The sequence below is a fragment of the Rhodococcus sp. 14-2496-1d genome, assembly GCF_002259365.1.
Classification (GTDB): domain Bacteria; phylum Actinomycetota; class Actinomycetes; order Mycobacteriales; family Mycobacteriaceae; genus Rhodococcoides.
Genome location: NZ_NPFV01000025.1, coordinates 1 through 57,671 on the forward strand (window position 1 = coordinate 1; position 57,671 = coordinate 57,671).

At 60.3% G+C, this 57,671-nt stretch carries 38 protein-coding genes (1 of these 38 running past the window's edge); 13 read left to right on the forward strand and 25 right to left on the reverse strand.

Going from position 1 to position 57,671, the window contains the following annotated elements:
* Positions 1–34 precede the first annotated feature (34 nt).
* Entirely contained in the window at positions 35–508 is a 474-nt protein-coding gene (locus CH296_RS18035; protein ID WP_094685391.1) for a DUF6642 family protein, read from the reverse strand.
* A 178-nt stretch (positions 509–686) separates the two neighbouring features.
* Between CH296_RS18035 and CH296_RS18040 the strand changes: the two genes are divergently transcribed.
* On the forward strand, positions 687–5,582 hold the full coding sequence (locus CH296_RS18040; protein ID WP_143546376.1) for an AAA domain-containing protein: 4,896 nt from the start codon (positions 687–689) through the stop codon (positions 5,580–5,582).
* A complete protein-coding gene (locus CH296_RS18045; protein WP_179277758.1) occupies positions 5,579–7,249 on the forward strand; it encodes a DEAD/DEAH box helicase in 1,671 nt (556 codons plus the stop codon). The genes CH296_RS18040 and CH296_RS18045 overlap by 4 nt, the downstream gene beginning before the upstream one ends.
* Before the next feature lie 160 nt (positions 7,250–7,409).
* On the opposite strand, the gene CH296_RS18050 is transcribed toward CH296_RS18045, so the two are convergent.
* The 7 genes from CH296_RS18050 to CH296_RS28620 form a co-directional block, all read right to left on the reverse strand.
* Positions 7,410–8,225 (reverse strand): HTH domain-containing protein, encoded by an 816-nt coding sequence (locus CH296_RS18050; RefSeq protein ID WP_218830264.1) that lies wholly within the window; start codon positions 8,223–8,225, stop codon positions 7,410–7,412.
* Between the two features lie 247 nt (positions 8,226–8,472).
* Positions 8,473–10,530: a protease Lon-related BREX system protein BrxL gene (gene brxL / locus CH296_RS18055; protein WP_179277759.1), complete on the reverse strand. Its 2,058-nt coding sequence runs from the start codon at positions 10,528–10,530 to the stop codon at positions 8,473–8,475.
* On the reverse strand, positions 10,527–12,866 hold the full coding sequence (gene pglZ / locus CH296_RS18060; RefSeq protein WP_094685395.1) for a BREX-1 system phosphatase PglZ type B: 2,340 nt from the start codon (positions 12,864–12,866) through the stop codon (positions 10,527–10,529). The genes brxL and pglZ overlap by 4 nt, the downstream gene beginning before the upstream one ends.
* Positions 12,863–16,033: a hypothetical protein gene (locus CH296_RS18065; protein ID WP_094685396.1), complete on the reverse strand. Its 3,171-nt coding sequence runs from the start codon at positions 16,031–16,033 to the stop codon at positions 12,863–12,865. The genes pglZ and CH296_RS18065 overlap by 4 nt, the downstream gene beginning before the upstream one ends.
* Positions 16,030–19,482: a BREX system P-loop protein BrxC gene (gene brxC / locus CH296_RS18070; RefSeq protein WP_094685397.1), complete on the reverse strand. Its 3,453-nt coding sequence runs from the start codon at positions 19,480–19,482 to the stop codon at positions 16,030–16,032. Before brxC ends, CH296_RS18065 begins: the two co-directional genes overlap by 4 nt.
* Positions 19,479–20,036: a BREX protein BrxB domain-containing protein gene (locus tag CH296_RS18075; RefSeq protein ID WP_094685398.1), complete on the reverse strand. Its 558-nt coding sequence runs from the start codon at positions 20,034–20,036 to the stop codon at positions 19,479–19,481. The genes brxC and CH296_RS18075 overlap by 4 nt, the downstream gene beginning before the upstream one ends.
* Complete coding sequence (locus tag CH296_RS28620) at positions 20,036–20,416, reverse strand: hypothetical protein (protein ID WP_143546377.1); 381 nt, start codon at positions 20,414–20,416, stop codon at positions 20,036–20,038. The genes CH296_RS18075 and CH296_RS28620 overlap by 1 nt, the downstream gene beginning before the upstream one ends.
* Before the next feature lie 974 nt (positions 20,417–21,390).
* Here CH296_RS28620 and CH296_RS28985 point away from each other — a divergent pair.
* The 3 genes from CH296_RS28985 (at position 21,391) to CH296_RS18095 (ending at position 27,651) form a co-directional block, all read left to right on the forward strand.
* On the forward strand, positions 21,391–21,561 hold the full coding sequence (locus CH296_RS28985) for a hypothetical protein (RefSeq protein ID WP_179277760.1): 171 nt from the start codon (positions 21,391–21,393) through the stop codon (positions 21,559–21,561).
* A 65-nt stretch (positions 21,562–21,626) separates the two neighbouring features.
* Entirely contained in the window at positions 21,627–24,401 is a 2,775-nt protein-coding gene (locus tag CH296_RS18090) for a PD-(D/E)XK nuclease family protein (protein ID WP_256980496.1), read from the forward strand.
* Positions 24,358–27,651, forward strand: a complete 3,294-nt coding sequence (locus CH296_RS18095) for an exodeoxyribonuclease V subunit beta (protein ID WP_094685401.1) — start codon at positions 24,358–24,360, stop codon at positions 27,649–27,651. The genes CH296_RS18090 and CH296_RS18095 overlap by 44 nt, the downstream gene beginning before the upstream one ends.
* Before the next feature lie 351 nt (positions 27,652–28,002).
* Here CH296_RS18095 and CH296_RS18100 read toward each other — a convergent pair whose 3' ends face one another.
* The 4 genes from CH296_RS18100 to CH296_RS18115 all read right to left on the reverse strand — a co-directional run bounded on the left by CH296_RS18100 (position 28,003) and on the right by CH296_RS18115 (position 33,604).
* A complete protein-coding gene (locus CH296_RS18100; RefSeq protein ID WP_094685402.1) occupies positions 28,003–29,121 on the reverse strand; it encodes a hypothetical protein in 1,119 nt (372 codons plus the stop codon).
* Position 29,122: 1 nt separating this feature from the next.
* Positions 29,123–31,315 (reverse strand): AAA family ATPase, encoded by a 2,193-nt coding sequence (locus CH296_RS29595; protein ID WP_256980497.1) that lies wholly within the window; start codon positions 31,313–31,315, stop codon positions 29,123–29,125.
* 391 nt (positions 31,316–31,706) lie between these two features.
* Complete coding sequence (locus CH296_RS18110; protein WP_094685403.1) at positions 31,707–32,360, reverse strand: response regulator transcription factor; 654 nt, start codon at positions 32,358–32,360, stop codon at positions 31,707–31,709.
* Between the two features lie 38 nt (positions 32,361–32,398).
* Entirely contained in the window at positions 32,399–33,604 is a 1,206-nt protein-coding gene (locus tag CH296_RS18115; RefSeq protein ID WP_306436982.1) for a sensor histidine kinase, read from the reverse strand.
* A 165-nt stretch (positions 33,605–33,769) separates the two neighbouring features.
* On the opposite strand from CH296_RS18115, the gene CH296_RS18120 reads away from it, so the two are divergent.
* The 3 genes from CH296_RS18120 to CH296_RS29885 all read left to right on the forward strand — a co-directional run bounded on the left by CH296_RS18120 (position 33,770) and on the right by CH296_RS29885 (position 36,001).
* The gene (locus CH296_RS18120) at positions 33,770–34,396 is read left to right on the forward strand and encodes a DUF4352 domain-containing protein (protein ID WP_094685404.1); all 627 of its coding nucleotides are present in this window, start codon (positions 33,770–33,772) and stop codon (positions 34,394–34,396) included.
* A 79-nt stretch (positions 34,397–34,475) separates the two neighbouring features.
* On the forward strand, positions 34,476–35,120 hold the full coding sequence (locus tag CH296_RS18125; protein WP_094685405.1) for a vWA domain-containing protein: 645 nt from the start codon (positions 34,476–34,478) through the stop codon (positions 35,118–35,120).
* A 278-nt stretch (positions 35,121–35,398) separates the two neighbouring features.
* The gene (locus CH296_RS29885; RefSeq protein ID WP_373557291.1) at positions 35,399–36,001 is read left to right on the forward strand and encodes a DUF6188 family protein; all 603 of its coding nucleotides are present in this window, start codon (positions 35,399–35,401) and stop codon (positions 35,999–36,001) included.
* 332 nt (positions 36,002–36,333) lie between these two features.
* Here the strand turns inward: CH296_RS29885 and CH296_RS28990 are convergent, their stop codons facing one another.
* Positions 36,334–36,675: a hypothetical protein gene (locus CH296_RS28990; RefSeq protein ID WP_179277761.1), complete on the reverse strand. Its 342-nt coding sequence runs from the start codon at positions 36,673–36,675 to the stop codon at positions 36,334–36,336.
* 730 nt (positions 36,676–37,405) lie between these two features.
* Between CH296_RS28990 and CH296_RS28995 the strand changes: the two genes are divergently transcribed.
* Positions 37,406–37,924 carry a TerD family protein gene (locus CH296_RS28995; protein ID WP_256980504.1) on the forward strand — a complete coding sequence of 173 codons (519 nt, stop codon included), beginning with the start codon at positions 37,406–37,408 and terminating at the stop codon, positions 37,922–37,924.
* A gap of 316 nt (positions 37,925–38,240) precedes the next feature.
* On the opposite strand, the gene CH296_RS18140 is transcribed toward CH296_RS28995, so the two are convergent.
* The 9 genes from CH296_RS18140 to CH296_RS18180 all read right to left on the reverse strand — a co-directional run bounded on the left by CH296_RS18140 (position 38,241) and on the right by CH296_RS18180 (position 47,356).
* Positions 38,241–38,852: a hypothetical protein gene (locus CH296_RS18140; RefSeq protein WP_179277763.1), complete on the reverse strand. Its 612-nt coding sequence runs from the start codon at positions 38,850–38,852 to the stop codon at positions 38,241–38,243.
* Between the two features lie 258 nt (positions 38,853–39,110).
* Entirely contained in the window at positions 39,111–40,058 is a 948-nt protein-coding gene (locus tag CH296_RS18145) for a hypothetical protein (RefSeq protein WP_094685409.1), read from the reverse strand.
* Positions 40,055–41,758: a protein kinase gene (locus CH296_RS18150; RefSeq protein WP_094685410.1), complete on the reverse strand. Its 1,704-nt coding sequence runs from the start codon at positions 41,756–41,758 to the stop codon at positions 40,055–40,057. The genes CH296_RS18145 and CH296_RS18150 overlap by 4 nt, the downstream gene beginning before the upstream one ends.
* The gene (locus CH296_RS18155; RefSeq protein ID WP_094685411.1) at positions 41,746–42,576 is read right to left on the reverse strand and encodes a PP2C family serine/threonine-protein phosphatase; all 831 of its coding nucleotides are present in this window, start codon (positions 42,574–42,576) and stop codon (positions 41,746–41,748) included. The genes CH296_RS18150 and CH296_RS18155 overlap by 13 nt, the downstream gene beginning before the upstream one ends.
* A complete protein-coding gene (locus CH296_RS29000) occupies positions 42,576–42,848 on the reverse strand; it encodes an FHA domain-containing protein (protein ID WP_179277764.1) in 273 nt (90 codons plus the stop codon). The genes CH296_RS18155 and CH296_RS29000 overlap by 1 nt, the downstream gene beginning before the upstream one ends.
* Positions 42,849–43,066: 218 nt before the next feature.
* Positions 43,067–43,729, reverse strand: coding sequence for a 4Fe-4S single cluster domain-containing protein (locus tag CH296_RS18165; RefSeq protein ID WP_094685491.1), 663 nt, complete (start codon positions 43,727–43,729; stop codon positions 43,067–43,069).
* Positions 43,726–45,561, reverse strand: a complete 1,836-nt coding sequence (locus CH296_RS18170; protein ID WP_094685413.1) for an AAA family ATPase — start codon at positions 45,559–45,561, stop codon at positions 43,726–43,728. Before CH296_RS18170 ends, CH296_RS18165 begins: the two co-directional genes overlap by 4 nt.
* The gene (locus CH296_RS18175) at positions 45,558–46,739 is read right to left on the reverse strand and encodes a hypothetical protein (protein WP_094685414.1); all 1,182 of its coding nucleotides are present in this window, start codon (positions 46,737–46,739) and stop codon (positions 45,558–45,560) included. Before CH296_RS18175 ends, CH296_RS18170 begins: the two co-directional genes overlap by 4 nt.
* Positions 46,736–47,356, reverse strand: coding sequence for a hypothetical protein (locus CH296_RS18180; protein ID WP_179277765.1), 621 nt, complete (start codon positions 47,354–47,356; stop codon positions 46,736–46,738). The genes CH296_RS18175 and CH296_RS18180 overlap by 4 nt, the downstream gene beginning before the upstream one ends.
* 240 nt (positions 47,357–47,596) lie before the next feature.
* Between CH296_RS18180 and CH296_RS18185 the strand changes: the two genes are divergently transcribed.
* Together CH296_RS18185 and CH296_RS18190 are read left to right on the forward strand one after the other, a co-directional pair.
* Positions 47,597–49,042: a phenylacetate--CoA ligase family protein gene (locus CH296_RS18185; protein ID WP_143546381.1), complete on the forward strand. Its 1,446-nt coding sequence runs from the start codon at positions 47,597–47,599 to the stop codon at positions 49,040–49,042.
* A complete protein-coding gene (locus tag CH296_RS18190; protein ID WP_094685417.1) occupies positions 49,039–50,136 on the forward strand; it encodes a ThiF family adenylyltransferase in 1,098 nt (365 codons plus the stop codon). Before CH296_RS18185 ends, CH296_RS18190 begins: the two co-directional genes overlap by 4 nt.
* Positions 50,137–50,383: 247 nt before the next feature.
* Here the strand turns inward: CH296_RS18190 and CH296_RS18195 are convergent, their stop codons facing one another.
* The 3 genes from CH296_RS18195 to CH296_RS18205 are packed head-to-tail and all read right to left on the reverse strand — an operon-like array spanning position 50,384 to position 54,848.
* Positions 50,384–51,871: a CHAT domain-containing protein gene (locus CH296_RS18195; RefSeq protein ID WP_094685418.1), complete on the reverse strand. Its 1,488-nt coding sequence runs from the start codon at positions 51,869–51,871 to the stop codon at positions 50,384–50,386.
* Positions 51,868–53,295 (reverse strand): hypothetical protein, encoded by a 1,428-nt coding sequence (locus CH296_RS18200; RefSeq protein WP_094685419.1) that lies wholly within the window; start codon positions 53,293–53,295, stop codon positions 51,868–51,870. Before CH296_RS18200 ends, CH296_RS18195 begins: the two co-directional genes overlap by 4 nt.
* Positions 53,292–54,848, reverse strand: a complete 1,557-nt coding sequence (locus tag CH296_RS18205) for a hypothetical protein (RefSeq protein ID WP_143546382.1) — start codon at positions 54,846–54,848, stop codon at positions 53,292–53,294. The genes CH296_RS18200 and CH296_RS18205 overlap by 4 nt, the downstream gene beginning before the upstream one ends.
* Before the next feature lie 309 nt (positions 54,849–55,157).
* Here CH296_RS18205 and CH296_RS18210 point away from each other — a divergent pair, with 309 nt between their 5' ends.
* Entirely contained in the window at positions 55,158–55,970 is an 813-nt protein-coding gene (locus CH296_RS18210; RefSeq protein ID WP_143546383.1) for a hypothetical protein, read from the forward strand.
* Between the two features lie 1,024 nt (positions 55,971–56,994).
* Positions 56,995–57,671 carry the beginning of a tetratricopeptide repeat protein gene (locus CH296_RS18220; RefSeq protein WP_179277766.1) on the forward strand. 886 nt of this gene lie beyond the right edge of the window, so only the first 677 of its 1,563 coding nucleotides appear in the window; its start codon is at positions 56,995–56,997; the stop codon falls past the right edge of the window.

Below are 57,671 nucleotides of genomic sequence, written 5' to 3' on the forward strand. Positions count from 1 at the left end.
CCTGATCGACACGACGAACACGGGGCGGGGACTTTCAGTTGGCCACCAGTGGGGACCTCGACCTGGCCACCAGTGGGTACTTTTTCATGGCCACGGACAACATCAGTTGTGCAGCATCAGCATTGAGCACCGAGCATGAAGCGATGTAGACAACGAATCCCGGCTCCTGCTGGGACAGCATAGAAGCAAGTGAATCGAGCGAGACGGCCTTCTTGCCTACATCGAATCCATCTCGGTCGCCATGGAACGCGAGGTAGACGATGTCGTATCTCGGCTTTTTCCGATAACTCATTCTGCTGATGTGATACTCGAGCTCGGCAACCGTGTTGACGTTTCTGTGCACCAACCGCAGGTAGTTTTGGAGCTCCAGCAGTCGCAACACGTGTTCGACGCTGAGCTTGTCCCACGGATCGTCGTCCTCCCACTCACCTTCTAGACACAGCAGCCCGGGTGGCTTTGTCGAGCTGGCCCTGACTTGCTCGGTACGTGAAAGGTCAGCTGCTGCCATGTGAGCTCCTCGATCGTCTGAACTTCATTCCGAGAGTACGAGCCACGCCATTCGCGGGGGCAGACTTCGGCGAACTTCGGCCGCACCTGCCGTGTGTCCCGTCAGCCAACCGACCGCCCGTCACGGTTGTCCGACTCTGGCGATAGATTGTCGGGACAACCTTGGAGTGAGGAGTGCGGTGACCGTTCACAGCGATGAGGTCGGCGGAAGAGTCCGTCGATTGCTTGAGTTCCTGCGCGAGACGGTCTCGGCTCAGTCCAAACCGGTTCGCGCCTACGGGCCGACGACGCGGCTTGAGTGGCTCTATCGACGTGACCGTGATGTCCAGGTCGATGCGAGCGCAACAGCAGGCGACGTAGTCGTCAGAGTTGTCCGAGTCAGTGTTGAACCGCCCCCGGAACTACCCGAACAGCTCGTCGATTCGGTGGAAGGTCCGATCGACAGAGCCGCCGAACCGCCGACTCTCGCAAGCGGAGCCGGCGTAACCGAGTCGAAGGCGTTTCGAGCGTGGCTCAACGAATGGCAGACGTGGGCAGCCGACGACGCGACGAAACGTCCGCTGGCCGAGCTCTACTTGTCGGTCGATCGAATGCGAGAAGAGTCGCACACACAGCCAGAGACAGTCGAAGTCGTTCTGGCGTCGGGACTCCTATCGGCCACGTTGTCCGGAGTGTCCATCGATTCCCATCTGGTCACTCAGCCGGTGGAGGTCACGAGAGACGAGGACACCGGGGATCTGCTGGTGAAGTTGACGGCTGGAAGTAGCCCTCGGCTCGAAGACCGGCAACTGTTGCTCGGACTGAAAGGACTACACACGGCACCAGCCGCATCCCTTGCACAGAAGCTCGGCGATGTCGCGGGCTCGCCGATCGCAAGCTCTGTATCCATGATTCTGAAGGAGTGGTCAAATTCGGCCATCTCCAGCATCACGTACGTCCCCGATCGACATGTTCCGCCTGCCGCGCGTCGCGGGACGGTTCGTGAGTCACCTGCATTGCTGCTTCGTCGTCGAACCGGCTTTGCGCTCGTCTCCTACTACGACGCCATGATTGCTGCATTGAACGACGGTGCCGATGTTCCGCTGGGACTCCAACAGCTCGTCGAAAGCATCGAGTCGACAGACCGGCTCGACTGGCTGGCGCGTCCCAGCTCAGAGCCGTCGCCAGAGATTCTATTTCCACTTCCCGCGAATCGCGCGCAGTCCAGCATCATGGAGAAGCTCTCACTCGACACGGGTGTCGTTGTCGAAGGGCCGCCCGGAACGGGAAAGACCCACACCATCGCAAATCTGATGTCTGCGTTGCTGGCTCAGGGTCAGCGAGTTCTCGTCACCAGTGAGAAGTCGCAGGCATTGCGAGTGCTACGAGACAAGTTGCCGGCGGAACTGCAAGATCTGTGTGTGTCGATCACCGACCTTGCGAAGGGCGGGTCGGAAGAACTCGACCACAGTGTCTCGGTGATCGCCGGCCGACTTGCGGATTTCGAGATCGCTCAGGCGGACCGGCATATCGAGAGAATCGCCGGGGCTCGTTACCGAGCGATCAACAAGAAGCACACCCTCGAAGAAGCGCTGACGTCGACACGGTCCGAGGAGTCCGAGGTCCTGAACTTCGGCTCCCACTACGAGGGCACGTTGTCGGGAGTGGCCTTGCAGCTTGCTGCGTCTGCCGCCAAGCTGGCCTGGGTGCCGGGTCCGCTGTATACAGAGTCGACGCCCCTCACCTCGGCGCAATTTGCTGAGCTCGCGGGTCTGCTGGTCGTGAATGAGCTTCACGCGGCGGACCGTCGCGAACAGTCTTTTCCGGACCTGTCCACAGTGCTACCGAGCAAGACTGTGGTCACTCGACTGTGCGACGGTGCAAGCAGTCGGGCTTCGGTATCTGCACTCGCTGATGTCCCGACGGCGGAACTGCGCCGCCTGGCGGCACTGTCTCGTCAGGTTCTTGCGCGCTGTACGCAGCTGGATGGGAACCTCCGTGCCGCGCTGGACGGTTTGTTGTCCGGTTCGCTCGGCTACCTGTGGACGAGGGCAAGTGAGGCGTCAGCCCTGCTCGACGACGCGAAGTCCGCCGACGCAGTGGTCGGCACAGCGAATGTGGTCGTAGACAGAGCCGATCTCGTTGCTCTGGAGACGTACGACGCTGCCGCGCGTCTCTACACAGAAGGACGGTTCGACACCCTCCGCTGGTTGTGGACGCCGAAGGAGCAGACCGCGGTCGACGAACTAGGCGCAACAGCCACAGTCGACGGCGTTCCGGCTCAGGGAGGCCATGCATACCGCGTTGTTGCAGAACATATTCGTGCGCTTCGTTCGGTAGACGAGGCCGCATCGCTGTTGGTGGACTTTGGTATTCGCGTTCCGCACCGAGACAGTCGCGCGGCGCGTATCAACGAGCTAGACGGTGCCGTGCGCGACGTGGCGCTGGTGCAGGACGTCGTCGGGCGGATTGCAACAATCTCGGATGAGCTCGAAGACCGGGTGGCACTACGAACGCTCGACGGCGTGGAAGGGCTGTTGTCGGATATCGAGAAGGCGCTGGCGGGCACAAATGCACGCGACGCGTTGGAGCGGCTTGTGGTGATCGCCGACGGTTTCGACGCTGCAACTGGAGGGGCGAACAGCACAGAAGCGCTCGCACTTTCGGACGCACTCCGCACCGCCGACCGCGAGGCATTCGACGCTGCGGTCCGTGCATATGCACGAGCGAGCGTCGAACAGCAGCAACAGTTGTCGATGGATGCACTGCTGCGGGATCTCGATGCAGCAGCACCGACACTTGGTCATCTGGTCACGAGCGACCGCGTCACCGACTGGGTTGCTGTTGCCGGCGATTTCGAGGATGCATGGGCGTGGAGGTGGGCGAACCAGCACGTCGAACATCGTCTCGTCCGCCCCGAAGCATCGAACCTGGACGATCTCTACGAGGATGTAGATGGAGAGATCTCCCAGCTCACAGCGACACTGGCGGCGGAGAAAGCATGGCGAGAGTGTCTGCAGCGCATGACGTCACGGGAGATGCAAGCGCTCCACACCTACCAGGAGAGCATCAGCAACATCGGTGTTGGCAGTACCAAAATCGCACAGCGTTACCGAGCCTCAGCACGGGCTGCCATGCAGGAAGCGCAGAGTGCTGTTCCGGCGTGGATCATGCCGATCGGGCAGGTTCTGTCTTCGATTCCGCCGCAGCAGAACGTCTTCGATGTCGTGATCGTCGATGAAGCGAGTCAGGCGGACATCAGCAGTCTGTTTTTGATGTGGCTCGCACCGCGGGTGATCGTGGTGGGCGACGACAAGCAGTGCGCACCGGATCGAATACAGCAGGTCTCCGACGACACTGTTTTCGAGCGTCTGGACTCTCACCTCGGCGATCTACCGATGCACGTCCGGAACAATTTCAGCCCTCGCTCGAGCCTGTTTTCGCTTCTCCGGAGCCGGTACAACCAGCGTGTGCGGCTACGTGAGCACTTCCGGTCCATGCCGGAGATCATCGAATGGTCGTCGCAGCAGTTCTATCGAGACACTCCGCTGATTCCTGTTCGACAGTTCGGAGCGGAACGCCTGCAACCGCTCGTGTCGACCTACGTCGAGGGCGCTGAAACGACGGGGTCGAGTGCGACCTTGGTCAACGAGATCGAAGCACGTGGCCTCGTCGAGAGACTGTGCGAGTGCATCTCCGATCCTGACTACGACGGTATGACTTTCGGAGTCGTCGTTTTGCAGAGCCGTGCGCAGGTCGAGTTGATTCGCTCACTGATCACAGAGGCGGTTCCTGCCGAGCAACGGGACAGTTTGCGTCTTCGAGTGGGAACACCTCCCGATTTTCAGGGAGATGAGCGAGATGTCATGTTCGTGTCGATGGTCGTCGGCGCGGGATCGTCGAGCAATGCGTTGACCAACGAGATGTGGCAGCGCCGCTTCAATGTCGCTGCAAGCCGCGCTCGTGATCAGTTGTGGTTGTTCCATTCTGTTCGGGCAGGGGATCTGTCGCCGCTGGATCTGCGGACGTCGTTGCTCACCTATATGGAAGCTGCCCCCACTGTCCCGGTTCCGGAGATGCCGCAGGTTGTCGACGAGCAAGCTCTCCACAGTGATTTCGTATCGATGACAGCGCAAAGGGTGTTCGTCGCCCTGCGCGATCGCGGATACCACGTCAATTCTGCGATCGAGATCAACGAACTCGTCCTGGATCTGGTGGTCACCGGTGTCGCATCGAAGGTCGCGATCGAATGCGATGACGACCGTGAGCGTTCGAGAGACGTTGTTGTCGAGCGCCTTCGCCGAGAAATGGATTTGAAGCGGTGTGGGTGGACGTTCGGAAGAGTGCGTGCGTCCCAGGTCGTCGTCGACGTGGACACGGCGCTCGCCCCGATCATAGAAATTCTGGACGCGGTCGGAATTCTTCCCGGTGAAGTGGAGATTGCAGACGCTGGCCGGGCCGAGAGTTGGAAACCGGTTGTACTGAGCGCGAATTCCAACGATGATGCCCCTCCTGACGAGGAGCCGGTGACTCCTGCTCCGGTTGTGGATACCGTGGTCGCGCCGTTGCCTACGGTGATCGAGGAAAAATATCCAGTCCGTTCGACTTCCGTTCAGGTCGTCGAGCTCGAGCCGGGGGAGACACGACCGCCGAAGCTCGATGGGTCGCGCGAGATTCGGGTCGACTCTCGATACTCGACCCCGCGACGGTCCACCCCGGTCAAGCGCGTGCCGGTGACGACGCGTCCTTCGCCGGCAGTCATGCCGAAACGGGCACCGTCGAAAAAGCCCGTCGTTTCGACAGCACCTGTAGCCGCGGCTACAGCGGGGGTCGGTATCGAAACGCTCCCTGCCGCGGTGCAAGCGGCATTGGCATCGCTACCCGCGGCTTCCCTTTCGACGGGGCGCGTCATCGCAGTGGCTGCAGCGCGTCGTGACGCGCCACTTACGTTGCGGCGTTGCTCGTTGATAACAGGCATGAACCCGATCGCTGCTCAGCAACTGCTCGCAGACTTGGAACTGACAAAGAAGCTCGTGCGCCGACAGCGGCCCAACGGCGTTGCCGAATGGGTACGACCCGAGGACGCGGGATCATGACGGAATTGAGGGCTTGGCAGAAGGAAGCATTCGAGGCCTGGCGAGGGGCCGGCAATCGTGCCATCGTCGAAGCAGTCACAGGCACTGGTAAGACGCGTGTCGGTGTGGCTGCGATCGTGTCGGCGCGGAGCCTGAACCAGCAGGTCCTCGTCGTGGTGCCCACCATCGATCTTCTCGAGCAGTGGCACACGGAGGTCAAACAGCAACTCCCGTCGGTATCGGTTGGGAGGCGGGGGAACGGGCATCGGGACGACTTTCGGCATAGCAGCGTTCTGATCACCACCATCCAATCGGCCATCATGAAGGGTGCCCCTCAGCCGCGTCCCGGTGCCTTGATGATCGCGGACGAAGTCCACCGCTATGGCACCGACGGGTTCGCGCGAGTCTTCACCGATAGGTTCGATCATCGCCTCGGATTGACGGCCACGCTGGAGCGTCAGGACGAAGGTGTCGACACGCACATCCTCCCGTACTTCCGAACGAAGATTGCAGGATGCGACTTCGCCCGTGGACGGAGAGACAACGTCCTTGCTCCAGTCCGCGTGATGACGGTTGCCATCGACTTCACACCAGACGAACGTGCCAAGTTCGAGGAACACGATGCGATCGCAAGAGATGCGCGCAAGAATTTGATCAGCAAATACGACTGTGTCGCATCGCCTTTCGGTGAGTTCATGAAGACCGTGACGAAGCTCGCCGAACACCGAGACCTTCCGGAAGGACGACTCGCCAGCCGGTACTTGTCGGCATTCAGCAAGCGACGCTCGTTGCTGGCGGACTGCCAGGGCAAAATCGATGCGCTCGGAACGTTGGCACCGGCATTGGCGAAGTCAGATCGGTCGATCGTGTTCTCCGAGACGAAGGCGTCGGCCGAAGCAGGCTCGGCACTTCTACGAGAGCGCGGTGTGCAGTCCAGCGCTTACTCCAGTGGACTTGATCGTTTGGCCAGAACTCGAGTGCTGCAACAGTTCCGCAGCGGAGCACTGACTAACCTTGTCGCACCCAGGGTGCTGGACGAGGGAATCGACGTTCCTGCCGTGGATGTCGGCGTCATCATCGCCAGCAGCAGTTCCCGACGTCAGATGATTCAGCGCATGGGGCGGGTGCTGCGGCTCAAGCCCGGAGACCGGGCAGCCGCATTCGTGATCATGTACGTGCCGGGCACCATGGAGGACCCGTCGCTCGGCGCGCACGAGGCGTTCTTGGAGCAACTCCTCGAGATTGCTGAGGAACAGGTAGATGTCCCCATCGCGCAAGCGTCAACGCTACTAACGGAATGGTTGACGCGACCTGTAGAACCCAAACTGAAACCGATGCTCGTCTCCTCCAAGCCACCGACGTTCATCGAGCCTGTTGCCGCTGCTGAACTGTCCCGGTCCCAAGGCCGGAACCGTGCTGTCTCGGCTGCCTCTGTGTCGAGTCCGTCTGCAGTGCGGATGGATTCAGTAGCAGATTCGATCGGCACGCCCGGCAATCTCGATCTGATGTTGCGGTATGCCGCGACGTTGACAGCGAAGGAGGCTCGGATTCTCGTCGATGTCTTCGGACTGGGCGGGGAGCCGCCTGTGTCGATTGCTCGGGCCGCTAAGTCGGCGTCTGTTGCAATCGAGGTTGTGGCGAAACTGCGAAGAAATGGTATCGACGCCGCACGGGCCTTGGCCCCTTGAAGTCTTGCGGCGTGCCGAGTTTTGGCAACCCGCGGAAAGAAGACGTTCGGCGACTTTCGCAACCCACCGACCGTTGTCGTTTTCCGTCGGCCACGTTCAAGTCGCGGGATGTGTCCCAACAGCCAAGCTATGTTGGTACTCATGATAGGGGTCGATGCGGCTAGTTGCCGGGGAAAAGCTGATGTTGCAATTTGCTTAGCATCTCTTGCTGCTGCCGTAATTTAATCTTTGGGTCTATTACTTGTATGAACTCGACGGCATTGAATCCGTCTCCCTTTCGCCTGTTTTGCGGCGGTTCTAGTCCTTCGATTAACAACGCTTCCATCGTAGCGATGAGTGTGTTTACTTCGATGCTGTCTGACCGGGCTGCAGCGAGGATTCCGTTGTCATCGACTGGACGCACACCGAACCACGAGAATCGATCCCACCTACCCTTGTGTCTATCTCGAGTATGTTCCCACAGCCTTAATCCCATGCGCGGTTCCGTTACTCGGCCCACATAGACAATACGACTTCCGTCGTATAGCAGATAAACGCCCACCTGTTCTCCGAAGTCCACCGGTGCGCTCCCGGATTGCTGTTCACCGAGAAGCCGAATCGGTTTTTCGCTCCACATAGTTTCATCCCGGTGCCAGAAAATTCCAAAAGCGTTTATCAGTCCCATTTCTTCTGCGGCGGCATCTGAAGTATTGTTCAGATCTTTCATGTTGGTGAAATCTTCCGGATGTGAAGTTTCCGCTGCCAGCTGTGGCTGTGTTGTCTCTTTTAAGCGGTAAATTCCTCGTTCGATTTTTATGACATTATTCCTCAGGGGATCTTGTGAAAGAAGTGATGCCACCGTGTTCGCTGGAGTTGCCCCGACCTGCAAGCGGTACTTCCGATCGATGATCTCCTGTGCAATCGCAGAGTAGTGCATATCCCCTGTGTTTTCATGTAGCACCCGAACTATTGCTTCTCGCCATCCCATATCGGCCATCTGCTAACTGTAGCAATTTCTATCCCGGAAGTTTGCCTTCGGATCAAAAGCCCACCGAAGGAATCTGTAGCTGCGGGTCTAGGGTAGGGGCTATGGTTCATCGAGATGCTCATCAATTTCCAACAACGATGCCCGCCTTGGTGTTTCCGTGGTGGTGGTGCACCGTTGGTACGTGTCGAGGCTGTCAAGTTTCGATATGAAGGTAAATTATGCAGCAGAATTGATTCGGATGTAGGCGGTCTGAGAGTCATTCGTCCAGGGCCTTGATCAACGCGTCTTGGGCATCGCTGTAGAAGATGAACGACACCTTCGTTGCAACCTCGTCACTTACATCGAGTAGTTGGCGCCGGGTAGACACCGGAAGCAGAAGCGCTGTGGCACCCTTCTCCATTGCGTGCTCAGCCAGCGCAGCTGCATTTAGTACTGTCTCCACGCCGCCGCCCAGCGAGAGGTTGCCGACGGCGATGAGCCCGCCACGCACGGAACGCTGAAGCATTGATGATGTGAGAGCAAGGAGAATGGGTAGGCCAAGACCGGCCCCTGTCTTCGCGGCGTCTAGGGCGCGAACCTGGGCTGTGAGGTTGTGCTCACGAGGGTCGCGATCTCCCACCAGCACGCGCGCTTGCGCGACGAGGTTCTGCTCAGCCACCTTGAAGCTTTCGCGAAGTGGCGCGGGTGCCGCTTGGTTGAGGAGACCACGGGTCCCAGCACCGGGAGTGTCTGCAGCTTCAATCCTATAAAGGCCAGCCCCTACTTCACCGTCGCCTTCGGCAATGGCCCAGACCTGCCCCGGCGGTAACGGATCGAGGCCAATAGAGTCAGGGCTGGCGAGCTCGGGTGTCGAGACGAACTGTTCGATACCCTCGCCGATTCGGTAGCCGAACTGAGTGTTACGAAACTCTGCTGCACCGATTCGACGCTGCTGCTCTTTGACTCGGCGGCGGCACTCCAAAGCAATGCGGACAGCCCACTCCAGGTCTTCGTCCGAAATCAGCGCCTCGGCATTGGGGTATAGCAACTTTAGTAGTCCGTCGACCGTTTTATTGACGGCAGAGAGGTCACGCCCTGACAGGGCGTCCGAGTAATTGACGCGACCTTGTATTGACGCAAGCCGGGACTGAGCTCTTAGGTACGACCAGCACTCGGAGAGGAAATCGCTCACGAGGCCGAAGTGGTGAGTGAAGTAGGTAGGGTTGAGTTTTGGGACGTCCCAGCCGGGCAGGTACGCATGTACGCGATCCATAAATGCTGTGTCGTCGCGCATCTCGGGTGGTAGCGGTGACAGCAGGTGCCCGATCCTCTGCTGATGAGTGACATCGACATCGAAGTTTCCGACCAGCACGATTGAGCCGTCTGCGCGGATGGATTCACGGCCACGGGAGAACTCGCCGGACTCCATGTAGCCCTTCATGATGTTGACGCCATCCTTCTGGTCGAAGGAAACACCGGATACTTCGTCAAAGCAGACGACGTCGTATTGCGCAACGAGTCCGCGCTGCCCGGTGGCGTTGTTAACGAACATGCGTGCAACGGTAGCCTTGCCGCCCGAAATCAAGTGAGCGTATGGGGAGACCTGCTGATAAAGGTGTGATTTACCAGTTCCGCGTGGGCCTAGTTCGACCATGTTGTAGTTGCGTTGAACGAACGGAACCATGCGAAGAAGCAACACGTCCTGCTCGCGGACCGACAGTTGCTCGGGCTCGAAACCAACGGAGCGAAGCAGCAGGTGCTTCCACTGCTCGGTGCTGAAGCGGGATCGGCCCTCGGCCAGGCGTACTAGTGAGTCGCGGGTCGAAAGCTGTATGGGTCGCAAGGAGCCGATCGCGAACGGTTTCCCGTTGTTTTCGTCCGCAATGATTGCATCGTAGTAGAGGTCGACTTCAGCATAAAAGCCACCCGTCAGCATGCGTTCGTTATCGCGCACCACCGCATCGTCAATGCGGACATCTTTAAGGCCCAGGCTTGGTAATTCCGCAATGTAGACGTTCGATTTAGCGTCTAGGCGTGCCTTGACGAGGTCGATAAGTTTGATTGTCATCCGTTCACGGGCGCGCGATTTGAAAAGTTCTTCTTCGCCCGCGCGAACGGTTCGGTCCGAAAGCAATCTGCGAACGACTTTGAGGCCTTCTTCGATTTCGTCCGGGTCCGTAGTGGCGCAGTACCGGCCGATGAGGAACTCGCCAACGTATGTCGGCACAGGATATGCACCCTTGAACTGCTGCGCGAGATCCTTGCGAACTACATAGCCCTCGAATGCCGACGCTGCGAGGTCGTCGATTGCATCGAGCATGATTGTGTCGGTCATGCGGTGCCCCCTACCGTCGTCTGGTGTTGCGCGATGATGACGCCGTCTGCTGAGAGGAGAACCACGTAGGCGGTAGTCCCCTCAGCTGCGTCTTCTTCGTCGACTAGAAGTTTCAACTCTCCAGGCTCGGACGGCGACTTCGGGCCCGCTACAGTCGTGGAGGGATCCGCGGGTGCGAGACGGACTTCTGCGGTGACGTCAGCCTCGGCCGGCTCGAAGTCGACGCGACAGCGTTGGCCGGTCCACCGAATGCCTTCGATGCGCGTACTACCGGAAGTGACCGCGGCGGCCGAGATTTCGATGACTGGAATTACGCATTCTTGCAGGCTCAAGCCACCATGCTCATAAACCGTCCCCGCTTCGAAGGCAGCCGCTCCAGGGGCGCTCACCATCTCGATCGAGGAATCCCATGTCCAAGGCACGATCGGAAAGTTTGGCCGAGTGACACCGGCCTTCAGCCGTGCAACTCGTGGCTTGCGCGCAGCGTCGCCTTCAGTGACCGCTAGAGGGAGAACCACCTTGATCGCGGCCGATGCGGGCATGAGAAAGCCGTGGTCCGTTACAACAACGACCTGCCGCCAGCCTGCAGCCAAAAGGCATTTAATTCGTTCTGCAACCAGGTCGAGCTGCTGGTCAAGCATGTCGACGAGCGCGTGGCCGTGGTCGTGACCCAGCGCGTCTATCGTGTTGGTCTGAGTCCAACCGATCTTGTTGACGTCGCCAGTCTCGGCCGTTCTCCAATTGAGGTACTGCACCCCTGCGCTGGCAAGGGTCGAGCGGAAGACCTGGCCCCTTACCGAACGACCCTCGGCATCGGCTGCGTCGAATGCCTGGCCAGCGCCGAAGTTGGCCGCGACTGGTGCGACAGCAGGCTGCCCCGTCGGGGTCACCGTGGGGAACGCCGCAAGCCTTGACGATACTGAAATTCTGAACGGTGTCAGGCTTTGAGCCAGCCGTTGTGCGAGATCGAAGCGTAATGCGTCAACGAATACCACACATGTCCCGGCGGCGACGTCAAGACCGGTATCGCCCTGATATCCATCTACCGCTGCCGCCTGGAAGGTGCGCGCTGTCATCTCCACCCAGGGGTCGTAAATTCTCGTTAGGGTTTTGCACACGGCGTCGCGATCCGACGCCGTTGTAGCCGCACCGATGGCCCGCAACGCCATGTCATCGATCTTATGCCCCTCGGCCGCGTACCAAGCCACCTGTGCATTTAAGTCACCGGCGCGCGCGGGCGTCATAGACATCTCGGCCAACTCCGCGAGAAAACCTACAGCGCGGGCCAGTGGTGCGAGCCCCAGCTCACCCCAGACACTCTCTTCTCGCCACAGATGAGAGGCAGCGAGTTCCTTAACTGCTGTGCGAGTCTGACCAGGGTCGTGCTGCGCGTTAAGGTCTTTGAGTGCTGCACGGAGCTGATCTTCCTCCTCCAGATTCCATGATGGCCACGAGTCGGGGTGCGGATCCGTGCCGCCAAAGAGGTCACCGGCGGGGCGGGCATTGTCCAGAACAGCCGGAAGCCGCGGGTAGCGACCAGGATTTTCGGTGAAACGAGCCCACACCTGACGCCAAGCACCCTCACGGGCACCGAGGCAAGCTGCGGCGGTCAGCTGACCGTCCTTCGTCGGGTCGAATCCGTAGACCGAACGGCAGGCCTCGACGAACGCATCCCAGCGAGCACCTTCAAAGGTCTGCTTCGTGCCGTCAGGGTCATCGAGCCAATCAAGCAAGGCACGAACACTGTCCGTCATGACGAGCGAGTGCAGCCGCGAAGCGTCAAGACGTCCCATATCACGTAGTTCGTCGACGTCTTCTGTGAGTAGGCGATCAACAACATTCATCAGCGCGGACTTAGTCTTAGCGTCGCCTGCGATGTCAAGCCCCGCTCCATTCTTCGAGCCAAGAAATGAATGCGGTGTCCAGGCGGTCTGGCCATGCGTAGAAAGCCACCAGTTCGACCGGAGCGCAACGTCTGCAAGAGGCGATACGGCGGAGTCAAGGGTAGTAAAATCGGACAATGAGCTTCGGCCGTGGCCCGGAAGGTAGATCACCCAAGGGTTGCGGTCGTTGCGGTCGGCCAGATGTGGTGGGAGTTCAATTGAATCAGTTGCGGACAGAACGGCTCGAATCCAGATTGCAGGCCCCTGTGCCATGGCCAAGTCGTATTCGCCGAGTACGAGGATTGGCGCAGCTTCTTGCAGTACGGAGATAAACGGCTCCCACACGCGGTCTGGGTCCGGCCAGAAGACGGCCGCCGGCGGAATGCTGGTGTCTGCGTTGTACTTCGCGGCATCGCGCAGAGCCTGCGCGACAACGTCTCGAACGATACTCACGGCTTCACCGCAGCATGCCGCCGTGCTTCTCGGCGTTCCTCCAGGGTCGGGTGAAGATCGTTAATTCGCTGGGAGCCGTCGGCATTCGTGCCCCGGTCTTTTCTCCAATGCACATTGACCTTTGACCGCAACACCCCAGCCGTCACGAATGGACGGATATTGGGCCGCACGCCGTCGTCCAGGTCAGGGTTCCATCCGATCGGTTGCTCGTGAAGTCCCTTCCACCGGACGTAGACGTCGTACGGTGGCGCGCCGTCTAGGATCAGCTTAAGCTTCTCCTGCAATGCCTCAGCCGCTCTGAGGCGAGCGCTCGCTCCGGCACGGCCGGCAGCATCTTCGTGCTTTTGGCGCTCGATCCACGCACCCAATGATGTGAAGGTGAGCTTCTCAAGTGTCCGATGGTCGAGCCGGTGGTAGTTGACCACCGCCGAGAAACCGTCCTTAAGGCCATCCCATACGTGCCATAAAAACGGCCTGTTGTCGAAAACTTTGACGTGCTGTGCAAAGAAGGTCTCTCGCAGCCAGTCCTCCAAGCGGCCGTTCGTCCCGTCGGCTTTATTAACCAAAAACCGTTCCATGCCACTGGACCATTCACTACCGTAGGCTTCAGCTAGCATCTCACGTAAGCGAGTTGCTAGATCTAACTCCCCCGGGAGCGACTGTAAAGCAGCGATGCCATCAATATCTGCGAACCGATCGAGGGCGTCGGGTTGCTGCTCGGGCCACCGATGGCCGAGCATACGCGCTAATGCAACCTGCAGAGGGTGGTCCGATCCGGATATATCGCCGGTAAATAGCCACTGCGTCGGGTCGACGGATTGCGGGCTTGGTAACGGGCCAGCCGCAGCGGCAGCCTCGGACCAGCGCTCTCGATCAAATGGTATTTTAACTAAAGTTGCGTTCGTGACCTTCAGAGCAGAATCTATTTGGCGAACGTCGCGCGCATATTCGTCGCTTGAGAGATACGCCCACAACGCGGGAAGATCGTCAAGGTCCTGTGGTACAAGCACGGCGGTGTTCATGTCGAATATCTCGCCCGTGTATAGCGTGGCCGGGAGGCTGCCCATCTGGGAGACGGCAACGCCTCTCTTTCCCCACGCGAAGCTTCCCTGAATACGAGCTTGAGGGCTACCCATCAAGGCGACACCATTTTCTTGCCACCAAATAATCTGATCGCGGCCGCCGTACGTCTCCGTCTTGCTAAGCGAACTCTGGATGGGGCGAAACTCTGCATAATGCGCCGGGACTTCCCATATTTTACGCATGTAACGTGGGTTGTCACCCGTCGTGACTCCTTGAGATGAGCTTGCAAGTGCTGAAAGTAGTGTTGATTGATCGATTACCGTGAGTGTTATGCGGTGGTCGGGATTCGCAATCTGGCTATCAATCGAGGCTTTCAGAATTGGCTGGCTTTGAAGCAAGTGAGCAACCGCGTCAGGTGCCCCGCCATCGGAGGCGTCTACACCCGATAGGGTGCGGCGGTGGTCTTGACTCGACACGACCAAATCCGAGTTGAAATCCCACATGCTAGTGGTGAAGCCGTTTACACCGAGTGCTGCAACGAAGTGCTGTTCGTTTCTTGCGAGAGTCTCCTTCCGGAGCCGGGAGTAGGTGATTTGATACCGCCAATTCTGCGGCAGGACAAAAGCCCGAGAGCTTTTTTCCCAACGTCGCCACATCGAATAAGCCAGGTTGCCGCTTGCGGCTACATCGAAGTCTCTGGTCAGTTCCTTGAAATCGTCGGCCTGCCGGCTAGACGAGAGGAACGGTGGGTTTGTAGCCACTAATGAATATGACTTCCCTAAGAGGCTGGCAGCGTGTACCACGTCATCGGCGGTCTGGCTTAGAACCGCATCTACTCGCCGCTCACGGCTAAGCGCCTCGGCGAGCAAATCCCTTACCTCGCTCCAGGCAACTCCAATGCTCAGATCGCGACCGAAGAGGCCACCATCTCTGTCAAACGCTAGCTGCGGGTCTATGAGTGATCCGAGGGAGTCTGCCTGACTGAAGAGACTATGGAGGTGGGTCAGCACTTTGCGCAGCTCGTGATCGTCTCCTGCTAAGTTCTCCCAGTCGCTTTGCACGCCACCAATCTGTACGCCAGAGCACGCAATCTGAGGGGTCGGAAGAGTACGGAGCCCGCCCTGTTTCCAGGCTTCGAGTGCGATGTTGAATGCTGCGATTTGCGTGCATCGAGGATCAAGTTCAAGTCCGTGGAGGTTATCGCAAAGAACGGCGTCCTGCGCGTCCGCAGCTGAGAGGCCCTCCTCTTCGGATCGCATCCGCCAAAGCATCCCGAACACCGCGACTAGGAAGTGCCCCGAACCGCAGCACGGGTCCATGACTGTAACTTCAGCCGCAGTAGTCGGCCAATCGTCGAATTTCCCAGCAGCAGGGGTACCGTCGTCGAGTCGGCGCAGATACTCCCAGGAGTGGACAAGCGGAGAATTCGGGTATCTAACCGCCCACCAAGCGCCTAGCGAGTTCTCGAGTAGGAAACGAACCATATAGGTCTCCGTGAACAGCTGCGTGACCGGTGAAAGCTCGGCGCTGCCAATCTTGACCCCGGACTCGTTGACGCGCTTTTTCTCCGCTGTCTGCCAGAATTGGTAAACCCACCCGAGTGCATCCTGTGTCTTGAATACTTCCTTCGGAAGGCTTGAGAGAATCGCTTCGAGCGCGAAACGGTGCTCGGTTGCGAATCGAACTTGGACAGCAGGGTCGTCCGGACGGAAGACACCCGGAAGAATCTCCGACGCAAACCGAGCAGCAACCGACCAGCTATCAGCCTCATCCAGGGCATCGGCGAGCTCCGCGCAATCCTCAAGTGCCAGCGGGGTGTCAAGGAAATCTGGATGACGAAGAAGTCCGTTGGTTTCAAGGAACCGCGAAAAAAGTAACCGATGCCACTGCTCATACGCAACCTCGCGTATCAGGTTATTTAGATTGGCTCCGCTTGGTGAGGTGTCATCGCCGAGCTGTCTTGCCTTCTGTCTCAAACCAAGGCGGAGAGCATTGTCTGCGTCCTTCAAATACGAAGGTCGAGTGGGCTCCGCGACCGCGAGCGTTCGAAGGGCGTCGGCGGCGGCCTGCTCAGCTACATCTCTGGCTCGTTGCACAGCGCGGTCAAGGTGAGTCCGCTGGCCGCCGTTTAGAACGGTGCTCATGATCCCTTCACCATCACAGTGTCGTGTTCGGCGATAGCTTCGATAAGGCTCGAACGAAGGCCGGCAAGATATCTATCAACATCCTGGGCGCTGGCGAGGGTGGCAGCGGGAACGGTGACAATGCCCGCCTTCGGCGCGGTTAGCCGAACGGCGGCCTCTAGCGTCCTGGCGGTTCGTGTAGGTACCGCATCCAGAACTGCGTCCCACGACGAAAGAGGCCGCTGCTGAACTGCTTTTAAGACCGCCTCCGCATCGCCTAGTTCAGGCTTCTCCGCTGTGGCGAGGTTGTGGTCGTTGAGAAGTCGGTCTCGCATTTCAGCGTCCAAAGCAATCCAGGGCGGCTGATTCTGTAGCTCAAGAACCGCCATTTCTCGGGCTCGCTCAACGGCCTCCGCAGCAGCAGCGACCGCTTCGCGTACCGCACCCGCGAGGTCTGTCAGGATCGGACTGATCTGGTCCGTGTCGGCGAGCAGCTCGCGTGTTTGTTGGAACGCCTCTAGGCGAACGCGTGTCTCGGCGGCCCCGTCGAGGTCGATAGCGGCATCCGATAGTGCACGGGCGGCCGTCAGCTTTACGAGCCGCGACGGACGACGTGTCTCAAGCTTATTAAGCCGATCCGTGAACTCGACCAATTCTTCCTTAGCTGCGAGAAGTGCATGAATGCGGTCGTTGCCTGAGAAGTCGAGTATCACCTTGATCGTCTCGGGGAAAACAATGTCGGGAAGGGGAGCGGTTCCGCCGATTGATTCAACCTTCTTTAGCAGCCGATCCATGGCTTGCTCAACGCCGAGAACTAGCGAGTCGTTGTCGACTGTGACGCCAACTTTGCCCAGGAGGCTGCGGGCAGCGATCTTTTCGGCGGCCTTTAGCACCGTGGATTCACGCCTCAGATGTACCGTGCCGAGACGAGTTTGCGCGACAACTTGGGCCGTGGATGCGTCTGATCCGTTGATCGTCGCTCGGATCAGACCGTTGTCGAGGAGCACGCCAACCGCCCCCATCAGCGCATCACGCTGCCATCCAAACGGCGCAGCGAGAACAGCCTTTTCCACGTCGGTGGCAGGCGTACCTGCGCCTCCGATCCGGCCAAGGATCGCTTTTACCACAGGATGTTGCTCAGGGTCGGCGTCGTACCCAACCGCCTTCAGAGCATCCGCGCCTGAGCCCTTCTTGATCCGTTCGATAACAAGGTTCCAGCGAGCGTCGTCGGCCACGTCGAACTTGTGAAAAAGTCGCATTGCCGCCGACTGAGCGCCGTTCTCTATACGGTCTCTTAGTGCACTACCCGTCGGTGCAGAGCCTCCAGCGAGCTGGATGCTAGCCTTGGACAATACGTTTCGGATGTGGTCACCAACCTGGCTCTGCGCGCGCGAAAGCCTGGATTCCGTGGCCCGTCGTGCTTGTTTTCCCTCGTCGTCCTGTGGGATTCCCTGTTGATCGAGAGTGCGCTGTGCAGCAATCTCTGTACGCAGCGCCGCAGCGAACGCCTGGGCCTGAACCCGCGGGAGGTGCACGAGCACGACGGGGGAATCGGAGCCGAGCCCCCGTGCCAGGTCCTCGAACTGTTTTGTTGTCGTGCCGTCGTCCCACTCCGAGCGGAGCCACACTGGGATCGTTTGGGACGTGAGTGGTGGAGCGCTGTCGGTGTGCAGACCCAGCTTCCGTGCGACTTTCGCCTTGCCTTGCGAAACTGATACCGGTATCGCCTTTTCGACAGCAGCACGCAACCTATTGTCGCGGTCTGTACTGATCTCGCTGTCGGTGAGTTGTGCGGCATGCCTTCGAAAAGCCTCGTCCCAAGTCCGACCGGCCGCTGTCTGGAGGCGGTATTCCTCACCGTCCTGCTGCAGAATCCCCGCCTCAGTTAAGACAACTAAAACGTCTGGGACTTCCTGGCGGAGGACAGTTCCGTCGTTGGCCAGATCTTCGACCAACAGGTCTACCAGATGCTCAACTGTGGCGCGGATGCCAATGTCGCCTGGAGGGGTGGTCGGCAGCAGGCTGATCAGGTGGATGAGACCGAGGACGCGGCCTCGAAGTGGCGCTTTCTCCGCTTGTTCGTGAATAAGACGCTGAGTTTCCTTTAGCAGGAGTCCTGCGCCGTTAAGGTCCTCATGCTTCGCAGAGTACAGATAGTCAGCACCGACTACTGTTCCGACAGATTTGAGGGCAACCAGTCGGTTGGCATCGTGCACGATCCGTAGCTGTGACCGCAGTTGTCCGGCTCGGCCGGCGTCGGCCTGCCTTAGGACGCTCTCCCAGAACCGTCGGCGGCTCGGGAGTAATGGGTAGTCCTCGGTCAGGTCAACATCGTCTTGAGCCGTGTGCTGAATCTTGCTCCCAGCCAGCTGACGAGAGATCTGGCCAGATGCTCCATCAAGTGCTTTCTCCAGAATAGAGCGTTTAGCGGGCTCCTTGTTGAGAAGCACCCGTCGGACAACAGCGTCGACGTCTTGATTTTTCAGAACGACCTTTACTGTGAAGCGATCTTGAAGTCTATGCAAAGTCGTATCGGCAGTCAGCTCCTGCTGGCCGGTGGCGACTAGTTGTACGCGTCCGTCGAGTTCGCGGGACACAGACTCAACAAGGTTTTGGACTTCCATTGCTCGTCCACCGTCGCCACTGACATACTGTTGAACCTCGTCGAGGATGACAAGGGTCGGCGGAATCGCCTCGCCACCGACATGTCGTAAAACCTTACGGAGTAGTGCGATCGTCTCGTCCGTAGACAGTGCCCGCGCATCGGGTGGAAATTGACTGCGCAATGCCTTGCGGACATCGGCACCGTTGGAAGCGAAACTCGGATCGGCGAATAGGATAGCGTCTGCGAGCCGACTGCTGAGGTTGTACTCACTCAGTTCCTCGACAAAATCCGCACCGTTCGACTCGACGTGGGCGCGGACGGCATCTAATTCGCCTCTGCTCGCGAGCCAGAGCGCAACCTGGGCTGGCTCAACGCGGGTGGGGAGGCCGGCTGCCCCGAGCACGATGGCGAGAAAGACCGCATTGAGTGTTTCGCCGCTCCGATCGAGCGCACCGGCGGCAGACCACGGGGCCACACCATCGCGCTTGCCGACGGTGGATAGTTCGACGAGCTGGTCTCTGATGCCTTGCGGCAGGTTAACCAGACCGCGGGCAGATGCGCCGCTGGGGAGTGCTGTGTCCGCCCACAGGTGTTGCAGTACCCGCACAAGGTGTGACTTTCCGCTCCCGTAGAAGCCGGAAACCCAAACCGCCGGCTGCGTCGTGCTGCCTCGGTGACCAACGTAGGAGTCGAGGATGCGCTCCAGTCCGTGTTCGTACTCGCCTTCGCACACGAAGCTCGTGAGTTCGTATTCCAGAACTTTCCATTGATTCGAGTCGCCCGGTCGGTCGACGTTCGTCACCCCGTCGTTCGGAATCTCGAAGTCGAGCGGGCGACGGGTGAAGAGCTCGTTATTGATGGTCACGCGAAGTCCTTTTGCGGGTCGATGACGCGAGAGCGGTAATCAAAGCCATCCCGAGCATCCAGTAGACGGAAGGAATGAGTCTCAGGATTGTGGAGACCAGGAAACAGGACAAGTAGCCGACCACGTACTTCACCATCGATTGCTTTTATTACGCTCGACGCACGAAGGAAGGGGAATATTGACCCGATGCCTACAAGCGCCACCACTTGGTCGACCGGTGCGGTGGCCAGGTGCGCGCGAACCTTCTTCACAAGCTCAGCTTCGAACTTGTCAATGATCGAAGGAGTGAGGTCACTCGGATCCTCGAAAAACGATTCTGCGTACCGGTGCGAAGCTAGCCAGCTTCCGAGCTCATCTGTGATGTCGACGAGTGTCCAGCCGTGACCTCCTTCGCCCGTGACCAACTCAAGCCTTGGGAGCGCCGCGCGCATTGCGCGCTCGATGTCCGGCGGGTAAACGAGCATCCACACCCGTTCTCCGCCAGACAGCCCCGAGCGCCACGGGAGGCGTAACTCCTCGGTGTATGCATCGACGAGGTCCGATACGCGACTCATCAGCGGGTCCCTTCGATGAACGGAAAACTGACATCGACCACGTTTCCGGCGACCAGGAGATCGATGAGTCCCTGTGTGTGCGCAGAGCGCAGCGCGTCCAGAGACGCTCCTCCTGGCAGATCGAGCAGAGCAGCCCAAGATGTGTCCAGAACGCCGGTACCTCGCATACCCGCCAGGTGGCCGAGGTAGGCAGCGAACGCGACAGCAGGCGGGAACGGATTGATGGTTTGGCGGACCTTCTTCGTTCGTCCCGCGAGATGGCCAGTTTGGGTCCAAGAAGCGCCCGTGTTTCGCCCCGTCTTGCCGAGAGTCGACTCGGACAAGTCTGCTCCGTAGACGGTGGTCACAGCCTTGGTGAGGTCGTCAGAAGTGACGATCATTGTCGGTGCCGCCCGTTGAATCGCTGGGAACGACGCACGAAGGATGCCGTCCCTCGTGAAGGCTAAGATGCCAGCCATCAGTGGTTGTGCTGCTGCGTCGACGTCCCAGAGCCGTCGCAAAGCGACGAACCCGCGTCGTTCGGGATCCAAAAAATAGAGTTCTCGTAAATGACGGAACGATCGCTGCCTGCCAGTGTGAGTGGGGCGGCCCAGTATGTTGTCATCAACAACCGCCTCGCGGTAACACTCGTGAGCTGCGTCTGCGGGTACCGCTCGAAGCAACTCGATGAGGTGCGGAACGGCGATTGTGTGGCTCGCCAGCGTACGCATCGAGCCCAACGGGAGCGGTCCCTCCGGAACATCCGGAACGGTCATTGCTGTGCCCACTCTCACCCCGCCAACCCTAGTCAGGTTTGAATCGTTGCCAACCCTACTGGTGACCTTCTCAGTTACCCCTAGGATCCTTCAACCGGGGCGCTCCCGGCGTGTCTTCGGAGCATGGAGTGCTGCTCTGGAGGCCTGTATCTGAGGTCAGGCTTGGGGCTCCTCTGCTTCGGATAGAAATCTCGTTTGCGACGAGCTCTGTATCGACCACTGACGAGTCCACGAGCCACCTTCTCGTCGCTGTGAAACATTTTGTAGCGTGCACGAGATGAAGAGATGCGTACTATTTCTCAAGCCTCAAGGAGCCTGAAATTACTGACACCGATCTCGTATACGGCGACCAAGGCGACAGTCTGATCTTCATAATTAAGACTCTCGCTCAAGAGCTAGCGCTACTGCGGGGTGGTTTCCCGACGTGGGGAACCGCTCGTGAAGAGCTAAAGCCAGCGCGATGGCAAGAAATAGTCGACAGTCTTGACAACTCGGAGATTGAGGTCCCTCCCGACGACCAGGCGTTCGAACTCGCTGACATCCCCGGATACGAAGACGGTGACTGGCCTGAGTGGCCCGCGCAACTAATGTTGGACCTAGTGCCGAAGCCGATCGCAAGCCGCTTCGGTAGGAAGAGTGGCAGCGTGTTGAACGGGGATTCCCTCGAAATCGACGCCGCCGACGCGACCGATGTTGTTGCCGAAATGGAGAGCGCGGGCTTTACCTGCACGCGTGATGACGCCCTAATCGCCGCGGCGTGTGGGTTCTGAGTCCTGCAGCGAAGTATTCCGGGGCGTCACGCACAGTCCTCGATCGACTTGCACATGCGGTTTCGTTGGCCAAGCACGAGAAGCCGCTGTGTCTCGTTACGGTTGTCGTCCCCACGCGCGGCGCGATCCGAGATGTCCTGCAGTACCTCGCCCGGCACGGCGGCGTCGCCAACGTGCAAGTCCTCACTGTGGACCTGGCCGTCACCAAGCTCGCGGCACCGGCACTGGCACCCCGAGTGCCACTGCCGTTCCCGTATCTCGCCGCGTCAGTGCAGAAGGTGCTTGCCGACGAGCCCGGTGTCTTCGTCGATGTTGCGGATCAGCCCATTACCGCCGAAGCTCTGGCCGCTGCCTCGCGCACACTCGGTACGGTAGCTGATCGGTCGCACGTAGATGCGACTCCTCTTGTGCGAGACATGCTCCGTGTCCACACTTCCGCCACCGCCGCGCACACCGAGACGCACTACCTTCCGCACGAGGCATACGCCGCCGCTACATCTCGCATCGATGAGCTGGGTGAGGTGGTGGTGTTTCTCCCGACAGCAGCGGACGCCGGAGCGGCGCAGTTTCTCGAAGCTCTTTCGAACCGTGGTCAGCTGATTGAAAGCAATGTTGAACCGCTGGGCACCATGGTGATTCACGCTTCCGACGCCGACGACGAGGTTCGGTCGATCACCAGGCTGGTCCGGCAGCATCTCTCAGCTGGAGTTCCGGGACACCGGATCGGTCTGTTCTTTGCGAACTCCGATCCTTACCTACGTTTGATCCACGAGCACTTCGGCAGCGCAGGAATCAAATTCGCTGGCGAGCAGTGCCACACCATGAGACATCGGCCGGCCGCACGATCACTACGTCGACTACTCAGTATCGACACAGACACCATGCCTCGACGCGAACTGCTGTCGATCCTGTCCGAACGCGTCGTGACCTGGTACTACGGAACTCCTATCGCAGCTCTTCCACTTCGGCGCGTAGAGCGACTGACTCGCGCAAGGATCCAGATTGTCGGCGGCTCCGATTGGGAAAGACTCGCGGAGCTAGACCCCGAGGACCGTGACGCCGACGTCGCCACAGCAGTGCATTCATTGGTGACCACCCTCCGCGACGATCTCAATGCGGTTGCACACGCCGCGACGTGGTCCGAGGCATCGCGATGCGTGATCGATGTTCTAGGGCGGTACTTCAACAGCCGGTCGAAACAGCCAGATAGTTCCGCCACCAAGGACATACGCGACTTGATGACGATCTGCCAGGAGCTCGGCGAGCTGGACGGCGTGGCACCGCCGCCCACCCTGTCGGGAATCGTCAACGCGATCTCCGTGCGAATCGATGCGGTACCGAAGACAGTCGGAACCACGACATCCGCCGTCACCGTCGGCCCACTGGCCGCCGGCGCAGGACGAGACTTCGACGTATGCATCGTCGTCGGCGCGGCCGAGGGCATTCTTCCCGCCACACGACGCGAGGATCCGCTGCTGCCGAGCACACTCGTCGGCCGCACTCTCGCCGACGAGATCCAACGAGAGAAGTCGCAGTTCCTGGCCACGCTTGAGTCCGGAGACCATCACCGCATCGTGTCATTCCCTCGCGGGAGTATGCGTGGGGGAGCGGAGAAGGTTCCGTCGCGCTGGCTCATGCCCACATTGGATGCCTTGTCCGGAAACAAGATCGGCGTCGTCGACTGGCAGAAGCAGACTGCCGACGTCGAGTCCATCGTCACGGTCGAGTCGTTCGACGTCTCGACGCAGACCGTCGATCCTCGCATCGGCGTCAGTGCCGCCTCGGAGACCGAATGGCGGCTGGGAGCACTGGCAGAGCACGCAGCAGATTACCGCCGGGGTGCCCTGGACGACTCGATTGTCAACGCGGGGATGGAACTTCGCAGCGACAGACTGAAGGGCAAATTCACCCGCTTCAACGGCAACGTCTCCCACATCGAGAACGCCGTCACGTTCTTCGATAAACCGGTGTCGGCGAGCAGGCTCGAAGACTGGGTGGCGAGTCCGTACCGCTTCTTCGTCAAGACAGTCCTCGGCGTCGACACACTCGATGACCCCGACGACGCCGCGCAGCTCGATCCGCTGACCCGCGGCAACCTGATTCACCTTTCCCTCGAGCGCTACGTCCAAGGAACGATCGACGGCACCGACGCAACTCTCGAGCACCTCATCGAGGTCTCCGAAGAGGTCCTGGCCGACGCCCGCGTCGACGCTCCCGGATGGCTGCCGCAGCTGTGGGAGAAAGACAGCAGCATCATCCGTCGCGAACTTGTCGAGTGGTTCGAGCTCGACCGAACCGACCGCGAAGGGGGATGGACACCACTCCATGTCGAACGGAACTTCGGCGTTGAGCCCGATGTGGTGGTGCTCGATCTAGTCGGCGAGAAGGTAGCGTTCGCCGGGAAGATCGACCGGATCGATCGGCATACCGATGGTCGTATCCGGGTCACCGACTACAAGTCCGGTCAGGCGACGTCATACAAGAAGCTCTCCGAATCCGAGCCGACCGACGGCGGTACCAAGTTCCAGCTTCCCGTGTATGGACTGCTGGCGCTGACCATGGGTGACGACGTCACGACGCGGTACTGGTTCGTCAACCACAAAGCGAAGTACGAGACCATCGGCTATCCGCTCACCGATGCCGCAGTCGAAGTGCTGAAGGCAGATATCTTCCGGGTGCACAGAATGATTCGAGCCGGGTACTTTCCGCCGCGTCCACCGGACAGCTTCTGGGCCAACCCGCTGATCGACCTCATCGGGAAAGCCGGACTGGAACGAGCGTGGTCGAGTCTGCGAGATGTGCCCGAGCTCGCCGACTACCGCGCGAAGTACGGAGACTGACATCGCAGACGAAGACACTCTTTTGGTCGACCGCTTCGATCGGACACGCATCGCAACCGACACCTCTGCAACGCTGTTCGTCGAAGCCGGCGCAGGAAGCGGCAAGACGCACTCACTCGTCGAGCGCATCTGTCACCTCGTACTCGTCGATGGCATTGAACTCGACCGTATCGCGGCCATCACGTTCACCGAGAAGGCTGCGGCCGAACTCCGTGAACGAGTCCGAACACATCTCGCGTCCTTCTCCGGTGATGCTGCAGAGAAGGCAATGCAGCAGATCGACACTGCCGCGATCGGGACGCTGCATTCGTTTGCCGCACGCATCGTCAGCGAACATCCGCTGGAGGCAGGGGTACCGCCGCGTGTGGCCGTCGTGGATGCGATGGGTTCGCAGCTCTCGTTCGAGCGCCGTTGGAGGCGTATGCGTGCTGCACTGTTTGCGGATGAACACGCCGTTCCCAGCGGACTCACCGACGCGATGCGCATCATCCTGGGCGCAGGAGCATCGCTCGATCAGGTACGAACTCTCGCCGACGCACTCGATCGAAGCTGGGACCGATTGGTCGTCGACCACGTTGCGCCGACGGTGGCCTTTGCGGATATCGATTCTCTCCTGCGTGCTGCGGATGAGGTCGTCGATTCCGCGAGGGACTGCACCGACCCGTCCGACATACTGGCCACTCGGTTGTCGTTGATAGCCGAGTGGCGAGTCGCTCTGGCCGACGCCCGGTCTTCCGCCGCCTGGATCGCAGTCGCAGCGGAGTGCCCGTCGAAAGGCAGCGGCGGCAGGGGATCCAACTGGGTGGGCGGCGCTCCGCAGGTCAAGGAGATCAAGGGCTCGATCGACGAGTTGAACGCTGCCGCCGCTGCCGAGCGGACGAGGTACGTTGCGTCTGCGTTGGCGATCGTCGTGCATCATCTTTCCCGCGTCATTGTCGACGAGGCCGCCGAGCGTCGTCGACGGGGCGAGCTTGAGTTCCACGATCTGCTCGTCTACGCCCGAAACGTGTTGCGTGATGACGACGTTCGTCGGATCGTCCACAACTCCTATCGGCGGATCATGCTGGACGAGTTCCAGGACACCGACCCTCTGCAGCTCGAGATTGCCCGGTTGATCGTCGACGGTCGGGACGAGTCGGGCCGGTTGTTCACGGTGGGGGATCCGAAGCAGTCGATCTACAGGTTCCGTCGCGCAGACATCGCGTCCTACATGGCGGCGCGTGATGCCACGGATACCGCTGACATAGTTCGACTCACCACGAACTTCCGATCCACGAAACCTGTTCTGGATTGGGTGAACTCGGTGTTCGGATCCCTGGTCGTCCCCAACGGCTATGTTCAGCCCGATTACACGCCGCTCGATCCAGCACCAGGTAGACCGGAATGGTCCGTCGGCACAGGGTGGGGCCCGGCTCCCTTCGTCTTCCAAGACTCCGGCGAGGCAGTCAAAGACGAGCACTTGTTAACTGCGTCAGAGGTGCTGCGCGCCCGGGAATCACGGGATGTCGCGCGCATCATCGCGACCGCGCTCGACCAGGGTTGGCAAAAGGAGTCGGGTGGATTCGGCGAGTACACGCATCGACCAGTGACGTTGAGCGACATCTGCATCCTCATCCCGTCGCGTTCGGTTCTGCCGTTTCTTGAGCGATCACTGGATGACGCCGGTATCGAGTTCCGTTCCGAAGCATCGTCGTTGGTCTATTCGACGCAGGAGGTCCATGATCTGCTCGTCACTTGCCGCGCCCTGGCGGATACCGCGAACGAAGCTGCGGTTGTTGCTGCACTGCGGACGCCGCTGTTCGGTTGCGGGGACGATGATCTGCTGCGGTGGAAGGCAGCGGGAGGACGGTGGGACTTCTTCTCTGACGCACCCGCGGGTCTGCGGGATTCGGCGGTCGCGGCGGGTCGTGCATATCTGAAGTCGGTCTGGTTCGAGCTGGGATTGTTGAGTCCTGGTGCACTGCTCAGTCGCTTGGCTGCTGACCGTCGGGTGTTCGAGGTGTCGATGGATTCACCACGGCACCGAGATGTGTGGCGTCGACTGCGATTCGTCGTCGATCAGGCGCACGCGTGGTATGGCGAGGACGGCGGTGATCTGCGGGACTATCTTGCGTGGGCACAAACCCAGCAGGACGAGAACGCGCGCGTCACCGAAGCGGTGTTGCCTGAAGTCGGGGTCAATGCTGTACGGATCATGACCATGCACGCAGCCAAGGGATTGCAGTTTCCGATGGTAGTCGTCGCGGGGATGAGTGGAGGTTTCCGGACGACATCCGACCCGGTGGTGTGGGGTGATGACGGGACGATGCAGCTGAATGTCTGTGCATCAGTGCAATCCGTCGACTACACAAGTGTGTCCACGCTTGAGAAGGCGCACACTGAGGCGGAACGCGTTCGTCTGCTGTACGTGGCATGCACCCGGGCGGAGAGCATTCTGGCTGTTTCGGGCTATGTCGGTGCGAAGGGGAGTTGGGGCAAGACTCTCGCTGCAGGAACCGAGGGCGTTCCCAACGTGGTTCCCGATTTGATCGAGCCAGTGCGGGTCGAAGACAGTGGACAGTCGAGTTCCATTGCCTCACAGAGCTGGGACGAATGGCAGGCCGAGACTGCGCGGGTGGCTGAGATTTCTGCGCTGCCGTCGACGGTGTCGGCGACGCAGATTGCGCATCCGGTTCTGCTCGTACACGAAGCAGTGTTGGAGGAGTACCGATCGGCAGACCTTGTCTTTCCTGCGAGCTCTATCGAGGTGGTTGCCCCACTGGTCGGGTCTGTCAAGAGCGGCACGACGCTGGGTGTCGCATTGCATGCGCTGTTGGAGACGGTGCCGCTCGATGCGGCCCTCGACATTGAGTTCGAGGATAAGGCCCGGAACGCGGGCACTTTAGCGGATTTGGTCGATCTCGATCGGTTCGTGCTTTTGGCGAAATCGGTGTTTGAATCAGAACCTGTAAAGCGTGCTGCTTCGCGCGAGCATTGGCAGGAAATGCAGCTCGCGGGCATGTCGCCTGACGAGACCATCGTGGTCGAGGGAATTGCGGACCTGGTGTATCGCGAAGACGACGGGTCGCTGGTGATCGTGGACTACAAGACCGATGTGGGGGTTACGGCAAGAACGCTGGATGCCTACTGGACACAGCTGTCGGTGTACGCGGATTTGCTTGGCCGGGCGACGGGGGAGACGGTGAATCAGGTGATGCTGGTGTTTGCTCGGCAGGATCGTGCCCATGTTCTCAGGCGAAGTGCAGAGTAGGCGTTCGATTGCCATCTCTTGAAAAGAGCAAAAGCTGAAGTGACGCGGCCCCCAAGCGCAGCGAACGCGAAGTGTTCGATGTTGTCTGGAACGTTGAATCTGCCATGAAGTCAAGTGATTATGGTTACTGATGCCCTACTGCCCGGCTAGCTTGGCATGCCCGAGAAACGCTGAATTGGACAAATCTGGTGTTTGACGTACCGATGTGGACCCGGGTTTTGGGCATCTGGCAGCGGATCTACCGTGGCTTGCCGCGGCGGAATTCGTCGATCACCAGCTTTGATATCGGTCCGGTCCGGTCTGCCGGTGTCGTCTACATCCTGAAAGCGGGCCTAGTGAATGGAGTGAACTTCATTCGGCTAGCTTCGATCCTGGCTTGGTCGTTTGCGCGTCGTAATCCTTCGGTGGCTCGATAGCTTCGATCAGTTGTCTGGCCAGTGACGTTGCATCGGCCTGCAGGTCTACAGTCACGAACCTGATTCTGTGGCCACGAATCGTAATTTCTTCGTCAACGTGACCGTGCACTACAGGGTGGAGCATCAGACCCTCGGATTTTTCATTTGTCGTTTCATTGTGACTTTGGGACATCAAGTAGGCATAAATCTGGTAGACGTAACCACTTTTCAGGGTGTTTTCTCGATACCACCCTGCGGAAGTTATCGAAGTAAACTTCGTGTCTATGATGATTCGGCGATTCGGCGAATCAGGTTCGTTGCCTGTTGATTTCGTCAGTACAATATCGGTCTTCATTCCGGGGAATATTGCCTGCATGCCTTCGGACTGCTTGTCCACCGACCAGTAAAGTTTCTTCGAGTGTTCGACGCGCCAACCCTGCGGCTGCAAACGCATCCGATAAAAACCATATGCGGCCTTCTCGAAAAGCGCGCGCAGGTATTCATCAGATTCGTATGGCGCGTGAAAGCTGAACGTCTTCTGGCTCGGGTCGGGTATGGACAAAGTCAGAACGAGGTCCGCCGCGGCAAGCATAAGCTGATCGCGTGCTAGTAGCCGCTGATGTCGTAGGCCTGGAACATCAGCCAGCCTAGGCCTCGGCCCGCTCACTCCAGCCGCGGCCAACTGGAGGGCGAGTGCTCGGTAGCGGCCGATCGTCGGGATTAGGACTGCGGCGCGTTCGAGTGCAGATTTGACCAGTCTGTTGCCAAGTGTGTCGGTGACTGTCTCATCAAATTGACAATTGATTAGTCCCCTGTCCAAAAGCTGGCGGCGTTCGGTGGAGAGAAGATCAATTCGGCCTCGTACTCTACGAACACTAGCATCTGTTCTCGAAAAACCGACAGATAGACCCGTGTGCAGTCGCCTGGTCACCTCATCGGAAAGTATGTCGGCCACCATTCGGGGCAGGTCTTCGGGTGTGGATTCCGCGCCCGCGAAAGATTCGCCCTTCGCTCGGTATAGATCGGATGCAAAAAGCTGTAGGAGCCAAATATTGCGAACCGGGACTCGAACCATCTCAAGCTCCGCGCAGATTTTTTGCAGCAGCTTGCGCGAGGTCGGGACGGTCGTACCAGTATTCGTCCAGTAGCGGCACAATTTCGGTATCAATGACTCGTTGGATCCACTCGACAGTACCGAGCCCTGTCAGTTCTAGTTTAAAGTTCGGTGTGAAAAAGCTATGGCCGATCGCATACTGCTTGCCCAGAGCGTGGTCGTTCGCGATATCACGGTTTACTAGGGTGATTCGACTTCCGAAGGCTTCGAGAACTTCAAGGTCGTATCCTAGCCCGCTTACGTGCTGTGCCCAGTCATCGCCAAACGACGGTGTCAGTTCGATGAATGCAAACCGCCTACGCAAAGCCATGTCGACAAGTGCCAGCGAGCGGTCCGCCACATTCATGGTTCCAATTATGTGAACGTTGCCGGGAACTGAAAACCTTTCTTCGTCGTAGCGAGGGTATGCGAGTCGCATCGCGTTCTGATTTGATCTCTTGTCGGCCTCTATGAGTGTTAAAAGTTCGCCGAATATCTGCGCGGGATTACCGCGATTTACTTCCTCGATGACGATAACGTAGTCCTTTTTCGGATGGTTTCGGGCGTCTTCGCATAGTTTCAAGAATGGGCCATCCTCAAGCGCCAATTTTCCAGTACTGGACGGCCTCCAACCGCGGACAAAATCTTCGTAAGCCAGCGACGGATGAAATTGGACGACTACTACGCGCTCAGTCTCGCGCTCGTTGCACAACGCCCAAGCGATTCTGCGGGCAAGCCATGTTTTTCCAGTTCCTGGGGGTCCTTGGAGGACTAGATTTTTCTTACTGGTCAATCGCTCCAAAATGGCTTCGAGCTCATTGGTCGGAACAAAGCAACCGTCCTCGCGAATGGACTGGGCGCTGTAGCTATCTCCGATCAGTGTGAGATCATCGTTGATGCTTGAAATCGCGTCTGTTGTTGTGTCATCCCCTTGAGCTGGCTGAGGGTTAATTGCTTTCGGCGTCAGGCCGTCGATCCAAGCAGCGTAGGACAATTCCGGAATGGAATTGAAGGGCGTTGAGGGGTCGGCAATCCATTCCCTTATGGCCTCGGTGTTCGCCAAGAACTCTTCACCACTGATTTTCGCTCGCAGTGTGAGGCGCTTTGTTAAATCCGGACGATGCTTAGTAAGGTACGCGGAGTTTACGCCGTCGTATGCAGCGAACGCAAGAGGGCGAATCCAGTAGATGCCCATCGTGAGCTGGCGGGTGTTTCCAACCGCGCAAGCGTCGAACGCGGCGACCAGCGCTTCCTTCGCCGACTCGCTCGGCGCGTCGGCGAGTTCAATCGCTGCCTGGCACAGAGCCCACAAGTTTTCGACGTCCTCCGGTTTTCGGGCTTCCTCCCAGCCTATGAACCAGGAGTTCAGGTTGTTCACAACCGGGATCCCTGCGAATCCCGTTGGCGCTTGTGACGTAAGCTCGAACTGTATCCGATATGCGGCAGCGATATCGACTCGCGCGGACTCTTTGATCCCACGGTTGAACGGGCCGAAGAGGGTGAATGGGTCGACATCGCGGATTGGACCAAACGTGCCGTCAGTTCTGTGGTCCGTTTTCAGATATTTGAAGAGGTGTTCACGTCCGGATACTTTTGCTATCGACCACAGGTGGTCGAGTAGTCGTTGCCGGTCCCCGTGCATCGCTAGAATCGCGCTCGCGAGCTCGGAGTAGAAAGGTGTCCACGAAAAGTCTGGGCTGTTGCTTACCGGCGGTGTAGCAAGTAGTTGCTCGATCTCTTCGTGGCCAGTCGTAATAGTGAAAAGCGTTATCAGAGAACTTATTTCATTTTGAGCAGAAATTGAAAGCTCTGTCCTCGGCACCCCTGTCGAAACCCACTCGACTGGACGCCAGTGTCTGTGAGCGGCCAATTCGGGACGAAACTCGTATCCTCCGGTCACTGTTCCAATATTGAGTGTCTTAGTGGATCGATTCGGTGACACGACGGTGTCTCCAACAGCGATCTCGTGGACGAATCGATACAAAGTGCCGGCGTTCACGGGTACTGCGCCAGGTTCGGTATCGGGAAGGCGCTCGATCATTGCGGCTTTAAAGGCATCGCGACTGGCGTCAAGGGCTGAGAGATCACCCATGTCGTCCCAGCCGATGCGGACCGCGCCATCAGAGATGGGATTGATCTCCGGCCGGTTATTGTGTATTCCCCATATAGTCGTCACCTCAATGAACGTACTCGGCTGAGACGCTGAGGGGCCTCGATTGCAATGTATGGGCCACTCGGCTCAGGACCCGAACACCTCCTGCGTAGTGCAAGCGACCCTGCTTGAGCGTTTGAAAAGTGCGTGCGGACTGGAACGCCGTGTAGTCGGCGGTCTTGCCGACTGCACGGCTTCGAGTCCGAATGCGGTGAGGTCCACTTGCAGTCGAATGAAGGGTGTGAACCACCTCGCCTCGGACGACCCTAGTACCCGCCTTGACCGACTCAGAAAGTGGTAGTTGCAGGGAGAGGACGGCCCCAACCATCGCCGAGGCTGCGCAGCGCGAGTTCGGTCGTGTTTTGCTCCGTCGTGGCCCTGAGGCCGCCTGTCAGCGCAAGCTGGCACGGCTCACTCACGTGACCATTCCGGCCCGGAAGGCGGCCAGTGCCGCCTCGACTCGATTGCGCACACCGAGTTTCACGAAGATCCCGGAGATATGGGTCTTCACCGTCGTCTCGCTGAGGTACAGCTCGGAGGAGATATCCGCATTCGTCGAGCCAGTAGCCAAGATGCGCAGCACATCTCGCTCCCGTGGACTCAGCACGTCCATCGACACCGATGCTGGAACCGCCGGCAACATCGACTTCGCCACAATCTTCCGGAGCGAATCCTCACTGAACAACGTGTTGCCGGATGCCACCGCCCGAACTGACTGATGGAACGTCTCGGGTGCCTCGCTCTTGCTGAGGAAGCTATGTGCCCCCGCCTCGATCGCCCGTACCACCAGATCGTCCACATCCATCGCCGTCATCGCAATGACCTTCGGGGGATGGGCCAGCGTCATCAACTCGCGGGTGGAGTCCAGTCCGCCGACCCTACGCATCTGAAGATCCATCAGCACCACGTGCGGCCGGAACGCCGAAACCGCAGCGGGCACCTGATCGCCGTCCTCCACGTCGGCCACCACCGAAATGTCCGGGGTCTTCGCGAAGATGTCCGAAACTCCACGCCGAACGAAGGGGTCGTCGTCGACGATCAGAACGGTGATCACGGCTGGCGCTGTCATGGTTCGCTGAGCTTAGAACGCGCATCCGACACCGTCCGTCAGGAGTACCACGGCAACCAACACGACACCACGAACTCACCCGGCTGCGCACCGGCACTGAACGTGCCGCCCACCCCGCGGACCTGTTCGGCCAATCCTGCCAACCCCATACCCGAGCCACGCGCAAAGGCCGGTTGCCCCATCAGCTGATTGCGCACCTCGACACGAACTCCGGCCTGATCGGACCCGTGCACCGCCACTCGAATGGTGGAACCGCCAGCGTGCTTCTGCGCGTTGGTGAGCGATTCCTGCACCACCCGATACGCCACATGACTGCTTGCAGCGCCGATCTCGCCGGGCGTCACGTCGAGCATCAGCGACGTGTGCAGGCCCGCGCCCCGCGCCGAGTGCACCAGATCGGAGATGCCCTCGACACTCTGCCGGCCACCGCTGGAGGCATCGGCCGATCCGCGCAGCACACCGATGATGCGCTTGAGCTCGTCGAGCGCATCGTGGGCGGTCTGCCGAATCATCGACGCAGTTTGGGCTACCTTCTCAGGTCCATCGGCGCTGTTGACCTGCATTCCGCCTGCGAACAATGAGATGCGACTCAGGCTGGCAGCGAGGGTGTCGTGCATGTCGCGGGCAATGCGGGCACGTTCCGCATTCAGCAGCATCTCCTCACGAAGAGCGTTGGACTCCACCGTCACCTTGTCTCGGGTGACCACAGCCTCCGTCAGGTCGGATCGCGTGCGGTGCAGCAGTGCTCCACCCACGACCAACCCGACAAGCACTGCCGCGACGACCCACGGAATCCACGCTGGGACGTCCCACTCCACCGGCATGGACCCGTCCTCGGCCTTCGTCGAGCCGAGGGTCAGGACGGAGTAGTACCGACTGCGATGCGCGTCGTACGTCAACGACACCCCGCACGCGACGTATACCGCGACGGCAGCTATCACCAGCGGCTTGGTTCGTGCGAACGCACAGACGGCAAACAGGGCAATCAACGCTGCTGTCGCATCGGTCGCAAAGAACAGCGGCCCGGCCAACGCCAATCCCAGAACCACCCATGGCCGTTCGTGCCGCCAGATCAAGGCGACACCGGCGATCAGGTTGAGCGTGACGCCGATGCCCAGGTTCCACCCGGGCGTCCCGGACGAGCCCGCCAACCCGGCGGTCATCAATGAGCAGAACAGGCTGAATGCCACCGCCGCCGTAGTCCAGGCTTTGCGGCGCAGGGTGCCTGTTCGGTGGGTGCTCACGAACTGCAGCGTACGGCCGAGCACCGACACCGCGAATCATCCGAACGGCCCGCATGGTGGATCGGATGCGACCGAAAGGAGGAGGCGCACCGACCGGTCAGCCGAGGCGCGGACAGGCCCGACTGCGGTGTGGTTGATGCATCGCCGAACGAGAGGAATTTCGACATGACCAACCACAACCCGTACCCCCAGCAGCAGCCGTACGCCCCGCCCGCTCCCGAGCAGAAAAAGAGTTGGTTTGGCCGACACAAGATCCTGACCGTTGTATTGGCTATCGTCCTGCTGGGTGTCGTCATTCGGCTCATCGGTGGTGGTTCGTCGGAGAGCCCGACAGCTCCCGCGCCGGCCGGATCCTCGGCGTCGGAGGAAGCGGCTCCTGCGGCCCCGGCCGAGCCGGCTCAGCCGGGAATCGGCGTACCAGTGCGTGACGGCAAGTTCGAGTTCGTCGTCACCGCGGTGGCACCACCCGTCGCGACTGTCGGCTCGGAGTATCTGACGCAGACCGCACAGGGCGAGTACGTCCAGGTGACGATGACCGTCCGCAACATCGGCGACCGGGCGCAGAGCTTGGACGCGTCCTCGCAGAAGTTGCTCGACGCGGACGGAAAGCAGTACTCCGTCGACAGCCTCGCGACTGCTTACCTCGACAAGGGCATCGGCTACGAACAGATCAATCCCGGCAACGCGCTGGACACGACCGTCGTGTTCGACGTCCCCGTGGGAACCGTGCCTGCCGAGATCGAGCTGCATGATTCGGCGTTCTCTGGCGGTACGACGGTTGTGCTGCGGTAGCCGTCGCCGATCGCTCTTCCGTTCTCTCTCAATCTAATTCACCCGACGCGGCTCAGGCTGCATCCTGTGGAAGGAAACAATGACCGACCCGAAACTCTCTCTCGTTGCTGCTCTGCTCGACAGGTCCGGCTCGATGCATTCCATCGCCGACGACACCCGCGGTGGGTTCGATTCGTTCATCACCAAGGAGCGTGAGGCCGACGGTCGGACCGTCGTCACGCTCGCACAGTTCGACAACCGGTACGAGCTGGTCTACGACAACGTGCCGATCGAGGACGTCGACCCGCTCGTGCTCGAGCCGCGGGGTGGCACCGCGTTGTACGACGCGATCGGCCGGTTCATCAGCGAGGTCGGCGCGGGTCTGGCAGCGATACCGGAGGACGAGCGTCCCGGCTCGGTGACCGTTCTCGTGATGACCGACGGTCACGAGAACGCGAGCCAAGAGTGGACGAATTCGGCTGTGCGGGAGTTGATCCAGCGGCAGGAGGCCGAGTACAGCTGGGACTTCGTGTTCCTGGGATCGAACATCGACGCCGTCGAGGTGGGTGCCGATCTGGGCTTCCAGCGCGGCAAGTCGATGACGTACGTCTCGACCTCGGTCGGCGTTACGGCAGCCTTCGATTCGGTGGCGGACTATCAGCATCGAAAGCGATCGGCCGGTGTCGATGCGTGCTCGTTATCTGCTTTCTCGGACGTGGACCGGAGACGTGCGCGAGGGGAGTAGCTGAGAGGGGCGACGGACAGACAGCGTCACGCAACGGGGCTCTTCAATGTCAGCCGAGTGGAACCGCGCGCGGCGCTGCTGCGTCCAATAGGGAGGTGTTCGACGGGTCAACACACGGTGAGACGTTCGACGGGGCGCGACTTCAGTTACGAAAGGGTGGTAGCGGGTGTACATTCCGCTGGCAGGTCCAGAGGTCGTGTCCATGGAGTTCGGGTTCTCCCTCGCGCTGCAAACGAATCAAAGTTACGAGCTGCGAATCGAATCGAGTTGTGAGCTCCATGAGCCCGGGTCCGAAGGATTCCGAGGTGCGCCGGACGCAACGCTCTCCGAGCACCTCTCCGTCAGGCGTCTCGAGGGCAGGGGGGGTCCGTGCGCACGCTTCCGATAACGGCGACCTGCGGATCGATTTCGCGGATGGCGCTAGCCTGACAGTGCTTTTCGATCCTGATTTCGAAGCGTGGACGGTCGCTGCGCCTCAAGGCTGTCAGTATGGCTGGCGGCGGGCTCACAGTCTGGGATTGAAACATATTCGTCGCGGTCCTGCGGGCCTGCAAAGAGTTGCTAGGCATCCTATGAGATGTGTGTCGCTATGGATCCTCGGGCCGACAAGAGCGATGCGGTGCCAGCAAGCGTGTACCAGAATTCGACTGAACAGACTATTTCGGAGGGTCGAACATCTCTGTACTGTGCGATTCGCATGGAAACCGCCGAGATGGGAGTACGCCCTGGAACGCAAGACGTGCAGCAAGCGTGTCCACGGTTATCCCGGAGGCGGCAGCGATTTCGGCGAACGTGTCACCCGTCCTAGGTGCAGCAACGTCGGTGTCTTATGCAACACACGCGATGGCTACTGGGAGAAGCACAGCAACATCAGCGCTTGAGATCGGCACCTTGAAAAAGGTGTCGACAGAAAGAAAGACGCCATCATGGGAATATTCACGCGGCAGCGCACTGTCATCGACTGGACTTCGGAAAAGATTGTTCCACTGCCGAATTGGCAGGCGCACCAGACTGCGCGGCCGAGTTTTGCGGCCCTCGCTGACGCCCTGATCTCGGAGAGTGGTCGTGACTCGAGGCGCATCGACACCGCCAAGGTCGTCGGCGCACTGACAAACATCTGCAAATCCATTGCCTGCGACAATTTTCCAGACAGAGTTGCGGCGATCGAGGCAATTCTTGAGAGGCCCGGACCCGCACGAGATGAGATCTGGGACTACTTCACGCACGCGGGAGCCAAAGGCGTGGCGGTTTCGAACAATATCGGGGAGCTACTGACAAGCGAAAAAGTCCGCAACGTCATCAATACGATGATCGACGAGGGGCAGGTTGCCGCAACCGGAGAAACCGCGCCGGACGGACTGCCGATGATGTCGCCGGACAGCCCTGAAACGGTTGCTCTGTCCGACCCCGGCGGCGACGAGTTGGATCCGGTTCGAACGGCATTCAATTTGATCAGTAGCGTCGGCGTCAGTGTAATCGTGTACGGCCCCGGGAACGTTTTCGATTGCTTCCTTGCCACGTCTAGAGCCGCACCGATCTTCTCGGAGACGACCACCGAAAGCGGTCTCCTCGGTGCGTTTCCAGATCTGCCGAATTCGTACTGGTTCGGAATCGATGGTGTCGACGGCTCTGCAATCGTCGTGCCCGTCGCCCCGAACGTTGATGGAAATCGTATTCTTCAAGAGATCATCTACCCGGTCTTGGGGGTGGGGCAACCGTGGTCGACGGCGATCGCCCGTGGCTCGGTCGTCCCCGCCACGTTCGCAGAAATATTCGGTCGGTCCGTTATCCGGCGGGTTTGGCACCTTCCTGGGCTACACGAGCTCGCGCCCGTCGGCTGCGATCCGCTCGAACTGTCGTGGGATCACCGAGCGCAGTTGATCGCTGACGGATGGACGAAAATAAGTGGGGACGCCTTCTTGAGAGAGTTCGCCGACGGGCAGGGGGGCCGTTTCACCGTCCATCTCGCGCCGTGGGAAGGCTCGCACACGGTCTTCGCTGTTATCGGTGAGCCTGTGGCGGGTCGAATACCGCAAGAACTGACACGTTTCGCGTTCCACTCGTGCGAGGTCGCGCTGGCGTACGAGCAGATCGTACTGATCGAGAGGCTGCGCGGTCCTGGCCTTCCGTCGCTGGCTGACATCAAAGTGGCCGCTGACCGCGTGGCCGATGGGCTGAGCGTCATTTCGGGTGCGAGCGTGAACCCGGCATCTCGAGGCGTGGCGGATCCACCGGCCGAGAGAAGCCCCGTTTCGGAGTACGAACACCAGCCGATCGGGGCAGTGGTGCTGACCCGTGGCGCGAATTGTGCAATGTCCGCGCACCGTGTGCGCGTGGAGCTGCGGTGGGACACCGGCCCCGCCGGAGCCACATTGGATACATCGGCATTGTTGTTGGCGAACAACGGACGAGTGCGATCCGATTCGGATTTCGTCTTCTACAACCAGCCATGCCATGACAAGTGTTCGGTCCGGCACGAGAGGTCGACGGACATTGCGACAGTGAACGACTGTGTAGCAATGGATCTGACGACGGCAACTTCTTACGCGGACACCATCGTCGTCGTGGGTTCTCTCGACGGGGGAACATTCTCCGCACTACAGGGACTATGTGCGGTCGTGGTCGACTCGGATTCGGGAGCGAACATCATTTCGTTCCCGATCACAGGGTTGAGCACCGAGACAGCCCTCATCGTCGGTGAGATGTACCAGCGCAACGGTGGGTGGAAGTTCCGCGCAGTCGGCCAAGGGTACGCAGCCGGCTTACGCGGTGTGGCGGAGGATTTCGGAATCACCGTCGACTGAGGTTCTTATCGGAGCACAGTCGTGTCGACACAGATGATGCGCGGTGGCGCCACCGCGCAACGAGCTCGGTACGAAGGGCAGAGCGATAATGCCCAACGTACTTGTACCCGGATGTCGAAGTCGTACCGAATGTCGGAGTCGAAGACCGCACATTGTCCGTCAGACCAGACTATTGCGTCGATTCGATCTTGGGTGCCTTTGTCCCTCGATAGTCGTATTCGGAAGTGTCATCGTCGCAGCCTCGAATCCGGTTGACCCCGTATTGGTCAGCTTGTCGGGGGCAGAAGCCCCCTGTGTGCTGTTCTCGAGCAGACCGTCACGCCGTTGTGCGTTCGAGCTCAAGGGCGGCAACGGCGTCGAATGCTTTGCGTCGTTTCATCAGGAACTGCACGGTGTGAGCGACCTCGATCGCACCCCATACCGCGATCCATTCGGACAGCCAGATCTGGAGAACGACCGCGTCATCTTCGGGTTCGATGGAGAAGGACATCACGGGGCGGTCCTTCCGGCCACCTCGGAGAAATCCGAGCCGCTGGTTGATCTGCCCTTCTCCATTCACTTTGACCCAGCCTTTGAAGACGCCCGCGTTCGCCATCGCCTGCTCGATATCCCGAGGCGTGATACCGGTGAAGGTCGCACGAATCTGACGCTTGGCTATGCCCGTCAGGATCCATGCGCTGATGAAATACACAATCGCGAAAATGAAAAATCCGTACAGATACCCCATGATGAACGGCTGCCTCTCGATTGGTCGATCTCTTCTCGATCGGCAAATCATGACCGAGAAGTGGCAGGTGCGAAAGTCGTTCAATCGCCTTAATGCGCTGCCGCGCAAAGGGAATTGTAGTGCGTTCAAACGATTGATGGTTGCGGTGAAGCATGCGAAGCTCTGTATTCGTTCAGGCCACAACGCGAAGGAATTCAACATGAGTCAGTGCAAGAAGTGTTTTCGCCCGGTCCATGACTGCAGCTCGTGCAATGGAGGACGGGCAAGCGGCCTGGCCGGCAAGCTCACATGCAGCAAATGCAACAACACCGGTTCGCAGTGCAACGAGCACGGCGGGTTCTGGAAGTAGCGCCGGAGCAATACACGATCGATCACGAAGCCCTCACCACGCTCGGTGAGGGCTTTCGGTTGTCAATTAAGCTCTACCGCACAGTGTCTCGGCTCGGTCGGGTGGGCGTATCACGCGACGGTGAACAGATTGTTGGCCGCACCGTCGAGTGTGAATCGGATGTGACCGCCGAATTCGGTGGTCAGATCCACACCGACAGCAAGAGGGTTCATGGGTTCGCGCGAGATCTGGTACACGTTGGTGGAGCCGCTGGTGATCAAGGGCTCGGTCCAGTCTGGCATGTTCACCACGATATCGCCGGTGAAAGTGTCGCCGTTGCCGAGATCGAATGAGCCGACGAAGATCCAACCTCGATAGACATTGATTCGATTGCACCCTTCCACGTCGGTGCCGCGGGTACGGCCGAGATGCACCTGCCACAATTCGCGTTGCGACGCACCGTTCTCGGAGTCGAAATCCCAGCTGTAGCAATCGATGTACTCTTCCGCGAACGGATACGAGGTCTCCCGGAGCGACGCGACGGTTTTGGCCTCCGCGTCGGCCCATTGCGACATGGCCGTCGGAATCAGGATCACGATCAGTGCTACCGCCAGAACCCACCCGAGAATCACAGAGGGCTGCCGGAACGCCCACGGCCGCACAAGCAAAAACACTGCAAGCACGGCAACGACAACCGCCAGACCACCGAGATAGTCGGGCAGAAAGTGATCCCCCAAACCTCGCGCCCGCTCGTCGTATACCGCAGGGTCCGGCACGAGTAGTGGGGTACTACGCAGCAGATAGTGACCTAGCAGATAGGGGCCGAGAACGGTGACGGCGGCACCGCCTGCGAGCGTAATCGCCGAAAAGTCCGTACCCCGCCTTCGGTTGGCCTGCAGCCGCTGGGTCGCTTCGATCCCGGCAAGCCGAGTTCGTTCGATCTCTTGGAGCCGTTGAACTTCCGCCAGGTCGTTCGCGGCAACCTGAGCGCGAGCGGAAGCAGCCTGCTGCTGGGCGAGTTCGACCGTCGCGTCCGCGAGTACGACAGCAGCCAAAGTGTCGTTGGAACGCGTAGTCACAACTGTGCCTCACTTCGCAGTCGAGCGAACCACGGAGTTTCGCTCGCAAACTCGAACTGCGGCCCGTCAATGCGTGACCGTACCTGGCGTACGAACTCGTCCACAACGGTCTCGTCGGACGCGGCAAGAAGCAGACTTTGGCGAATGATGTGACTGCGCGCCGAACTTTCGATAGGGATGTTCTTCGCCTGCGCAAGTGTGATGGCCTGTTCGGCGATGTCATGCCAATTCGCGTCGATCATCTTGTACGAGGTTCGGGACTTGCCCGAGTTGATGCAACCCAGAAGGTCGTGATCGTAGAGCTTCTCGATCGCATCGTCGTTTCCGTTGCTGTCGGCCAGTTTTCGTAGCCGGCTCGGCGTGCTGATGTTGCAGCTCTGGTAGATGACATCAGCAGCGGGTGCGAGGCGCGCGACGAAGTAGGGAACCAACTCATCGGGCCCCCACTTGCTGCCATGGGAGGTCACCTCGGAATAGGTTTCGCCGGTTCGCGCGGAGCCCGTCAACCAGTCGATGAGCCGCTGACGTCCCTTGCCTGCCAGAGAGCGAGCGGCAACTTCGGGATTCGACGACATCGCAGCGCCGAGTTTTGCCGCATCGAAGAATTCTCCGACCCCTGGCAGTGCATAGGAGGTGGACGCCTGGTGCACGGCCGACGGACCGACGGCTGGTTCGTCTCCACGTGCGGCGTCGTCGAGGGGTCGGTGGACTTTCGGCGACTTGTTGTCCAGCCACGACTTGACCTCGTTCATTCCCCAACGAACATCCGGGTCACGAGTCAGCAGGCCCGCCAACAACATCCGCCAGCGCTTCAGATGCTCGGGTCGAACCTTGCTGTCATCGAGCTCCGAGAGAGAAACATCACGGGACAGTAGGTGGCTTTCGATGGTGCGATTGTCGATCCAGGATCCGTTGTCCAGCTGGAAGTACCCCCGCCCGAGCAAGACCTGATACATCACCATGCCGAGGCTCCACCAGTCGGCGGCAGTTGTCTTGTACCTCATGAGTTCAGGTGCATTGAAGGCGATCGTGCCGAGCCCGAGGTTGGTGAGCCTGGACCGGTCACCGAGATCGACCGTCAATCCGAAATCAGCGAGCACCAGGTCGAGCGGGATATCGGTGCGTACGAGGATGTTTTTGGGTTTGATGTCTCCGTGAACAAGTCGGTTGGCACCCCCAGCCCCTTGCATGCCGTGGATCGCGTCGGCAATCTGGGTCAGTATCTCCACTGCATGCTTGTTGGTGCCGAACCCGCCGCGGTCGGCCAAGTATGACTCCAAGGTCCCGAAGCGGCACAGTTCCATGAGTTCGTAGTGCACGCCATGGTCGACACCCGGTGCTTCGAGCAGCTGAACCGCGACCTCGGACGGGAAGTGAGTGCGGTACTTTTCCGAACCGAATTCAAGGGCATATTTGGGCTCGTGGCGGTAGAGCTTGACGGCTACCTCGTTGCCCTTCTCATCCGTGCACAACCACACAGATGCCTCGGCGCCGTCACCGAGTGGCCTGACCATGGTGAAGCGAGCATCCAGGCCCGGTGGCAGCCGTTCGCGCAGATAGGCGGTCGGCGTGCCCCCATCGAGGTTGGTGGGCGGCGCTGAACTGTTGTCCAGTCGCGTGCGAGTAGACGGTGGCCTGGTGTAATTGATCTTCGGGGCTCGGGGTCCGTCGATCGGGTCGAGACGTGTCACATCGGCCATGCTGTTCCTACCTTGTTCGCGTTGATTTCGTTGGCGTCTGACGTCGGGGCAGTGTCGGCTCGATGATCCAGAGGGGCGACGGCCTCGATTTGAACTACGGTCACGTTGTCCCCACCGCCGCCTGCCAACGCGAGATTTCGCAGTTCGGTGACGAGGTCGGTGCCGGTGGCCAGTGCAAGTCGTTCCACATCGTGGGGGTCCGAATAGTCGTCGAGACCGTCCGTGCACAGCAGTAGTCCAGGGGACTGGGGAAGGGGTGACTCGAAGAAATCGGGTTCGAGTATCAGTCGCTTGCCTCCTCCGAGGGCCTGCTGCAGGACGTTGGACCCTGCCTGTCTGTGGTCCACGCTGAGTTGGGTCAGATATCTTCCGTCCACCTGATAGCACCTCGAGTCGCCAACGTTGAACACCACGGAGTGTCCAGCTGGGTCGATGACGACACCGACTACGGTGCACCCCATTCCCGCGAGCTCCGGACGGGCGTCACCGACGTCATTGATGGCGTCCGACGCGTTCTGAAGCATCGTCCCCAGTTGGTCCAGCACAGCGCCTCGGTCCAACACAGCGACCCCGTCGAAACCGGTGAATGCCTCAGGATCGGTGATTATCTCGCACGCAAGACGGCTCGCTTCTTCGCCGCCCTCGTGCCCGCCCATTCCGTCGCAGACCACGATCGCCGTCGGCGCCGTGATTTCGAACTCGGATACCAGCAGGCCGGGCTGGGGGCCTCGCATCGACCATCCGTTCCAGCCGATGCAGTCCTCGTTGCCGGATCGTTCGAGGCCACGGTGGGTGATTGCCGAAACACGAATGCGCATCAGGACTCCCAGTGAATGTCGATGTCGACATCGGCTGCCAGCCTCAACTTCTGCCCAGGCCGAACTTCGTACTCGGTATCAGGTGGAATCTTCTTGTCATTGACGAAGGTTCCGTTGCTCGATTGCGTATCGGTGACGAGGAGTCGCTGCCCGTCGAACCGAATGACTGCGTGGTATCTGCTCACGTTGGTCCGACTACGGAAGACATCTGCGGTCGGATAGTCGTCGTCACGACCGACCGGAAGGGACTGTCCTGCATCGAGAACCAGCATGGTGCCACACGTGACCAACCTCAACTTTCCCCGAGAGCCTGATGGATCCAATGTCGTGCGCGGGCTCGGCACGACGGGATTTTTCCTTGGATCGGGTGGAGGCGGTACGACGGCCTGCGGCTCCGATTCGATATCGCACAAGTCCGATCCGTCGATCGTGCACTGTGAGTACGTATTGCGGTCGAACGTTCGACCGCAGCACACGACGAGATCGGGAGCTAGGTCAGCCATGAGGTTCTCCTGAGATCCACGCCTCGTGAAGCGAGTTGTTGTTCGAGCTTGCGCATGTCGCCGTCGGTGGGAATGCCCACCATCCAGATCGATTCCGCGTCGACGTGAACCGATATGTCTCTTCGCTGACCGGAGTAGTCACTCTCGAGCGTGTCGGCGGGGTATCGGGTACGCGCCAGTTCGCTGAAGGTGTGGACAATTTGATTCGCCGATCCACGCAGTGCGCAGTCCGTCGCACCGGCGGCAACGTAAGGACCGCTGACGAGCACGTCGACATTGCCGCGCATCCAATCGAACCTGTCTCCGAGCTCTTGAGGCGTCCGTCCCGAGTACAGCAGGATGTCGATCGGTTGTGTTGTGCACGAGCGCCATCTATGGATTTCCGCTATTAACTCTGTGAGAGCTACGGGTTGGTCGTTCGGCTCGCCCCCTGAGATGGTCACTCCGTCGATGGCGTCGAAGGGAATGCTGCGCAGCCACTGCGCAACATCATCGATGCGCACACCGCTCGACGGATCGAACGGCCAGGTATCCCGGGAGACACACCCCTTGCAGTAGATGGTGCAGCCCTGAAACCAGATGCCCGCCCGGCGACCGAATCCCAGGTTGTGCACTGGATAGTGCAGACGGGAGAGCAGCATCGACGTCATCGGAGAACCACCGACCACCCGCCGGCGTCCGCTCCCAGTTCCGAGACGGTCACCGACTCCGTGCCGTAGGGCAGGTCGAACAACGCTCTCGCCAATGGGTTGACCAGAAGCGACTCCACCGTCGTTCCGACGCCTCGCCCACCGAAATCGAGCTTGGTCAGAGCCTCGCTGATCAATCGTTGATGGACAGAGTCAGAGACTGCCACGTCGATTCCCGTGGCGTCAGCCACTCGCGAGACGACGTTATCCACGAACTTCGGAACAAGCAGGCGCGCAGTTGATTCCGAGATGAAATCGAAGACGACGATATTGTCGCCGATCCGGTTCAGTAGTTCGGGCCGACCGATTTCCTTGGTGAAGTGATCTCCGACCGCTTCTCTGATTGCGCTCTCGACCTCGCGGAACTCGGAACCGCGCGGCACCACAGGCACCCGGGTGCCGAACTCGTCGGTTCGGTAGACGCCCAGATTGGAGGTGAACACGAGGAGGGTCTCGGAGAAGAACACCGTTGCACCGGTGCCATCCGTGAGCCGTCCGTCCTCCAGGATCTGCAGAAACTTGTCGAGGATTCTGGGGTGGGCCTTTTCGATCTCATCGAAGAGAACAAGACGAAACGGCTGCTGTCGCACAGCGTTGGTCAATTCGCCGCCGCTGTTGAAGCCGGTGTACCCGGGCGGAGCCCCGATGAGGCGGGCTTCGGCGTGTTCGGAGGAGAACTCGCTCATATCGAATCGAACGAACGCGTCCTCCCGGCCGAATACCAGTGCCGCAATGGCCTTTGCCAGTTCAGTCTTGCCCACGCCTGTCGGGCCCGCGAAGAACAGCACGCCCTGAGGGCGAGACCCGCCCGACGACGCGTGCGCACCCGTCAGGCCCATGGCAGACCGGATCAATATGTCGACCGACTTACGAACAGCCGCAGGCTGACCGAGTACTTTCCCTTCCAGATGCTTCGGCCCGTCCTTGATTCGCTTACGTAGCGCCGGATCCTGCCATGGGTTGTCGGGGACGCCCACTCGGAAGGTGCGTATGGCGTCCTCGATAGCGGTTGCAGGGATGAGACGGTCGATCGCCAGACGGTTGATCTCGCGGATGGAGCGAAGCGTCAGCCCGCTCGTCTGAGATGCATATCGAGTCACGATGTCGTCGAACAGTGGCCCTGGTTCCGGTGCGTCTGGCAGAGACGCCACGTGGCTCGCCGCCATGATTGTGCGCTGGGACATCCCAGGCGCGGGAATGGACACGACGCGGGCGAGCTCGCCGCCTATCAGCCAGTGGGGAAGGTCGCTCTCGCGGTCGAGCAGCCATACCACTGTGTTGTAGAGCGGAGTGCGATGCGGTCCGGTGACTTTGACACGTTTCGCGGTGACGAGAAGCTTCTCGGCGGTGACGAGCAACGTGTGCATGGCAGGCTCTGAGAAGTCAGAGTCCGGAGTGAGACGGGACGCGCTGTCGATTACCACGCAGCATGGGAGTGTGGACATGACCACCGACCGCAGTAGACGCGGCAGCCAGTCCAGCAGACGTTCGTCCTCGGCCGACGGTGCGGCCGCTGCGATGATGTCCGCGGCGACACCGTCGGAGTCGATCGCCGACCTCGCACCGTCGACTGGGTCGGCGACGATCACGCTCGTGTGACCCGCCGTCGACAGAAGCGAGATGACGGCATCGACAACCGACGACACTCGAGGGTGCGGAGACTGCGGCCGCGGCAACAACACCAGGTCGCGCTGATTCCCGGTGACGAGAATCTGAGGGTTCGCGGCCAGCGCCACGTCGATCTCGCGCAACCACGCCGGCAACTCGTCGATCGAGCCGGCGTCCGGCGTCATTGTCGTGTCCGTTCGTTCTCCCGCATACGACGCGTACTGACTTGCGCTGGCTTGACTGTTGCCGGTGCTGCAATGGTCGAGGTGATTAGCTTCGGAGTAGTCACGCCGGCCGGTACAGCCCGGACTCTGCCTGGCGTCACCCCACGTGCTCGCAGTGCTTCGATGAGCGGATCGAGATCCGAACACATCTGCTGTTCGGCGGCGAGATCGCCACCCCTGTCGGTTGTGGCGGTCGTCCTGACTGTACGCAGCCCGATCTCCCCGTCGCTCACATTCGCCGTCACAGCATGAGTCCGTGGACCGGAGCGCTTGAACATTACTGAAGTCGGCGTTTCGAGATCAGTAGGAGACACCGAATAGCCAAGTTCAACAAGGGATTCGGTGACTACTCCCAGCACGAAGGCCTGATCCCGCTCTTCCCGTTCGAGAGCAGACTGCGTCGCGAGCGTTGCCCGGGCAGAGGTCAGCGACGGTGTCGGGTCCAGATCGGATTCGAGCGCATGGTCCGCGCTGTCCAGGAGCATGTCGATTCGACTGCGGTCGAGCAACAAGGCAGCTTCGCACCTGATCTCTTCGATCTGCCCGCGGTTGTCAATCTTTTGCTGGGATCGGCGGTTGGCTGCGTTCACCCGGCTGCTCAAGTCCGAGAGAAGTAACCGAGCGCGAGCAGGCGAGGCACGCAGGACCCCTGCGGCCGTCGTCTCCAGCTCATCGGACTGCTCGACCAACGACGACAGGACTCGTCGAACACGGTCGGCGATATCGACCTTGTTCCCGATATCGACCTTTTCCGCGACTTCGATGACGGTGTGTGGAGACTTGGACCGAGGGTCCTCTGCCAACGCCGAGGCTGCCAATTCTCGCTGGTCCAGTTCTTCGAGAATCGCACCCAGATTGTGGGTGATTCGTTGCGAGCGTTGCGCGCTCAGTTGGGACTCCAACCTGGTGTGCGCCGAAGCCAGCGTTCGCTCCAGCGCCGCGCACGCTGTCTCGATGGCAGCGGACGTCCCGGCCGGGGCCGCACCGGCAACGACACGAACGTCGCTCATGTTGACGGCGGCGCATCTCAACGAAAAAGCCTGTACGCGTCCGTTCAGCGCGCGCCACTTCTGCATTGCGTCTTCGGCGCGACGCCGTTCCAGTGCAATCTCGTACTGAATTCCTTTGGGGCCGCTCATATCCGCATCCTGGCGAACGGCTCGGCTTCGGCTCCTGTTGCGGCAGACATTCTGATGCCGCCGAACACGAGGTGGCCTGCCACCGCGAACAGGGGAGGCCACCACCAACTCGCTGCCGACCCCGAGCCTGCCAGTGCTTGATAAAAGAGGAGTAGAGCGCCGAGTGCGAACCCGCCGATACCCGCTGAAGAAATTACCTCTTCGCCATCCGGATAAGGAAAGACGAAAGCCAACCCGACCAGGCACACGATCATTGCAATCAGCAGCTTGGCAAGAAGCCCGTACAGCGTGCCCGGTCCGCTGCCAGAGGTCGCACCGCTGTCACCTGACAGGAATACCGTCTGAGTGATGTTGTCGCTGAAAACCGTCAGGATCGACCCGACGACCGGAGTCAGAACCCACAGCGGAACCGACACGAACATCAAGCTGAAACCCTGCCCGCGCACCCGTCGAAGGAATGCCGAACGTTGCATTCTCCGATTTTCGGCTCGTTGTGCGGCGTCGATGCGGGCAATTTCGATATCGGCCTGCTCTCGCGCAACCTGCGCGGCCCGAGCCTGGACGGCTAGCTGTTGCGCATGAGCAACAGTGGCGTCCGCAAGGATGACGGAGGCCAAGTTGGCATTCGTTCGCACATACACCTCTGTCTGAAACATTGGATGAGCCAGAATCTTTGGAGCCGTACCCCCGGGCGAGTGTCAGCAGGAGATCAGGATTCCATTTGCCTGCCGTGTTGTCTGTACGTCGATCGTCTGACAGAGCAGGCGTGACTGTGAGTCGGCCCAAAGACGTTTCGGGGGTTCGGTATCCCGTGCAGCAAGACGATCCACGTCTTGTTCCACGAAAGGAACTCGGCCATGTCGTTGACACAGTCGACACGGAGCGCTGCAGGAGTGAACGGGGCGTTGGACACGTTCTGGAAGGCGGTCCGCAGCACCGACGCGTATCCGGATTTGCTGATGAACCTGGGATTCGACCCGAACGGCGTGCGAACATCAGCGGATTTCTTGCACGTTCCGCCCATGACCAAGAAGAACTACCTCTCGATGTACTCTCTCCCGCAGTTGATTCCGGGTGGAGATGTTGCATCCGCATGCCTGTGGTCGTCGAGCTCGGGGTCCTCGGGCAATCCGACGAACTGGCCACGCGGGGAACTGTCGCTGCAACAGAGCGTCGATCTCCACGAGCGCATCCTGCGGCAGCAGGGAGCCGACCGAAAGTCGACATTGCTCGTGGTGTGCTTGGCGATGGGCAACTGGATCGGCGGCATCTACACGATGCGGGCAGTGGAGGAACTTCGCAAACGGGGTTTTCCGGTGTCAGTGGTGACGCCCGGTGTTCATGTGGATACCGTTCGGGAGAACATTGCGTCGCTCGGTCGTCATTACGAACAGGTACTGATCGCCGGGTACCCACCCTTTGTCCGGGACGTACTCGATGGAGCAGGTCATCAGGTACTCGACCAGGATCTGAAGTTTCTTCTGGCCGGCGAAAGCATCAGCGAGGCCTGGCGGGACGGAATACTCGCTTTGGTCGGTAAGTCCGATACTCCCGAGGACATCTGCTTGGTCTACGGAACTGCGGATGCGGGGATGATCGGTCACGAGACACCGACGACCATCGCTGTTCGACGCTTGGCCGTCGGGGACGCTGAGCTCGATGCATCGATATTCGGCGGCACTGCAGCGTCGGCGACGTTGGTGGAATACGACGCGTCGATGCGGTTCGTCGAGACCGATGACAACGGATTCCTGCTGTTCACGGTCGACAACACCATTCCGTTGATTCGATACCGAATCAACGACATCGGCGAGGTGTTGAGCGCGGAAGAGATGCGGCGCAGGCTGTTTGAAGCCGGTCACACCGTCGACGTTGCGACCTCGAGTGCGCTCTCGGGCTTCATCGTGCTGAAGCGTCGGGCCGACATCGCAGTGTCGTTCTACGCGGTCAATATATATCCCGAGCCTGTTCGGACGGCTCTCTCCGACCCGAGGCTGTCGAACACCGTCACGGGGAAGTTTTTCATGACAACTACTGCGCAAGAAGATTTGCGTGACGGATTGTCTCTGCACGTGGAGTTGCGGCCCGGCGTCGGATCGTCTGAGCGGCCAGATGCTGCGTGCGCGCACGTCATCAAGACCGTAGTCGTGGATGCATTGGTCGCGGCTAGCAGCGAATTCGAGGAGTTACACGGTCTTCTGGGAACGCTGGCCGAGCCGAAGGTCACCTTCGGGATGTTCGCCAGTGATGGCTTCGAAGTAGACGTCAAGCTACGTCACATTCAGAAGGTGAGTGGACAATGATCGAGGTACTTCACCCCATCGAGGATGCGGCCAGGATCAAGAAACTACGCCGAGCCGAGTTCGGACTGACATACGTCGACGGTTGGGCGACCGCGCGGTCGGAGCTCATCGCGATAGATGCGTTCAGCTCCCTGCCGCTCGACTGGAATGATGAGCGTGTCGTAGATCGTGCAAGTCGCTTCATTCACGTCCCATGGCGATCGACCCTGGTTCGTCTTCCGGACAGTGAGACCTTCTACCGTCTGCGGACCGCGCGTAACCGTTTTCTACTCGACAACGACGAGCAAACCACGTGGGGCTCGGCCCTGATCGGAATCGTGGGGCTGAGCGTCGGATCGTCGGTAGCGGCGGTATGTTCGCTGACCGGCGCCCGTCGCTTCCATATCGGGGACCCCGACACCCTGGGCCCGAGCAACCTGAACCGGCTTCAGGGTTCGGTGTGCGACCTGGGCGTGGCGAAGGTGATTCTTGCACAGAGAAGGATCTTGGAGATCGATCCGTATTCGGACGTGTCCGGGTTTCCTGGCGGTTACACGAGTGCGGACGGGACGTTTCTACGGTCGTCGGGCGGAGAACGGGTGGCGGTACTGGTGGAGGAGATGGACGATCTCGCGATGAAGTTGGCAATTCGTCTCGAGGCCCGCGCATTGCAAATTCCCGTTGTGATGGCAACTGACAATGGCGACAACGTCATTCTCGACGTCGAGCGCTATGACCGCGACGCAGACTACCCACCGTTCCATGGTCGAGCCGGGGATCTGACAGCGTGCAGCGGGTCCGAACTCAACGAACCCGCGAACCGAACGCGATTGGCCAACGCAATCGTCGGGAGCGACGTGACCCCGCGCACTCGATACTCGCTCACCCAAGTCGGACGGACACTGCCGTCATGGCCTCAGCTCGGAACGGCCGCGAACGCGGCCGGCTCGACGGCTGCTTTGGCAGCGAGACTCATCGTGTCGGGTGCGGATATCCAATCCGGTCGATACCGAGTCGATCTGGATCGCATTCTGCTCGGTGAGTCGGCATTGCTGGCAACGCGGTGGAACGAGCTGGACGAGAGTGCTTTCGTGAGGTCGATGGCGCAGCAATAGCTGCGCGAAGGCATTCGTGGCCGTCGTCGGTATCCGTCCATCGGCCCATCCCAACGCCCTCAACAGATGCCTGATCTGGGTTGCGTAGCGTCCGAACGGGCGCGGGCGCTGCGCAACTCGGGGAAGCCTCCATCTCCTGCGAGCTTCGGTCGATTTCGGCCATCGACGGTTGGCGGCGTACCTCAGCGCCCTAGGCGCGGTCGGTATCGCGGCAAAAGACAAGCTGAGCGGCTACCTGACTCGGCTTTTACCGCGGCAACTGTTCGCCGCCGTGCACTCGGGATCGTTCGGCGCCGCGTGAACGGATCTGTGCACCTCTCGGGACCCTGGCCTCGGCGACGGTGTGCGTCAACGCTGCCCAGACGATGGGGGAGTGTTCGACGGCGGCAGGGCTCGACTCCCACTTCGTCAGTTGCTCGCGTTGCCATTGATGCACGAGTCCGATCGGGTCGTCGCGAGAGTGTGCACGGTCGACGGCCAAAGCCAGTTCGACCGTAGGGAATACCGATCTGCGCACTCCGGCGAGGGAATGGAATGCGTGGTCGGTCGGTAATGTCCATCGGGTCGTGGTGACGAGTGAAGCACCCGAGTCCACCATGGCGACAACCAAACCGAACGTCTCCGCCGACCGGAAATCGACGCCCCCCTCACACGCGATGAGTGCCACCCGGGACGGCATCGGCCAGATTTCGTGGCCGGCCTGGGGGCCGTCCGATCCGTGCAGCGCCCAGACTCTTTCGTCCGTACACTGCTGGGTTCCCAACAGAAGATCCAAGGCGGACAACGGAAGGTGATCGTCCGGTCGCGCGGCGGCGAGAGTTCCACGCTTCGTCTGTGGTCGGAGGGGCTCTGCCATGCCCCACGATGCCGAACCAGCCGCCCCGACGGTGTCGTGTAGGTGAATCGATGCCGATCCAGGTTCGTCGGCCGCCGACGACACATGGCCGAAGTAGAAGAGCCGGGATCGCGGAACGTGAAGTTGATGCGACAGGTCGAGCCTGCTGATGATCTGGGACGTGTTCAGTCGCGTGTGCGAACTATTGTTACCCACATTGGCTTCGGCTGAAATTCCCTTGATCAGTGCATTCTTGGCGAGGCCTCCCAACGTTCTTCCCAGTCCATGCTCGACGGCCCGGACCGGTAACGACGGATCGAGAACATGAAGTGCAGGGAAGTGGCTCACCTCCGCCCATTGCGGAGGAAGCACAGTGCGCTCAGCGTGAACGGTGGACGGCGGGTCGAAGGTGATGACGGCGACATCCAGCAGTCGCCGGCCTGCATCCACGAACAGCAATTCCCACGGCACGCGCGCCAGCGTCGGACTGGGTGTAATCCTCATATGCACAGTGCCGTGGCTGCCCGCGCGGTCGACTATTTCCGCCCGCAAGGTCTCGGGTAGCACCGCTTCGGTGAGCCGCGCGGACAAGAGACGTTCCTCGGCGAGGTTCGTGAAGGACCCGGTCGCCAGCGCACGATGGGCGGCGGCCTCCCTGGATTCGTACTCGACGTCGTCGCTGCTGCCGTTGCTACCGCTGGCGTCGAGAGGCCGAGGTGCCAGGAGCGCGCGACCGAGGAGATCGAGCGCAGCGCTCGTCTGTGCAGGGTCGAGCTTGACAGCGCTCGGTTTGGCCGGAGCGTCGAGCCAGGTCCACGACAGATAGGTGGGACCTGCGTCGGCTGCCCTCAGCAGTACGACGGGCCAGGACGATCGATCGGCCTCCGGGTGGTCCGTCACCGGCGCACATCGAGGTCGGAGTCGTCGAACTGCGGTGCCCGGACAAGTTCGGCCAAAAGTGGTTGTGCGCCGGCAGGTTCAGGCGTACGAGACTCGATCCGCTCGACGAATGCCCGAATGGCGTCGATACGGGCTGTCACCAATTCGAGCAGAGGCGTCGATGCGACGCCGACCGAGGTGCGGACACGCTCGAGTGCGGCGACCGCACGGTCGGCTGCATCGAGCGCATCGACGGTGAAACCGTCCGCGACCGACTGCGCAGCATCTGTCGTCTCCTCGTTTGCCGCAGCTCCGACGGTATGAAGTGCGGCCGTCGCCGAGCGCCCCAGTCTCCACGCTTCGATCATATTTCTGTCCGCGTCGATCAGGGCCGGGGCGAGTTGTCCCAGACGGAGGTCTCGCGGATCTCCGGTGGAGTCGAAAACCCCGAACGTCGCCGTCTCGAACTCCGCTTCCGCCAACGAAAAACCGCCCGCCAGGATGATTCCGTTCGGCACCATGGGCGTGGTCGCGAGCAGCTTTCCCGAGCGGTCTGCAGCAAACCCGATCAGTCGGGAGGCTTCAGCGCAGTGCGGATCCACTCCATAGGCGAGCGGGACAGTCAGGACCACTCGGGGTGGTCGAACGCCGGTGTCGAGCTCAGCTCGTAGTTCGGGAACCCGGGCGCCTCTCCACTCCAAGATTCTCGGCGGGACGAGATGAGGATCGACGAACGCCCTCTCCACTTCGGAGCGAGCGGTCGACTCACCTCCGGCCAAGTCGCTCCCGACGAGATCGAACGCTTCGGCCTCGACCAGATCTTCGAGCCACCGCATCAGTAGCTCGTCGTCGAAGGTACCGATAGCGGCGATGGTGTCGATTCGTCCCGACAGGGCTGCAATGGCGTATCCCCAGTCCTCGCCAATCGTGGCGTCGCGCGCGGATGCGGCCAGGAGAGCGAGTTCAGACGTTGCGCTACTGCAGGTCCCACCGCCTTCGCAGTCTTCGGTGAGCATCTCCAACGCCGGGGAAGCCGCGGCTACCAACTGTGCGGCCCCGTCGTGCTCGCCGGTGCGGTAGCGCGCGCCCGCCTCGTCCAACATGAGCGCACCCTCGTCGATCGGGGAGGGTTCCCACCTCGCTATCGCGGAGGTACGGGCTCGGCGTGTCCACGTCGGAACAAGGTGCAAGGCATCGCATTCGGTCTCGGATCCAGCACGTGCGGTCTCGATGATCTGCACGACGCCCTGCTCTTCCACCGCGTCGGCGAACGCCTGCACGTTGCTGTCGCGGAGGACTCGCCAGCTCAGCAATGTCGATGTGTCGGCTGCGTCGAGAACGATGTCGACGCCCGGTGCGATTTCGACGGCGATTTCCGCTACAGCCGGTGCAAGCCCACTGTCCCAACTGAATGCTGCTGCGTCGGACAGAACCGGCCGGCTCATGATGTGCTCTCCGTCAGTAGGTTCCATGTATCGCGATACTCGTGGAGAGTACGCAGGACCTCTGCTGTCTTCTGGGCCCAGGTCTGACCCGAGGTTCTCTGGCCGACGACCTCGAAACCGTCGCCGCCGACGATGTCGTCGTCGTTGAGCGAGATGGCCAGCGCTCCGCACAGCAGTCGAGTAGCGAACGAGATCGATGCCCTTCGGCTGGCCGCCAGGGTGTCGGCGGGCCGTTCGGTGTCGTAGCGGTGAGCGATCGCCCGTTCGATCTGTCCTGATTGGATATTGTCCTCGAGTTCGGAGAAGTGACCTGCTTCGAGGTTCGCGTACGCGCCCAATATCTCCAGGACTGTCGCACGTTCCCAGCAGGGGGACGTGCCGCCCGCCGTCCACCCCCAAGGATTCGTCGACTCCACCTCGCTGGTGGACACGTGCTGCCACGCCTGGCGGAACAGGGCGCGGAGCACAGTGCGGCGGTGTTCGACATCGTCGTCGGGAACCGAACGGAGCTGCGACAGAGTCGGAACCGCGACGATGTCCGCCGGCCGGTCGCTCACCGAACTATGGTGATCCTCGCGCAGTAACTTGCGCTGCAGGTCCTGGGTGGCGCGTTTGAGATTGGATCCGTAGACCCGAGCGACCAGTTCGTCGTCGAATGGCACTCCGTTGATGTGAAGCCTCAATAGATTCCGGTTGGCACGACGCCACGCTTCTCCGGCCACGTCTGCGGTCGTGTAGAGAGTGCTGCCCTGAATCAGAGGTGTATCCGCGGCCGGCTGATCGGCCGCACGCGCAGTCAGAAACTTCGACAGCGTGCCGTCCACAAACCGCGATTCGGCCGGCGTCGGCAAGCGGTCCGCGGCGTCGGGCTCACCGTATCTCTCGGTGAGAGCTTCCAGCGCGGCAATCAGCGCCGAGCGTGTGTTCTCGTCGATGTGATCATCCGTGCGTTCCAAATATTCGGTCAGCTTGCCGCTGTATGCCCGCATCGCCGCCGCGATGATCGCACCTCGGTAGATCTCCGGGTTCTCGACGAATGTGTCGGCGTGGGCACGGGAGGCGGTGACGGTCCCGCACTCGACTAAACCGATCATCGAGTTTCGGGCAGATGTTCGCGGTGGGCCGTCCTCGTACTTGCGGAGCACCGTCGATATGGCGTTCGGCAGGTCCCTGGGACGTTCACGTTTCACCTCGCTGACGATGCCTGCCGAGCAACGAGCGAAGGGGTCTGCGTACCGCGCCGTGACGGTACAGACGTCGTCCCAGATATCGCGTCCGCCGAGTATCTGATTGATCCCTTGCCGCATTCGTCGGGCTGCTTCGGGTGAAGACGCCTGCACAACCCAGGTAGCGGACCCCAGCTCGCTCATCCATCTCGCCAGGTCCTCGGCAAGATGCTTGATGTTCGGTTTGGGCTCCGGAGTTGCCTTGACCCAGAGGTGGATCAGCTGGGTGCGGGAGATCGACTCGTCGGCGGCGCGTCCGGTCTGCGATGTGTCGTCGGCCCACCACCCACTGGTCACCCAGGAACTGTCGGGTGGTCGATAGGGCATGCGCTGACTCCTCTTGCTCTGTCTCGCCTGTGACCGTGTTCTTCCGTCACGACGATCATGGTGTCAATGTCTAGTCGGCAAGCCCAGCAATGTCATTCGCTCGAACGACACTGGCGCTCGACATCGTGTTGCGCTCGGCAAGGCCTGGACCGAACCCCCATGCGAGTCGAGTTGGATTCGCCTCACTGAATGACTTTTACAGCCAGGCAAGATCGGTGATCATTGGTCACGGCGACGGGACTCGACAGCTGGCGCCCTTCGGTTCGATACGAAAGAGGGTCACATCGCCGTGTGCGCCGGGGTTACTGCGTGACTGCGACCGTCATCGTGCTGGCTTTCTCGATGATCATCGCCCACTTCCTGCTCGGACGACGAGCGTTCGCACGTGATGACCGACCATCCGGCGGCGGTGGGCTGTCCGGCGTCAACCCCGACGGTGTCGCGTTTCTGGGCGGCTTCGTGGCGGTCGCTGCCCTCGTTCAGCTCAGTGCTGCCGGCCGCATCGACATCGGGTCGTCCCTCGTGATCGGGACCTTTTTCGCTGCCGTCGCGTTCGTTCTCAGCAAGCTTCGACGCGTTCCCGGCGTCGAGCCGGCCGGGAACCTGCTGTACTCGCTGCTCGGACTGATCGCGCTCTTACCCGCTCTGGCCGGTGTGACCGAACCCCAGATCTGTGGTGTCGAGACCAACGTCCCGTTGCGTATTTCAGCAATCGCCTTGTTCGTTCTGGTCGCCGTGGTCAGTGGGGTGGCCGGATTTTTCATTGGAGGCCTGCGCAGTTCGGTGGTGAGCAGCGTCGGCCTGGGGTGGTTCGGAGCAGTCGACGTGGTCCTGTTCCTCACGTCGCCAGTTGGGGTAGCGGGAGGACCCGGACCGATGGTGCTGGGGCTGAGCGCAGCCGTCGTACTCGGTGCGATCATCGGGGTCGCCCCTGAGCTAGGGCTGATGACCGTCGGTGTTGGACTCGCCCTGATCGTTATGTTGACCTCGGCATACGGATCGACTCTGGATTGCCAGGATGCGGACTCGGTCGGATCCGTCTCGGCGTTCGTCGCCTATGGGCTGGTGTTCTGTGTTCTCCGACTGGTAGTCGGCAAACTGTTCAAGAATCGGGTCGAGTAGACTATGGCCGAAAATGCCTGGCCCAGTGCGGCTTTCCTGGTAGGGCTCGACCTGTTGGACCAAGGTCGAACAAACGAATCCCTCGGCGTCATGTGCCAAGTTTTGGCTGATTGCCAGTCAGCGGGAAATGCGTACCGCATCGCGCATTCTTTGAGGTGGATCGGTGCAATGCAATTAGAACTTGGTGAGCTGGAGCCGGCTGTGGATTCGCTGCGTTACGCATTACGACTTCTCGTCGATGTGGACGACACCGAGTTGATCGCCGATTGCACGGGAATCCTGGGAATGGCGCTAGTTGATCAGGGTGACCTGCGGGAAGCGGTGGAACTTCTCGAAGCGACATGTGCGGTCTGCAGCAATTGGGGCGATGTCGAGTCGGAGGGGTTGTATTCGAACGCGCTGGGGGAGGCGTACGAGAAACTCGAAACTTTCGGCCCGGCGCGTCGCGCTTACGTACGCGCCGCAGATTGTTTCCAGATCGCCGAGCACTGGGCCGAAGCGGCCGACAGCAGCGAGAGCGCTGGGACGTGCTCGATCGAGGTGGATGACTCCGCCGGGGCGCGGGACGCATTTCGTGCTGCTCGGGATCTGTACGAGCATGACGGCGACGAACTCGACGTCGCGCGTTGCCAGTTCTTGTTCGGTCTGTGCTCGAGCTTGGACAACATTGTTGAAGCCGAGAGCGAGTTACTTTCCGCTATTGACTATCTCGGCTCGACGTCGCACACGGAAATGGAGGGCGATTGCTGGGAGCAACTCGGCGAGCTCTATTTGCTGGCGGAGCGTGTGGATGATTCGTTCACTGCCTTCAATAATGCGCTTTCCCGTCGGGAGGAGACCACGGGGGGGTATACAGAGCGCGTACTGTCACCGGCAATTGGGTCGGCTGCATGCACATCGACAGTCGATCGAACCCGCTATCTCGTCGTTCACTGCGGCCCGGAACCTCTATGTCGATGTGGAGCCCGCAGAGGCGGCAGACATCGACATAATTCTTGGCGGAATACTCGAAGATCTGGGAAGGATGGACGAATCACTCGTTGTTTACACGAGGGCCAAATCGATATGTGTCGCGCTCGACAACGAGGTCGCAGCCGCGTTGTGCGACATGAACATCGGTACGGTACGTTTGCATATGGGAGACCACGCCTCGGCCGAGAGATGTTTGGTCCGGGCCTCAGCAGTGTTCTCGGCGGCAGGGGAGCACGTCGATCACGCACGGAGCCTCCGCTACCGTGCGGCGGTCAAAAGAGAGCTGGCGGAGCTAGCCGAGGCAGAAGCACTGCTGCACGAAGCGCTGCGTCTGGTGCAGGGTTTCGACGACGCCGCCGAGTTGGAGAACGACTGTAAGCAGGACCTAGCGCTACTGCTATACCTGTCGACAGATTTCAGAGGCGCGATCGACGAACTCGCTGTGATCCGTGCGGAGTACGTTAGCTTGGGAGTCAGTGCGAAGGCCGACCTGTGCCTTCAAAACATTGGTGCTGCATACTCCTCTTTGGGCCGTTATGCAGATGCAGAACGTGCTTTAATCGAATCGCGGAACGCACTCGAGAAAAGCGGAGTCTATTCGGCGGCAGCGGTATCCGACGCACATCTCAGTCAGCTGTATCTCGAGACAGGCAGGCTGGAGGATTCCGAGAGCGCTTTCGCACGCGCTCGACGTACCTTCGAGTCGATGGGCGCCACCGACCGTATCGC

Coding starts and splice junctions, on each gene's coding strand:
- CH296_RS18035 (WP_094685391.1), bottom strand. CDS start 508: ATGGCAGCAGCTGACCTTTCACGTACCGAGCAAGTCAGGGCCAGCTCG.
- CH296_RS18045 (WP_179277758.1), top strand. CDS start 5,579: ATGACGGAATTGAGGGCTTGGCAGAAGGAAGCATTCGAGGCCTGGCGA.
- CH296_RS18050 (WP_218830264.1), bottom strand. CDS start 8,225: ATGGCCGATATGGGATGGCGAGAAGCAATAGTTCGGGTGCTACATGAA.
- brxL (WP_179277759.1), bottom strand. CDS start 10,530: ATGACCGACACAATCATGCTCGATGCAATCGACGACCTCGCAGCGTCG.
- CH296_RS18065 (WP_094685396.1), bottom strand. CDS start 16,033: ATGAGCACCGTTCTAAACGGCGGCCAGCGGACTCACCTTGACCGCGCT.
- CH296_RS18075 (WP_094685398.1), bottom strand. CDS start 20,036: ATGAGTCGCGTATCGGACCTCGTCGATGCATACACCGAGGAGTTACGC.
- CH296_RS28620 (WP_143546377.1), bottom strand. CDS start 20,416: ATGATCGTCACTTCTGACGACCTCACCAAGGCTGTGACCACCGTCTAC.
- CH296_RS18095 (WP_094685401.1), top strand. CDS start 24,358: ATGTGCCCGAGCTCGCCGACTACCGCGCGAAGTACGGAGACTGACATC.
- CH296_RS18100 (WP_094685402.1), bottom strand. CDS start 29,121: ATGGTTCGAGTCCCGGTTCGCAATATTTGGCTCCTACAGCTTTTTGCA.
- CH296_RS18110 (WP_094685403.1), bottom strand. CDS start 32,360: ATGACAGCGCCAGCCGTGATCACCGTTCTGATCGTCGACGACGACCCC.
- CH296_RS18120 (WP_094685404.1), top strand. CDS start 33,770: ATGACCAACCACAACCCGTACCCCCAGCAGCAGCCGTACGCCCCGCCC.
- CH296_RS18125 (WP_094685405.1), top strand. CDS start 34,476: ATGACCGACCCGAAACTCTCTCTCGTTGCTGCTCTGCTCGACAGGTCC.
- CH296_RS29885 (WP_373557291.1), top strand. CDS start 35,399: ATGAGCCCGGGTCCGAAGGATTCCGAGGTGCGCCGGACGCAACGCTCT.
- CH296_RS18140 (WP_179277763.1), bottom strand. CDS start 38,852: ATGTTGAATTCCTTCGCGTTGTGGCCTGAACGAATACAGAGCTTCGCA.
- CH296_RS18150 (WP_094685410.1), bottom strand. CDS start 41,758: ATGGCCGATGTGACACGTCTCGACCCGATCGACGGACCCCGAGCCCCG.
- CH296_RS18155 (WP_094685411.1), bottom strand. CDS start 42,576: ATGCGCATTCGTGTTTCGGCAATCACCCACCGTGGCCTCGAACGATCC.
- CH296_RS29000 (WP_179277764.1), bottom strand. CDS start 42,848: ATGCTGGTTCTCGATGCAGGACAGTCCCTTCCGGTCGGTCGTGACGAC.
- CH296_RS18165 (WP_094685491.1), bottom strand. CDS start 43,729: ATGACGTCGATGCTGCTCTCCCGTCTGCACTATCCAGTGCACAACCTG.
- CH296_RS18170 (WP_094685413.1), bottom strand. CDS start 45,561: ATGACGCCGGACGCCGGCTCGATCGACGAGTTGCCGGCGTGGTTGCGC.
- CH296_RS18175 (WP_094685414.1), bottom strand. CDS start 46,739: ATGAGCGGCCCCAAAGGAATTCAGTACGAGATTGCACTGGAACGGCGT.
- CH296_RS18185 (WP_143546381.1), top strand. CDS start 47,597: ATGTCGTTGACACAGTCGACACGGAGCGCTGCAGGAGTGAACGGGGCG.
- CH296_RS18190 (WP_094685417.1), top strand. CDS start 49,039: ATGATCGAGGTACTTCACCCCATCGAGGATGCGGCCAGGATCAAGAAA.
- CH296_RS18200 (WP_094685419.1), bottom strand. CDS start 53,295: ATGAGCCGGCCGGTTCTGTCCGACGCAGCAGCATTCAGTTGGGACAGT.
- CH296_RS18205 (WP_143546382.1), bottom strand. CDS start 54,848: ATGCCCTATCGACCACCCGACAGTTCCTGGGTGACCAGTGGGTGGTGG.